At 62.2% G+C, this 56385-nt stretch carries 53 protein-coding genes (2 of these 53 cut by a window edge); 23 read left to right on the top strand and 30 right to left on the bottom strand.

The features are described 5' to 3' along the window. From BBJ66_RS12500 to BBJ66_RS12475, 6 genes are all read left to right on the top strand, one after another. On the top strand, positions 1-89 hold the final stretch of the coding sequence (locus BBJ66_RS12500; RefSeq protein ID WP_049732533.1) for a glycine betaine ABC transporter substrate-binding protein. It extends 763 nt beyond the left edge of the window; only the last 89 of its 852 coding nucleotides appear in the window; its start codon lies off the left edge, out of view; it ends in the stop codon at positions 87-89. A gap of 84 nt (positions 90-173) precedes the next feature. Further along, positions 174-1265 (top strand): quaternary amine ABC transporter ATP-binding protein, encoded by a 1092-nt coding sequence (locus tag BBJ66_RS12495; protein ID WP_071087330.1) that lies wholly within the window; start codon positions 174-176, stop codon positions 1263-1265. A 21-nt stretch (positions 1266-1286) separates the two neighbouring features. Then, on the top strand, positions 1287-2135 hold the full coding sequence (locus BBJ66_RS12490) for an ABC transporter permease (protein WP_071087328.1): 849 nt from the start codon (positions 1287-1289) through the stop codon (positions 2133-2135). Beyond that, a complete protein-coding gene (locus BBJ66_RS12485) occupies positions 2132-2983 on the top strand; it encodes an ABC transporter permease (RefSeq protein ID WP_049732536.1) in 852 nt (283 codons plus the stop codon). Before BBJ66_RS12490 ends, BBJ66_RS12485 begins: the two co-directional genes overlap by 4 nt. Positions 2984-2997: 14 nt before the next feature. Beyond that, positions 2998-3996, top strand: coding sequence for a 4-hydroxyproline epimerase (locus BBJ66_RS12480; protein WP_071087364.1), 999 nt, complete (start codon positions 2998-3000; stop codon positions 3994-3996). A 40-nt stretch (positions 3997-4036) separates the two neighbouring features. Further along, positions 4037-5050 (top strand): GlxA family transcriptional regulator, encoded by a 1014-nt coding sequence (locus BBJ66_RS12475; RefSeq protein ID WP_071087326.1) that lies wholly within the window; start codon positions 4037-4039, stop codon positions 5048-5050. A 25-nt stretch (positions 5051-5075) separates the two neighbouring features. Here the strand turns inward: BBJ66_RS12475 and BBJ66_RS12470 are convergent, their stop codons facing one another. The 3 genes from BBJ66_RS12470 to BBJ66_RS12460 are packed head-to-tail and all read right to left on the bottom strand — an operon-like array spanning position 5076 to position 8731. Then, the gene (locus tag BBJ66_RS12470; RefSeq protein WP_071087325.1) at positions 5076-6356 is read right to left on the bottom strand and encodes a M24 family metallopeptidase; all 1281 of its coding nucleotides are present in this window, start codon (positions 6354-6356) and stop codon (positions 5076-5078) included. Positions 6357-6396: 40 nt separating this feature from the next. After that, positions 6397-7488 carry an FAD-binding oxidoreductase gene (locus BBJ66_RS12465; protein ID WP_071087323.1) on the bottom strand — a complete coding sequence of 364 codons (1092 nt, stop codon included), beginning with the start codon at positions 7486-7488 and terminating at the stop codon, positions 6397-6399. Continuing rightward, on the bottom strand, positions 7478-8731 hold the full coding sequence (locus tag BBJ66_RS12460) for an aromatic ring-hydroxylating oxygenase subunit alpha (protein ID WP_071087321.1): 1254 nt from the start codon (positions 8729-8731) through the stop codon (positions 7478-7480). Before BBJ66_RS12460 ends, BBJ66_RS12465 begins: the two co-directional genes overlap by 11 nt. 112 nt (positions 8732-8843) lie before the next feature. Here BBJ66_RS12460 and BBJ66_RS12455 point away from each other — a divergent pair, with 112 nt between their 5' ends. Then, positions 8844-9731 (top strand): LysR substrate-binding domain-containing protein, encoded by an 888-nt coding sequence (locus tag BBJ66_RS12455; RefSeq protein WP_071087319.1) that lies wholly within the window; start codon positions 8844-8846, stop codon positions 9729-9731. Positions 9732-9746: 15 nt separating this feature from the next. Here BBJ66_RS12455 and BBJ66_RS12450 read toward each other — a convergent pair whose 3' ends face one another. From BBJ66_RS12450 to BBJ66_RS12440, 3 genes are all read right to left on the bottom strand, one after another. Continuing rightward, on the bottom strand, positions 9747-11399 hold the full coding sequence (locus BBJ66_RS12450) for an acyltransferase (RefSeq protein ID WP_071087363.1): 1653 nt from the start codon (positions 11397-11399) through the stop codon (positions 9747-9749). Positions 11400-11539: 140 nt separating this feature from the next. Beyond that, positions 11540-12010 carry a cyclophilin-like fold protein gene (locus BBJ66_RS12445; protein WP_049732542.1) on the bottom strand — a complete coding sequence of 157 codons (471 nt, stop codon included), beginning with the start codon at positions 12008-12010 and terminating at the stop codon, positions 11540-11542. A gap of 11 nt (positions 12011-12021) precedes the next feature. Beyond that, positions 12022-12768, bottom strand: coding sequence for an SDR family oxidoreductase (locus BBJ66_RS12440; RefSeq protein ID WP_049732543.1), 747 nt, complete (start codon positions 12766-12768; stop codon positions 12022-12024). Between the two features lie 122 nt (positions 12769-12890). Between BBJ66_RS12440 and BBJ66_RS12435 the strand changes: the two genes are divergently transcribed. Further along, on the top strand, positions 12891-13787 hold the full coding sequence (locus BBJ66_RS12435) for a LysR family transcriptional regulator (RefSeq protein ID WP_071087317.1): 897 nt from the start codon (positions 12891-12893) through the stop codon (positions 13785-13787). A gap of 71 nt (positions 13788-13858) precedes the next feature. Here the strand turns inward: BBJ66_RS12435 and BBJ66_RS12430 are convergent, their stop codons facing one another. Both BBJ66_RS12430 and BBJ66_RS12425 read right to left on the bottom strand, forming a co-directional pair. Beyond that, a complete protein-coding gene (locus BBJ66_RS12430; protein ID WP_049732545.1) occupies positions 13859-14605 on the bottom strand; it encodes an SDR family NAD(P)-dependent oxidoreductase in 747 nt (248 codons plus the stop codon). 35 nt (positions 14606-14640) lie between these two features. Beyond that, the gene (locus BBJ66_RS12425; RefSeq protein ID WP_049732546.1) at positions 14641-15033 is read right to left on the bottom strand and encodes a DoxX family protein; all 393 of its coding nucleotides are present in this window, start codon (positions 15031-15033) and stop codon (positions 14641-14643) included. A 154-nt stretch (positions 15034-15187) separates the two neighbouring features. On the opposite strand from BBJ66_RS12425, the gene BBJ66_RS12420 reads away from it, so the two are divergent. Then, positions 15188-15568, top strand: a complete 381-nt coding sequence (locus tag BBJ66_RS12420) for a winged helix-turn-helix transcriptional regulator (RefSeq protein ID WP_049732547.1) — start codon at positions 15188-15190, stop codon at positions 15566-15568. Positions 15569-15580: 12 nt separating this feature from the next. Here BBJ66_RS12420 and BBJ66_RS12415 read toward each other — a convergent pair whose 3' ends face one another. Then, entirely contained in the window at positions 15581-16075 is a 495-nt protein-coding gene (locus BBJ66_RS12415; RefSeq protein ID WP_049732548.1) for an Lrp/AsnC family transcriptional regulator, read from the bottom strand. Positions 16076-16247: 172 nt separating this feature from the next. On the opposite strand from BBJ66_RS12415, the gene BBJ66_RS12410 reads away from it, so the two are divergent. From BBJ66_RS12410 to BBJ66_RS12400, 3 genes are all read left to right on the top strand, one after another. Next, positions 16248-16454 carry a hypothetical protein gene (locus BBJ66_RS12410; protein ID WP_049732549.1) on the top strand — a complete coding sequence of 69 codons (207 nt, stop codon included), beginning with the start codon at positions 16248-16250 and terminating at the stop codon, positions 16452-16454. A 28-nt stretch (positions 16455-16482) separates the two neighbouring features. Beyond that, positions 16483-20190 carry a trifunctional transcriptional regulator/proline dehydrogenase/L-glutamate gamma-semialdehyde dehydrogenase gene (gene putA, locus BBJ66_RS12405; protein WP_071087315.1) on the top strand — a complete coding sequence of 1236 codons (3708 nt, stop codon included), beginning with the start codon at positions 16483-16485 and terminating at the stop codon, positions 20188-20190. 218 nt (positions 20191-20408) lie between these two features. Further along, positions 20409-22952, top strand: a complete 2544-nt coding sequence (locus tag BBJ66_RS12400; protein ID WP_071087313.1) for a methyl-accepting chemotaxis protein — start codon at positions 20409-20411, stop codon at positions 22950-22952. Positions 22953-23019: 67 nt separating this feature from the next. On the opposite strand, the gene BBJ66_RS12395 is transcribed toward BBJ66_RS12400, so the two are convergent. From BBJ66_RS12395 to BBJ66_RS12350, 11 genes are all read right to left on the bottom strand, one after another. Then, positions 23020-24345 carry an NAD(P)/FAD-dependent oxidoreductase gene (locus BBJ66_RS12395; RefSeq protein WP_071087311.1) on the bottom strand — a complete coding sequence of 442 codons (1326 nt, stop codon included), beginning with the start codon at positions 24343-24345 and terminating at the stop codon, positions 23020-23022. A gap of 83 nt (positions 24346-24428) precedes the next feature. Then, positions 24429-26084: an ABC transporter ATP-binding protein gene (locus BBJ66_RS12390; protein ID WP_049732553.1), complete on the bottom strand. Its 1656-nt coding sequence runs from the start codon at positions 26082-26084 to the stop codon at positions 24429-24431. Continuing rightward, positions 26081-26947 carry an ABC transporter permease gene (locus tag BBJ66_RS12385; protein WP_049732554.1) on the bottom strand — a complete coding sequence of 289 codons (867 nt, stop codon included), beginning with the start codon at positions 26945-26947 and terminating at the stop codon, positions 26081-26083. The genes BBJ66_RS12390 and BBJ66_RS12385 overlap by 4 nt, the downstream gene beginning before the upstream one ends. Next, complete coding sequence (locus BBJ66_RS12380) at positions 26944-27894, bottom strand: ABC transporter permease (protein WP_049732583.1); 951 nt, start codon at positions 27892-27894, stop codon at positions 26944-26946. The genes BBJ66_RS12385 and BBJ66_RS12380 overlap by 4 nt, the downstream gene beginning before the upstream one ends. A gap of 87 nt (positions 27895-27981) precedes the next feature. After that, positions 27982-29592 (bottom strand): ABC transporter substrate-binding protein, encoded by a 1611-nt coding sequence (locus BBJ66_RS12375; protein WP_049732584.1) that lies wholly within the window; start codon positions 29590-29592, stop codon positions 27982-27984. A gap of 34 nt (positions 29593-29626) precedes the next feature. Then, entirely contained in the window at positions 29627-30340 is a 714-nt protein-coding gene (locus BBJ66_RS12370; protein ID WP_071087309.1) for an HAD-IA family hydrolase, read from the bottom strand. Between the two features lie 305 nt (positions 30341-30645). Then, positions 30646-30777: a hypothetical protein gene (locus BBJ66_RS35625; protein ID WP_274534074.1), complete on the bottom strand. Its 132-nt coding sequence runs from the start codon at positions 30775-30777 to the stop codon at positions 30646-30648. A gap of 32 nt (positions 30778-30809) precedes the next feature. Continuing rightward, positions 30810-32090 (bottom strand): 3-oxo-tetronate kinase, encoded by a 1281-nt coding sequence (gene otnK, locus BBJ66_RS12365; RefSeq protein WP_071087307.1) that lies wholly within the window; start codon positions 32088-32090, stop codon positions 30810-30812. A gap of 2 nt (positions 32091-32092) precedes the next feature. After that, positions 32093-32869, bottom strand: coding sequence for a 2-oxo-tetronate isomerase (otnI, locus tag BBJ66_RS12360; protein WP_071087305.1), 777 nt, complete (start codon positions 32867-32869; stop codon positions 32093-32095). A gap of 2 nt (positions 32870-32871) precedes the next feature. After that, positions 32872-33810, bottom strand: coding sequence for an L-threonate dehydrogenase (gene ltnD, locus BBJ66_RS12355; RefSeq protein ID WP_071087303.1), 939 nt, complete (start codon positions 33808-33810; stop codon positions 32872-32874). A gap of 169 nt (positions 33811-33979) precedes the next feature. Then, positions 33980-35296, bottom strand: a complete 1317-nt coding sequence (locus tag BBJ66_RS12350) for an MFS transporter (protein ID WP_049732559.1) — start codon at positions 35294-35296, stop codon at positions 33980-33982. A gap of 239 nt (positions 35297-35535) precedes the next feature. On the opposite strand from BBJ66_RS12350, the gene BBJ66_RS12345 reads away from it, so the two are divergent. Then, positions 35536-36534 carry a LacI family DNA-binding transcriptional regulator gene (locus tag BBJ66_RS12345; RefSeq protein WP_071087360.1) on the top strand — a complete coding sequence of 333 codons (999 nt, stop codon included), beginning with the start codon at positions 35536-35538 and terminating at the stop codon, positions 36532-36534. Positions 36535-36548: 14 nt separating this feature from the next. Then, positions 36549-37217, top strand: a complete 669-nt coding sequence (gene otnC / locus BBJ66_RS12340; RefSeq protein WP_071087301.1) for a 3-oxo-tetronate 4-phosphate decarboxylase — start codon at positions 36549-36551, stop codon at positions 37215-37217. Positions 37218-37282: 65 nt separating this feature from the next. Here the strand turns inward: otnC and BBJ66_RS12335 are convergent, their stop codons facing one another. Beyond that, positions 37283-38326 (bottom strand): tartrate dehydrogenase, encoded by a 1044-nt coding sequence (locus BBJ66_RS12335; RefSeq protein WP_049732561.1) that lies wholly within the window; start codon positions 38324-38326, stop codon positions 37283-37285. A gap of 236 nt (positions 38327-38562) precedes the next feature. On the opposite strand from BBJ66_RS12335, the gene BBJ66_RS12330 reads away from it, so the two are divergent. Beyond that, positions 38563-38784: a hypothetical protein gene (locus BBJ66_RS12330; protein WP_071087299.1), complete on the top strand. Its 222-nt coding sequence runs from the start codon at positions 38563-38565 to the stop codon at positions 38782-38784. 62 nt (positions 38785-38846) lie between these two features. Here the strand turns inward: BBJ66_RS12330 and BBJ66_RS12325 are convergent, their stop codons facing one another. After that, on the bottom strand, positions 38847-39158 hold the full coding sequence (locus BBJ66_RS12325) for a hypothetical protein (RefSeq protein ID WP_071087358.1): 312 nt from the start codon (positions 39156-39158) through the stop codon (positions 38847-38849). Positions 39159-39413: 255 nt separating this feature from the next. Here BBJ66_RS12325 and BBJ66_RS12320 point away from each other — a divergent pair, with 255 nt between their 5' ends. The 3 genes from BBJ66_RS12320 to BBJ66_RS12310 are packed head-to-tail and all read left to right on the top strand — an operon-like array spanning position 39414 to position 41835. Next, on the top strand, positions 39414-40316 hold the full coding sequence (locus BBJ66_RS12320) for a LysR family transcriptional regulator (protein ID WP_071087297.1): 903 nt from the start codon (positions 39414-39416) through the stop codon (positions 40314-40316). Positions 40317-40374: 58 nt separating this feature from the next. Beyond that, the gene (locus BBJ66_RS12315) at positions 40375-41553 is read left to right on the top strand and encodes an HPP family protein (RefSeq protein ID WP_071087295.1); all 1179 of its coding nucleotides are present in this window, start codon (positions 40375-40377) and stop codon (positions 41551-41553) included. Positions 41554-41556: 3 nt separating this feature from the next. Further along, positions 41557-41835 carry a DUF6522 family protein gene (locus BBJ66_RS12310; RefSeq protein WP_071087293.1) on the top strand — a complete coding sequence of 93 codons (279 nt, stop codon included), beginning with the start codon at positions 41557-41559 and terminating at the stop codon, positions 41833-41835. A 13-nt stretch (positions 41836-41848) separates the two neighbouring features. Here BBJ66_RS12310 and BBJ66_RS12305 read toward each other — a convergent pair whose 3' ends face one another. The 8 genes from BBJ66_RS12305 to BBJ66_RS12270 all read right to left on the bottom strand — a co-directional run bounded on the left by BBJ66_RS12305 (position 41849) and on the right by BBJ66_RS12270 (position 49999). Next, positions 41849-42778 (bottom strand): electron transfer flavoprotein subunit alpha/FixB family protein, encoded by a 930-nt coding sequence (locus tag BBJ66_RS12305; protein ID WP_071087291.1) that lies wholly within the window; start codon positions 42776-42778, stop codon positions 41849-41851. A gap of 24 nt (positions 42779-42802) precedes the next feature. Beyond that, positions 42803-43564 (bottom strand): electron transfer flavoprotein subunit beta/FixA family protein, encoded by a 762-nt coding sequence (locus BBJ66_RS12300; protein ID WP_071087289.1) that lies wholly within the window; start codon positions 43562-43564, stop codon positions 42803-42805. A gap of 9 nt (positions 43565-43573) precedes the next feature. Beyond that, complete coding sequence (locus tag BBJ66_RS12295; protein ID WP_071087287.1) at positions 43574-45004, bottom strand: aldehyde dehydrogenase family protein; 1431 nt, start codon at positions 45002-45004, stop codon at positions 43574-43576. Between the two features lie 13 nt (positions 45005-45017). Continuing rightward, complete coding sequence (locus BBJ66_RS12290; RefSeq protein ID WP_071087285.1) at positions 45018-45752, bottom strand: ABC transporter ATP-binding protein; 735 nt, start codon at positions 45750-45752, stop codon at positions 45018-45020. Then, positions 45749-46567 carry an ABC transporter ATP-binding protein gene (locus tag BBJ66_RS12285; protein ID WP_071087283.1) on the bottom strand — a complete coding sequence of 273 codons (819 nt, stop codon included), beginning with the start codon at positions 46565-46567 and terminating at the stop codon, positions 45749-45751. The genes BBJ66_RS12290 and BBJ66_RS12285 overlap by 4 nt, the downstream gene beginning before the upstream one ends. Further along, entirely contained in the window at positions 46564-47874 is a 1311-nt protein-coding gene (gene livM / locus BBJ66_RS12280; protein WP_071087281.1) for a high-affinity branched-chain amino acid ABC transporter permease LivM, read from the bottom strand. The genes BBJ66_RS12285 and livM overlap by 4 nt, the downstream gene beginning before the upstream one ends. Before the next feature lie 15 nt (positions 47875-47889). Then, positions 47890-48807, bottom strand: coding sequence for an ABC transporter permease subunit (locus BBJ66_RS12275; RefSeq protein ID WP_071087279.1), 918 nt, complete (start codon positions 48805-48807; stop codon positions 47890-47892). Between the two features lie 76 nt (positions 48808-48883). Further along, complete coding sequence (locus BBJ66_RS12270; RefSeq protein ID WP_071087277.1) at positions 48884-49999, bottom strand: ABC transporter substrate-binding protein; 1116 nt, start codon at positions 49997-49999, stop codon at positions 48884-48886. Between the two features lie 303 nt (positions 50000-50302). On the opposite strand from BBJ66_RS12270, the gene BBJ66_RS12265 reads away from it, so the two are divergent. The 5 genes in view from BBJ66_RS12265 to BBJ66_RS12245 are tightly spaced (at most 11 nt apart) and all read left to right on the top strand, a layout consistent with a single transcriptional unit that may run on beyond the window. Next, positions 50303-52384, top strand: a complete 2082-nt coding sequence (locus BBJ66_RS12265) for a hydantoinase/oxoprolinase family protein (RefSeq protein WP_071087275.1) — start codon at positions 50303-50305, stop codon at positions 52382-52384. 10 nt (positions 52385-52394) lie between these two features. Then, the gene (locus BBJ66_RS12260) at positions 52395-54056 is read left to right on the top strand and encodes a hydantoinase B/oxoprolinase family protein (RefSeq protein WP_071087273.1); all 1662 of its coding nucleotides are present in this window, start codon (positions 52395-52397) and stop codon (positions 54054-54056) included. Next, complete coding sequence (locus BBJ66_RS12255) at positions 54053-55264, top strand: pyridoxal phosphate-dependent aminotransferase (protein ID WP_071087270.1); 1212 nt, start codon at positions 54053-54055, stop codon at positions 55262-55264. The genes BBJ66_RS12260 and BBJ66_RS12255 overlap by 4 nt, the downstream gene beginning before the upstream one ends. Positions 55265-55275: 11 nt before the next feature. Then, positions 55276-56088: an NAD-dependent epimerase/dehydratase family protein gene (locus tag BBJ66_RS12250; protein ID WP_071087268.1), complete on the top strand. Its 813-nt coding sequence runs from the start codon at positions 55276-55278 to the stop codon at positions 56086-56088. A gap of 7 nt (positions 56089-56095) precedes the next feature. After that, a protein-coding gene (locus BBJ66_RS12245; RefSeq protein ID WP_071087266.1) for an NAD(P)/FAD-dependent oxidoreductase crosses the window boundary here: on the top strand, positions 56096-56385 show its start. Its footprint extends 904 nt past the window's final position; 290 of the gene's 1194 nt are visible here — the first part of the coding sequence; the start codon lies at positions 56096-56098; its stop codon lies beyond the right edge, outside the window.

The raw sequence follows: 56385 nt of genomic DNA, 5'->3' as shown, positions 1-56385 counted from the left end.
ACGGCAAGACCATGGACCAGGCCGTGCAGGATTGGATCGGCAGCCATGCCGACCTGATCAAGCGCTGGGAAAACATCAAGAAGAAGTAATCGCATCGTGGCCGCCCGATCCGTCGGGCGGCCATCTTCAAACCGAATGAAGAAGCCAGCGCCATTGGCTCAAAGGGGATCGCTATGAAAGCCGCCAATATCGATGCCAAGGATGTCCTGATCGACTGCCAATCCCTCTGGAAGGTTTTCGGAGGCAAGTCCGCCGCCGCGATGAAATCGATCAAGGAGCGCGGCCTCGGCAAGACAGAGGTCCTCAAGGAATTCAACTGCGTCGTCGGCGTCTCCGATGCGAGCATCGAGGTCCGGCGCGGCGAAATCTTCTGCATCATGGGACTGTCGGGAAGCGGAAAATCGACGCTCATCCGCCTTCTCAACAAGCTGATCACGCCGAGCTCCGGCAAGGTCCTGGTCAAGGGACGCGACCTCGCCTCCTTGTCGCCGGTCGATCTCCGGCAGATGCGCGCCAAGAACATCGGCATGGTGTTTCAGAGCGTCGCGCTGTTGCCGCACCGGACGGTGCTCGAAAATGCGGCCTTCGGCCTCGAGGTCCAGGGTATTGCGAAGGCGGAGCGAAACAAGACCGCTGCCGCCGCCCTCGAGAAGGTCGGCCTCGCCGACTGGCTGAGCCGTTATCCTAGTGAGCTTTCCGGGGGCATGCAGCAACGCGTCGGGCTTGCCCGGGCGCTCGCCTCCGACCCCGAGATCATCCTGATGGACGAGCCGTTCAGCGCGCTCGACCCGCTGATCCGGCGCCAGCTCCAGGATGAATTCCGCCAGCTGACCAAAGCTCTCGGCAAGTCGGCCGTCTTCATCACCCATGATCTCGACGAGGCGATCCGCATCGGCGATCGCATCGCGATCATGAAGGACGGCGTCATCATCCAGACTGGCACGGCAGAGGAAATCATCCTCAACCCGGCGGACGCCTACGTCGCCGAATTCGTCGCGGGCATCTCCCGCCTGCACCTGATCAAGGCGCATTCCGTCATGCGCAGTGTCGCCGAATTCCAGCAAGGCGCGCCGACCTTCGACATCGCCTCGCTGGCGCGCACGACGCCGGACGCCGATATCGACGAGCTCATCTCTTTGACGATGCAGTCGGAGCGTGACGCCATCGCCGTCGTCGACAACGATCAGGTCGTCGGCGTGGTCACGCCGCGCAGCCTGCTGATGGGCGTCAAGGGGACCTCCGCCCACGATCTCACGGCAGCGTGACCCCAACTGGAGGTGATTGACATGGATAGTTCAGCCTTCACCGATGTTTTCGACGAATGGACGGACTCGGCGCTCGAATGGGTGAGCGACAACGGAGAATTCCTCTTCGACTATATCAGACAGGTTCTCGAAGGGCTTTATGACGGCATCCTTTGGCTCCTGCAGCTTCCGCCCTTCTACGTGATCGCCCTGGTCGCGGCGCTCATCGGCTGGCGGGCGGTCAATCTCTGGTTCGGCCTCGCGAGCGGCGTCGCGCTGGCGCTTTGTTTTTCGATGGGGCTCTGGCCGGAGACGATGAGCACGCTCGCTCTGGTCCTGACCGCGACCGCGATCGCCTTGGCGATCGGCATCCCGATCGGTATCGCCGCCGGCTTCTTCACCGCTCTCGATCGCTTCATGGAGCCGGGTCTCGATCTGATCCAGACGCTTCCGCCCTATATCTACCTGCTGCCGGCGATCGCCCTGCTCGGCTACGGACCGGCGACGGCGCTGATTGCGACCGTGATCGTCGCCGTGCCGCCGGCCATCCGCCTGACCTCGCTCGGTATCCGCATGACGCCCAAGGAATTCATCGAACTTGGAGAGGCGCTGGGCATGACGCCGGCAAGAATGTTCTTCAAGATCCGTCTTCCCTTTGCGCTGCCGAGCATCATGGCGGGCATCAATCAGAGTCTGATGATGGCCTTCGGCATGGTCGTCATCGCCGGCATCGTCGGTTCCGGCGGGCTCGGAGAGACGATCTACGGCGCGATCAGGACACTCGACATCGCCACCTCAATCAATGGAGCGATCGCTATCGTGGTATTGACCATGGTGATTGACCGGATAACCCAGAGTGCCGCTCGCTTGGGAACAGGGAGGAAAGCATGAATCTTTCGACCTTTCAGTTTTCGCCCGGCGCCTTCCTGGCGCCATCGGTCGATTGGCTCAACACCAATCTTCACCCTCTGTTTGCGGCCATCAGCTATCTGGTGGAAACGGTGCTTTCGGCAATCGAGGCGGCACTGCTCTTCGTGCCACCCTATGCGCTGATCGCGATCGTTGTCGTCCTGGCATTCTTTGCCGTCAGCCTGCGCGCCGCGATCCTTGCCGGTCTCTGCCTCGGTTTCTGCCTGGTTGTAGGGCTGTGGACGGCATCGATGCAGACCCTTGCGCTGGTCAGCGTCGCCGTCATGATCTCGGTGCTCGTCGCCTTTCCGATCGGCGTCCTGTGCTCGCGGCACAAGACGTTGGAGGCGGTGGTTCGCCCGATTCTCGACGTGATGCAGACCGTGCCGCCATGGGTCTATCTCATTCCCGCGGTGATGATCTTCAGCCTTGGGCGCGTGCCGGCGATCATCGCCACCATCGTCTACGGCATTCCGCCGATGCTGCGCCTGACGACGCTGGCCTTCAACCAGGTGCCGAAGGTGTTCATCGAACTCGGCAGCGCCATCGGCGCGCCGCCGCGCTCCATCCTCTGGAAGATCGAAATCCCCCTGGCCAAGCAGACGCTGCTGGTCGGGCTCAACCAGTGCATTCTTCTGTCGCTGGCGATGGTCGTGCTGGCCGGCCTCGTCGGCGCAGGCGGGCTCGGCGCCGAGGTGACGCGCGGCCTGACGCGCATGGAGATGGGGCTTGGTCTGAGAGCCGGCCTGGCGATCGTCGCGGTCGCCCTTCTGCTTGACCGGTTGTCCCGCGGCCTGCTCGACCGCGACAGGTTGCCGAAAGCGGGATGAGCAAGGACACGAGGATGAGAAACAGCTTCTTCTGCATCGATGCCCATACCTGCGGCAATCCCGTCCGCCTCGTTGCCGGCGGCGGTCCGCTGCTTCCGCACCTGCCGATGGGCGAGCGCCGGGAGATCTTCGTCCGCGACCACGATTGGGTCCGCAAGGCGCTGATGTTCGAGCCGAGGGGGCATGACATCATGTCGGGCTCGATCATCTACCCTGCCTACCGGGAAGACTGCGATTTCGCCGTCCTTTTCATCGAGGTCAGCGGCTGCCTGCCGATGTGCGGCGCCGGCACGATCGGCACCGTGACCGCTGCGATCGAGGAAGGACTGGTCAGGCCCCGCGAGCCCGGCAGGGTCGCCATCGAAACGCCGGCCGGCAGAGTTGATGTCACCTATGAGGAGAAGGGCGGCTATGTCGATAGCGTTCGTCTCCACAATGTGGCGAGCTATCTCCACGAGGCCGATGTCGAGGTCGATGTGCCCGGCATGGGCCGTTTGCGGGTCGATATCTCCTATGGCGGCAATTATTATGCGGTCGTCGAGCCGCAAGAGAATTGGAGCGGGCTCGACGACATGTCGGCGTCCGATATTGTCGGCTGCAGCCAGAGGCTGAGATCGGCGCTTGCTGGCGTCTGCGATCCCGTCCATCCCGACGATGCCAGGATCCGCGGCGTGCATCATGCGATCTGGTGCGACCGTCCGGTCAACGACGTCTCGGACGGACGCTGCGCGGTCTTCTACGGCGACAAGGCCATCGATCGGTCGCCGGGCGGCACCGGCACGTCGGCGCGCATGGCCCAGCTCCATGGCAAGGGGCGGCTCGATGTCGGGTCGAAATACCGTCATGAAAGCCTGATCGGAACCATTTTCGAGGGCCGGGTCGAAGCTGAGGCGAGGGTCGGACCCTATCGCGGCATTCTTCCAAGCATCGGCGGCTGGGCGCGGGTCATCGGCCACAACACCATTTTCGTTGACGACCGTGATCCGCTGGCACACGGTTTTCAAATTCGATGAGCGCATTTTCCGAGTTTTGAGAGGCGGCAAGGAGATGACTATGCGACCGGAGCAGCATCGGCAGGGAGACGGCGCCGCGAAACCCGGCGCCCGGCTTAAAGTGGGATTCGTGCTGTCGCGGTCATTTACGCTGTCGGCCTTTGCGCTCTTCATCGATACGCTGCGGCTTGCCAGCGACGAGCAGGATCGCTCCGGAAGGGTGCTTGCCGATTGGCAGGTGATCGGCAGCACGCGGCATCTGATCACCTCAAGCTGCGGCGTCCAGGTTGCCCCGACCTCCGATTTCGTCGATCCTTTGAAATTCGACTACATCGTGGTCGTCGGCGGGCTTCTGACGGTGGAAAACCCTGTCGATCAGCAGACCATCAATTTTCTCAGGCAGGCGGATGCCAAGAAGGTGCCGCTGATCGGCGTTTGCACGGGCTCGTTCATTCTTGCGGCCGCCGGCCTGATGAAGCGGCACGAATCCTGCGTGAGCTGGCTGCATTACAAGGAGTTTCGCGAGCGGTTCCCCGATCACGGCGTTCGGTCCGACCGGCTCTTCAATCTCGATCGCCAGCGCGGATCCTGCGCCGGCGGCAGCAGTTCGGCCGACATGGCGGCCTTGCTGGTCAGGAAATATATCAGCCGGGATGCCGAGCGAAATGCGCTTGAAGTGCTTCAGATTGAGAAGGCCCGGGCGCCGGCGGATATCCAGCCCCGCCGTCCGCTGTACGACGATTATGACGACGCTCGCGTCAAGGCGGCGATGATTACGATGGAGCAGTTCGTCGACGGCAGCATATCGATCCAGAAGCTTGCCGGCATGGTTGGGCTGTCACGGCGGCAGCTGGAGAGAATTTTCATCGACAAGACGGGAATGTCTCCCGCCAAGGCCTATAATCGGGTTCGCATGGAGCGGGCAAAATCGATCCTGGTCCAGTCGAAGGCGCCGCTTATCGAGATCGCGCTCGATGTCGGCTTTGAAAATGCCTCGCAGTTCACGCGGACCTTCAAGCGGACTTTCGGGCAGACGCCGTCACAGCATCGCGCTGCAGCTTTGAGGGCGCACTGACCGAGACGCCTCGCGCGAAGAGGTTTCAGATATCCTCCCACGGAAAGCTGTCCAGCCGCTCCGCGCCCTTGGCGGTGATCAGGGCCTGGGTTTCTAGTTTGATGCTCTCGGAACCGGCTTCGGCGATCAGGCTTTCGACGTTGAGCACCATGTTCTCCTCGATGATGCCGCTGAAAGCGGGATCGAAATCCGGGTGCAGCAACACGCCCGGCCATTCGTCGGCCATGCCGGTGCCGTGCAGGGCGAGCGTGTAGCGATAAGGCTGGTATTTCTCCGGGATTTGCCAGGACAGTTCGTTGAACTCCCGGAACGTCATGCCCGGCCGGATGACCGACAGATTGTGTTCGATCTGGTCCCTGGCTGCGGCGTAAAGCTCCTTCTGCTTGGCGTTCATGGCCACGTGGCCTGATGTCCATGAGCGCGAGAGGTCGGCGCAATAGCCGTAGGGGCCGATCATATCGGTGTCGAAGGAGATCATCTCGCCGCGCTTGATGACGTAGTCCGAACACTCCTGATACCAGGGATTGGTTCGGGGGCCTGCGGTCAATAGCTTGGTCTCCAGCCATTCGCCGCCGCTGCGCGCATTTTCGAAGTGCAGCTCGGCCCAGATCTCCCGCTCGGTGCGGCCCGGCTCCGATACCTCGTACATCCGCGCCATTCCCGCTTCACAGACGCGGATCGTCCAGCGCAACAGCTCGATTTCTTCATCGCTTTTGATCGACCGCGCCCGTTCGGCCAGTTCCTGGCCGTCGAGAAGGGTAAATCCGCGTTCCGTCAGCTCGAAGGCGCCCGCCGGTTCGAGCCTGTCCACCGCGATGCGCCTGTTGCCGCCATTGCCCTTGACGATGTCGGCGATCTCGTCCGCCCAGGCCTTCAGGCGGGGTTCCACGAGGTTGCCTGCGGTGAAGAAGATCCAGGACTTCGCCAGCCGGATCTCGTCGATGCCGGGGAGCCCGTCATTGACGTGCTCAGCGCCTTCGAATTCGAACATGATGGCCGGGCCGTCGGCCAGGATCAGCGCGTAGCGCGACGGATTATGCATCGTCCAGATGCTCATATTCGACGAGTCGAAGGCATAACGGATGTTGACAGGATCGTAGAGCAGCAGGGCGCCGCAATCCCACTCGCGCATCCTCATGCGCAGCCGCGCCAGCCGGTAGCGGCGCGCCCGGTCGAGCGTCGCGGCCGGCACAGGACTGATGAGAGGCCGGTCCGCTCCCTCGGGGTTGAGGTAGGCCTGCTTGCGCTCATCCTTGAAGACGGTCGAGCCGGTCAGCTCGACGGAATCGTTTTCGTCTCGCATCATCCGAGTGCTCCCCTGTTGTCGGTGAATAATGCGGTGTCGCTCAGCGTTCGATGACGAGATCGCTGAGCGGCTTCGAGCAGCAGGGCAGGAAGAATCCGGCGTCGATTTCCCTCTGGCGAATGCCGCCATTGTGGTTCATGTCGACCGTGCCCGATGTCAGCTTCGACTTGCAGGTGCCGCAGACGCCGTTGGCGCAGGAGGATGGAATCCTGACACCCGACTTCTTCGCGCAGGAGAGCACGCTCTGATCGCCTGTCACCTCGATGCTGCGGGCCTGCTTCGAAAAGGTCACCTGAAAGACCTTGGCAGTCGCCTCTTGAACTGCAGGGATTTCCGGTTCGTCGATGACGGCGGCGTCGAAGCTTTCCTCGAGATAGTGCGAGGCGGGGACGCCGAGCTCGGTGGAAATGCGGCGGGCCGCCGCCATGAACGGGGCGGGGCCGCAGCACATCAGCGTCCGCTCGGCGATATCGGGAACCGCAAGCCTGACATAGTCCGCCGAAATACGGCCGGTGAGACCCGGCCAGGACGCCTCGCCGGCGACGGTCTCCGGGAGGAAGTGCAGCCGAAGGCCCTTCAGCCTGCGGGCGATGCAGGCAAGCTCGTCGCGGAAGATCAAATCCTGTGGTGTGCGCGCGGCGTGCATGAAGACAACATCGGCGGGTTCGCAGCTGTCGGCAAGTTCCCGCAGAATGGACATGACCGGGGTGATGCCGGAGCCGCCGGAGAGCAGCAGAAGCTTAGGTCCCGACGTCTCGGACCGGACGAAATGGCCGAGCGGGCCGTTCGCCTTGACGGATGCGCCCGGAACCAGCGAGTCGTGAAGCCAGTTGGAGATCTTGCCGCCCGGAACGCGCTTCACCGTGACGGAGAAGGCGTTCGTGCGATGCGGCGAAGAGGAGATGCTGTAGCACCGGCTTTCAGCCTCTCCATTGTGTTCAAGGTCGAACAGAAAATACTGTCCGGCCTTGAAGGCGAAGTGCTTCCCCCCAGGGGAGGCGAAGGTGAACGTCTTGACGTCGTGGGTCTCCTGCTGGACGTCGAGGCAGACGAGCGCATCGTCTTCCTCGGGATTCCAGACGTCGTGAAGGGCGGCCTTTGCGAGCAGCACTTGCGGGGTCCTAGTATCCATGAGCGCGCATCCGGTCGATGTACCAGCTGGCGAACTTGTCGAGGTTCGTCTCGGAAAAGCGGGAATAGGGACCCGGCTGATAGGCCGGATCGAGAGCGCCGGCATGGGAACGGGCGACGAGATCGGCGTCCTGATCGGTGGTTGCGACCCAGACATCCGTCAGCTTGTCGAGGTCGTAATCGACCCCTTCGACGGCGTCCTTGTGCACCAGCCACTTGGTCCTGACCAGCGTCTTGCCTGAAGAGAGCGGGATAACGGTTGCCACCACGGCATGGTCGCCCATGAAGTGGTTCCAGCTGTTATGACCCCAGAGATGCGTGTCGCCGAGATCCTTGCGGGTCATCTGCCCGAGGAGCTTGGACGATGCGGCGGTGGCGTCGGGGGTCTGGGATTCGCCCGCACCTGATATGATCAGCCGCTGCGTGCGGAAGTTAGTGGCGCAGTCGGAAAGCTGCTCGACGGCAGCCGAGGGGAAGCCATCGGCCTCCCATGCCTGCGTGCGCGCCTCGTAAAGCCGGAAATGCTCCTCGGCCTGTTCACGATCCTCAGGGCTCAACGTTTCGGGATCGAAGCCGAAGTCGAGATCGACGAAGGAGACGCAGAGTTCCGGGTGGTTGGCGGAGCAGTGATAGCACTCGCGATTGTTCTCCATCGTCAGCTTCCAGTTGCCGTCTTCGATGACGTCGGTCTGGTGGGCGATCTTGGCATTGCGGATATCGTAGGGCGCGAGCCGCTCGATCATCGCCTGTTCGAGGACGGCAATGTCCTCGGGCGGATTGTCGGACAGGCACACGTAAATCAGGCCGCCGATCGACTTGAAGGTTACCGGCTTGAGACCGTGACAATCCTTGTCGAATTCCTTGCCCATATGGGGGGCGTAGCTGAGTTCGCCCGTCAGCTCATAGGTCCAGGTGTGATAGGGACAGACGAGCTTCGAAACGATCGTCCTGCCCGGGTTGAGAAGACGGGAGCCGCGATGGCGGCAGACATTGTGCAGCACGCGGATTTCGCCGTCGTCGTCGCGCAGCAGGATCAGGCTCGTCTTGCCGATATCGACGACCGTAGCGTCGCCGGGCTCTGGAACATCACAGTCGAGGCCGACGCAGATCCAGTGCTTGTGGAAGAAGACGTCGATATCCGCTTCGAATACGTCTTCTCTTATATAGAGGCCGGCCGGCAGCGAGTGGCCTTCCGAGCGGGAGTCGAGCAGTGCCGAAATGGTAGATGGAAGCCTATTTAGCATGAGAACCTCTTATGTGAGAGTTTCCCTAGGTTGCCCTTGCATCGTGGGGCTTTCAACGGCATAAAAAATCACGCTCGCATAATTTTTTCTCATGCCAAGAGGGGGTTTTGAGATGCAGTTTCGGAGACGGCTCCCGTCGCTGACGGCGCTGGTGACGCTGGAAGCGGTGCTGCGCCGGAAGAGCTTTACGACCGCGGCAAGCGAACTCGGCGTCACCCAGGCGGCGGTCAGCCGGCAGATTGCGTTGCTGGAGGAGGAGTTCGGCCAGGCCCTGTTTGTGCGCAAACACCGGGCGATCGAACCGACGGCGGCATGCATCAGCCTCGGCGCCACGCTGGCAAAGAGCTTTGCCGATATTGCCGAAAGCGTGGAGGCGATGCAGTCGCGCAGCCAGGACGTGGTGACGATCGGAGCGACCGTGGCCTTCTCTTCCTTTTGGCTGCTGCCGCGGCTCGCCGAATTCCGCCGGGCCAATCCCGGTATTCTGGTACGGGTGATTTCCCAGGACAGCCCGATCGCGCTCGATGGCGGAGAGGTCGACGTGGCGATCCGCTACGGCCTGCCGCCCTTCAGCGACGGGACCGTCATCGCCTCGCGTGGCGACGTCATTTCCCCCGTCTGCTCTCCGGATTATCTCAGGCGCCGAGGAGATGGACCGTTAGGCTCGGCCGACGAATTTATCGAAACGGACGTTGTCGATCGGTCCTGGTACAACTGGTCGCAATGGGTTTCGCTGATTGGTGCCAATATCGAGGTCAAGCCATCGCTTCGGTTCAACCACTATACCGAAACCATCGCCGCCGCCCGCGCCGGGCAGGGGGTGGCGCTGGGATGGCGCATGCTGGTCGGCACGTTCTTGGAGGACGGAACCCTGGTGCAGGCAGACAGCAGCGAGCTTGCCGCCGAAGGGCGTTACAATGTCATCGTGCCCGTCAAAGCCAAGCGAAGCAGCGCCCGCGATCTCGCCGCCGCCTGGCTGACGGCATCATTGCACGGTTGATCGAAAAGGCCAAAGCTACAAGCCCAACCCCGGAGTCGCCGTCCGGTGCACGCCCTTCGGAACAAAGGCGAAGCGATCCGACAGGTCCAGGAAATCGGCCGCCAGGTGGATGACGGAAAGCCACATCTCCGTGCCCTGCAAGCTCGGTACGCTACCGTCGGCGAAGGGGAATCCTTCGCCATCCCGCCATCTGTCCAAGGCCCTTGAGATAAGATTGCGGGCGATCGCCTCGCCGTCGGCCCGCCGATAATCGGTCTGGCGGGCAATCAGCAGCAGCGGATGGATCGTGTCGAGCAGGTTGCAGGCATTGTATTTCTCAGCAACGAAGCCCGTGTGATTGCGATAATTGAGATGAACCGTTTCGAGCGCGGCATGCGGGTGCGGGAGCGGCATACCGAACTGCGCGTAGGTGCCACGCGTCAGTCGGTAAAAGCCGTTCACCGGCTGCAGCCATCCTTCCAGCGCCGTCGGCTCGCCCCACAGGCCCGAGACGCTGTTGGCATTGCGGCTCAGCCACTCGAAGAGCTGCTGGCGCGAATCCTTGATGCCGAAATACTTGGCATTGAAGTACATGGCGGTTCCGATGGCATCGACCACGCTGCCGGCATGCCATGCCCGGCTCGACCAGGGCAGGGCGCTTAGCCATTGCTCCAGCTCTTGAGTGCCGAGTTGCACCGCCTGGATGGGGTGCCGTGGTCCGGAGCCAAGCAATTCAAGCGCATAACCGACCGAAAGGACATTGTAGAGTGCCTTCGGATCCTCCCTCAACGCCCGGCCATGCACGCGCGAATGCTCTTCCGGGAAGAGGCCTGTCTCCCGGTCCTGGAGACTTTGGAGACGCTGGACGGTCTGCGGCTGATCGAGCCCGCGCGGCAGCTGGCCGAAGCCGGCTGCGATCTCGATGGCATCGCAGAGATGCCGGATCGCCGATCGCCTGACGCCGTCCGCCTCCAGCGATTCATAGGCCTCAGCTGTTTTCCAGCGGGCGAGAATATCCGGCCATTGCTCTTTCGCCTTCTGACCGAGCCTGACCAACTGATCTTCGATATCTGCAATGCCGGATTTCCTGGCCGCCTTGCCTCGGCGCCGCAGCACCTTTGCCGGTACGCCTCCGGCAATCGACAGGGCGGGAATGTCCTGCGTGACCACGGCCCCGGCGGCGATCACCGCGCCATTTCCAATGGTGACGCCATCGAGGATAACGCAATTAGCGCCGATCCAGACATCGTCGCCGATCACGATGCCGAGGCTGATGACGCCCTGGCGATGGATGGGGCGATCAGGATCGTCGAAGCCGTGATTGAATCCGACGATCGATGCGTGCGAGGCAATTCGCACCCCATTGCCGCACGTCACCTTGCCGGACACACAGGCAAAAGGATTGATCGAGCAATCGTCGCCGAGGACCACATCGCCCCGCACGAGCGCCTGCCCGGCAATCCAGGACCGCTCGCCCATCGTCAGGCTTTCGGTGAAGATCGCGGCGTTCTCGGCGATATAGGACGTCTCGGCCAATTCGGCGCCGCATGAGCGCCGAAGCGCCGCCTTGCGGGCGAGATGGGCGGGATGATCGAGGTCAGACGCGATGCGTTCCCAGGGAAGATATTGCAGCCTGCGCGATTCCCGATCCTCGCTCGTCGACGCTTGCCGGTTATGGCCTTGGTCCATCTGATCCTCATTGTCGATTTCGACCGCCGAACATCCGTCTGGCTTCGGCGATCCTGCCTCGCACTGCATCAGATGGTGTCATTCCTGCGAAAGCAAGACCGGATCAAGCCGTCGGAGAACCGCTTCTGGCATGGCGGCTGTCAGATCCGTTCGATGCGCACCGGGAATTCTCCCCTGATGAGCAGCGGCTCAAAACCATTGTCGAAGCGGCCGAGGCGGATCAGTCCGTCCCAACGGTAGTCCCCGTAGAAGAGGGCGAGGTTTCCCCAGGGCTTGAAATAGCAAAGATCGCCCGGCTGTTCGTTGCCGAAGGGAGCACTGCCTTCTTCCGTGAGCTTGCGTGGCAGATGGACGATCTTCTCGTTCTTGCCGTAGTCCTCGATCTTGAGGTCCAAAGGCAGCATGGATGCAAGATCCAGCGCGGAGGGATTGTCGTAAAGCGTTGCAGTCAGGGTCAGGTTGCAGAAGCTTATTCCGATCCTGACGTCGGTGGGTTTCTGACTCGCCGGGCTGCTGCCTTCCTGTGCGGTCGCCAGGCGCGGCATGGCGCCAGCCGTCAGCGCTAGCCCTAACATCGTCCGCCGGCTCATGAATTGGGATGTGGTCGACATGGCGCGTTGAATCAGACCGGCTGAGCCGTGGGCCGGAACAGGATCTCATTGATATCGACGTCATCAGGCTCATTCACCGCGAAGGCGACCGTTCTGGCGAAGGTGTCAGCGCCGATGGCGATCTTGCTGACGAACTCCTGCGTGCCGGCCTGAATGTCCTTCTCGCTGATATGCTCGAGCAGCTCGGTTCTCACCGCGCCGGGTGAGATGATCGTGGTGCGAATGTTGTATGGCTTCATTTCCTTCCGCAGCCCCTCCGAAAGCGCGCGCACGGCGAATTTTGTGGCGCAGTAAACGGTGGCGCCTGGATCGACCACATGGCCGTAGACGGAGGATACGTTGATGATGTGCCCCGATTTCTGCGCCCTCATATGGGGCAGTGCTGCCGCAACACCGTAGAGCACACCCTTGATGTTTACGTCGATCATGCGATCCCACTCGTCGAGCTTCAGCCGTTCGAGCGGCGCAAGCGGCATCAGCCCGGCATTGTTCAGCATCACGTCGATCCGACCGAATTCTTCGACGGCGGTGTCGACGAGCGTCTTGACCTGATGTGGATCCGTGACGTCGGTCTGGACCGCTTTCGCCTTCAGGCCCTTGGACCTCAGTTCTTCAGCCAGACTTTCGATCCGGCTCGTTCGGCGCGCCCCCAAGACAACCGAAGCGCCGCGCTCGGCGAGGTGACGCGCTGTGGCTTCGCCAAGTCCGCTGCTTGCGCCGGTGATGACGACGATTTTGTTTTCGATACCGTGTCGCATGGTGATCTCCCGATTGGCCAACGGCCGCAACCTGTTCATCTGTCTGCTCGGGATAGATAATCCGGCTGGTTTCGCGTGAGTAGGCGCTATAATCTGGATGTCGTGGTGAGGGATATTCAACAATGCGTCGGGACGAATTCACCGAAATACGGGCGTTTCTGGAAGTGGCAAAGGAGCGAAGCTTCACGCGCGCTGCCTCAAAGCTGGGGGTCACCCGCTCGGCTCTGAGCCACACGGTCAGCGCGCTCGAAGAGCGGCTCGGCATCCGTCTTCTTTCGCGCACGACACGGGATGTTGCGCCAACGGCAGCGGGCACGCGCCTGGTCGAAAGCATCCAGCCGCATTTCGAGAGCATCGCCGCCGGTATCAGCGCTCTCGGCGCATTGCGTGACAGGCCTTCAGGTCTGGTTCGGCTGGTGTGTCCCGACGACGCCGTCGAGCTGGTTTTTCGTTCCAGACTGCCGGCATTTCTGCGTGACTACCCTGATATCACCGTGGAAATCATCGTCGACAACGGCTTCACAAACATTGTCGAGCGCCAGTTCGATGCCGGCGTGCGGCTCGGCGAAGCAATCGCGCGCGACATGGTGGCCGTTCGTCTCGGTCCCGACGTCTCCTATGCCGTGGTCGGATCGCCTGATTATTTTGCTGGGCGGGTGATGCCTGCGACACCGCAGGACCTGACAGACCACAATTGCGTCAATTTGCGGCTTCCGACGTCAGGCGCGCTTTACGCCTGGGAATTTGAGAAGGACGGCAGCGAATTCAGCGTCCGGGTCGAGGGTCAGCTTGTGTTGAGCAACATGGAGCCGGCGATCAATGCCGCTCTCGATGGCGTTGGATTGGCCTATGTGCCGAAGGATCTGGTCCGGCGATATCTGGACAGCGGCGAATTGCGCGAAGTGCTCGCAGACTGGATGCCGACGTTTCAAGGCTATCATCTCTACTATCCCAGCCGGCGCCATCCATCTCCCGCGTTTTCTGCCTTCGTTGAAGCCTTTCGCTACCGTCGTAGGTAGTCCCAAAAGCACGCCGGACCGCTCGATTGGACAAAGGGGCGCAACCTGTTGCGCCCCTAGCTCACCGGCGATTACCGAGCGCTGTCGATGATAGCGCCGCCATCGGGGGTGAGGCTGTAGCCTGTGATGAACTGCGAATCCTTGCTGGCAAGGAACAGCACCACTGGCGCAATGTCCTCTTCCGGCGAGCCGAAACGAGCGAGTGCATTCGCTGGCGGAGGAACCTCCTTTTCGGCAGCACCCCAGGTGTCGGCGATCGGCAGGATGTTGTTCACGGTGATCTTGTCGGCGCCCCATTCGCGTGCCGCCGTGCGGGTCAGAGCGCGCACCGCCTCCTTGGCCATATTGTACGGGCCATAACCAGCAAGCCCGCTGGTGGCGGCCATCGAGCCGAAGTTGATGATCCGGCCTTCTCCGCTTTCTCTCAGGTGAGGATAGCAAGCCTGCATGAACCGCAGATAGGCGATCGGCCCGGTATCGAAGTTTCGTTGCAACAGCTCGACCGAGAGGTCGATGACCGAAGACGAGACCGCGGAACCGTCGAAAGCATTGTTCACGAGAATGTCGATGCGGCCATATGCGGCTACCACCTGGTCCACCGCGGCCGTGATCCGGTCGGTCTCTCCGACATCGCAGACGACGCCGAGTGCTGTGCCGCCCGCTTCGACGATATCAGCGACGACACGTTCGACGCCTTCTGATGTGCGCGAGAGAATTGCGACCTTCGCGCCTTCGGCGGCAAAGAGCTTTGCAGTGGCGCGGCCGATGCCGCGGCTTGCGCCCGTGACGATGGCAACTTTTCCATTGAGTCGGCCCATTTCTATCTCCTTGGTTGGGTTAAAGTTATCGGACGTCAGCGCGCTGCGGTCTGAACGTAGGGGGAAGGAACGAGGCGGGCGTCGTTCTGCGTCAGGAACGAGGTGACGAGCAGCGCCAGGCCGATCGCCGCGGGCAGGGCGCCGGCGGGTTTTCGAACACCGATATGTGCGAGGCCCGACAGCAGCAGGTGGAAGAAGATGCCGGCATAGGCGAGATCACTGAGCGGCATGCTGATGCGTGAAAGGATCGCGACCGGGCCAAGAACCTTGATGACGATCATGAGTGGAATGAGATAGGAAGCCTTGTATCCGAGTTCCGCCAGAACCTGGCGAACCCAGTCTCGCTTGGTGACATAGATGGTGGCTGAGGCAAGGTAGAGCGCGGACAGAAGTCCCGTGCTGATCCAGTAGACGTAATATTCAGGCATGAGTTCATCCCTGTCGCTGCCCACGCAGCAACATTCCTCTCGTCGAGTCTGTCGGTTTGTTTTGAGAGGCGCTTTTCCTGCGCCTTCTTGTGCACGCAGAGAAATGTCGTCTAACATTTATATTTGCAAGTAGGATGATTTACTTGCTGTTAGTATGGAAAAGCAGACCATGGCTGAAGAAGAAGTGAATATGCATGAAGAGATGCGGCGAGCCTTCGCGCTGCTTTCCGGCAAATGGAAGCTGGAAATCATGTGGCTGCTCAATCAGCGGATCTATCGGTTCGGCGAATTGAGAAAGGCTATTCCCGGCATCACCCAACACATGCTGACGGCGCAACTTCGTGAACTCGAAGCGGACGGTTTGGTGTCCCGCACGATCTTTGCGGAGGTTCCTCCGCGCGTCGAATATGAGATCACGCAAAAAGCGCGGGGCCTCGGCCCCACGATGGAAGCTTTGACGGCATGGTGGAACGAGTACGGCAAGAGCGTGCCGGTGAAGCCGAGCGCACGCGGCCGGAAAGCGAGAGATCGCTGAACTGCTTCACATTCACGAAAGGCTCGACCCGAACTTGTCCCAGGCTTCCTTGACTGTTTCCATAGCGACATTCGTCGAGGTGCTGGCAACATGGGGCAGCGTCGAGATACGCTCGCCCAGCACGCGGCGGTAGCGGCCGATGTCGCGGGTGCGGATCTTCAGGAGATAATCGAACCTGCCGGCGATCATGTGGCACTCTTCGACTTCCCGGATCTTCTTGATGGCGTCGTTGAAGCTTTTCAGCGCATCCTCGCGGGTATCGGAAAGCTTCACCTCGACGAAGGCGATGTGGTCGAGCTGCATTTTCGACGGGTTGAGGACGGCTTTGAAGCCTTCGATGTAGCCGTCACTGATCAGCCGCTTGAAGCGGATCTGGCACGGCGTCTTCGAAAGCCCGACGCGCGCCGCGAGATCGGTGATCGACAGTCTGCCGTCCTCGGCGAGCGCGGCGAGGATCTTTCTGTCGAACTGGTCCAATTCACTAAAGATGTCGGTTTCTGTGGCCATTTGAACTCTCTGTGCTCGGTTTATAAGTTCATACAGCTTGAAAACTGTTGAAATCAAGTGAGATCGCGATTTTCGGCTGTGATAGATTATGCTCGGCAATCGGAGGAAGGGCGCGGCCGCTGGGCGCATTGCCGAAATCGGTAGCCGCGACGCGCAAAAAGGGGGATCATAGATGCATGAAAGAAAAGCGGATGGCGATCAAAAACCGGATCTGCTCGCTCACTACCGGCCGGTGGCGATAAGAGCGGTCGCAGCCCCATTCACCCTCAAGCGCGACAAGCCCAATGCGCGCCCGCTTCGCGAGACGGAATATTCCGGCCCGATTTTTACGGACGATGCCACCTGGGACGACGAGCCCGCTGTTCCATTTATCCGTTAGACGAAACATTCACTGATCAGGGACTCCCATGTTGAACGCAGCGATCGACCCCGCATCCTCCAATGATCCCGCCAATGGCGCGCCGTTCACCGGCTTTGCCCCGCCGATCCGGCCGCAATCGGAACTTCGCCAGGCGATCACATCAGCCTATCGCCGCCCGGAAACCGAATGCCTGCCGCCGCTCGTTGCGGCTGCGCGCGTCTCCGAGGCGAAGCGCTATGACATTCGCAGCACCGCCCGTACGCTGATCGAGGCCTTGCGCGCCAAGCATAAGGGCACCGGCGTCGAAGGGCTGGTGCAGGAATATTCGCTTTCCAGCCAAGAAGGCGTGGCGCTCATGTGTCTTGCCGAAGCGCTGCTGCGCATTCCCGATACCGACACCCGCGACGCGCTGATCCGCGACAAGATCGCCGAGGGCAACTGGACCTCGCATATCGGCGGCGGCAAATCCATGTTCGTCAACGCCGCCACCTGGGGCCTCGTCGTCACCGGCAAGCTAACCTCGACGGTCAACGACCGCAGCCTGTCGGCGGCGCTGACGCGGCTGATCGCGCGGGCCGGCGAGCCGGTCATCCGTCGCGGCGTCGATATGGCGATGCGCATGATGGGCGAGCAGTTCGTCACCGGCGAAACGATCGAGGAGGCGCTGAAGCGCGCCCGGCCGCTCGAAGCGCGCGGCTTCCGTTATTCCTATGACATGCTGGGCGAGGCCGCGACGACGGCCGCAGACGCTGAGCGTTATTTCAAGGATTACGAAAAGGCGATCCATGCCATCGGCAAAGCCTCGGACGGGCGCGGCATTTATGACGGTCCTGGTATTTCGATCAAGCTTTCGGCCCTGCACCCCCGTTATGTCAGGGCGCAGGCCGGCCGGGTGATGGGCGAGCTGCTGCCGAAGGTCAAGGCGCTGGCCGTTCTCGCCAAGAGCTACGACATCGGCCTCAATATCGACGCCGAGGAGGCCGACCGGCTGGAGCTTTCGCTCGATCTGCTCGAGGAGCTTTGCTTTGCCCCTGATCTTGCCGGCTGGAACGGGCTGGGATTCGTCGTCCAGGCCTATGGCAAGCGCTGCCCCTTCGTGCTCGACTATGTCATCGATCTCGCCCGCCGTTCCGGTCGCCGGATCATGGTGCGTCTGGTCAAGGGCGCCTATTGGGATGCAGAGATCAAGCGCGCCCAGCTCGACGGTCTTGACGACTATCCGGTCTATACCCGCAAGATCTACACCGACGTCGCCTACATCGCCTGCGCGCGCAAGCTGCTGAACGCACCCGACGCCGTCTTCCCGCAGTTTGCCAGCCACAATGCCCAGACGCTGGCGACGATATATCATCTCGCCGGTCCCGATTTCGCCGTCGGCAAATACGAGTTCCAGTGCCTGCACGGCATGGGCGAACCTCTCTATGACGAAGTCGTCGGCAAGGAAAAGCTCGACCGGCCCTGCCGCATCTATGCGCCTGTGGGAACACATGAGACGCTGCTCGCCTATCTGGTGCGGCGTTTGCTGGAAAACGGCGCCAATTCCTCCTTCGTGCACCGCATCTCCGATCCGCACGTCTCCGTCGAGGCGCTGATCGCCGATCCTGCCGAGACCGTCGCCGCCATGCCGGTCGTCGGCGCTCCCCACGCGCAGATCGCCTTGCCGAAGGCGCTTTACGGCAGTGCCCGCGCCAATTCCGACGGTCTCGATCTCTCGAACGAGGCGACGCTTTCCAATCTGGGTGAGACGCTTGCCTCCTCGGCTGCCAGCCCATGGCACGCAGGTCCGATCCTTGCCGATGGCTCGACGGATGGGGTGATGCGTAACGTCCTCAATCCCGCCGATCACCGCGACGTCGTCGGCACGGTCACCGAGCTGAAGGTCGAAGAGGCAACCCGGATCGTTGCGATGGCGGCCGAGCATGCGCCGCAATGGGCGGCGGTGCCGCCGGCCGAGCGTGCGGCTTGCCTGGAGCGGGCGGCCGACATCATGCAGGACCGCATCAAGACGCTGATGGGCATCATCATGCGCGAGGCCGGCAAATCCGCCGCCAATGCCGTCGGCGAAGTGCGCGAGGCGATCGACTTCCTGCGTTACTACGCCGAGCAGGCGCGCAAGACCCTCGGACCGTCGCATGCGCCCCTCGGCCCGATCGTCTGCATCAGCCCATGGAATTTCCCGCTGGCGATCTTCACCGGGCAGGTGGCGGCCGCACTGGTGGCCGGCAATCCCGTGCTCGCCAAGCCCGCCGGCGTCACGCCGATCATCGCTTCGGAAAGCGTCAAGATCCTCCATGAGGCGGGCGTGCCTGTCGGCGCCTTGCAGTTCGTGCCCGGCAGCGGCCGCCTCGGCGCCGGCATGGTAGGTGCCCGGGAAACAGCCGGCGTCATGTTCACCGGATCGACCGAAGTCGCCCGGATGATCCAGGCGCAGCTGGCCGAACGCCTGTCTTCGACCGGGAAGCCGATCCCGCTGATTGCCGAAACCGGCGGACAGAACGGCATGATCGTCGATTCCTCGGCTCTCGCCGAGCAGGTGGTGGCCGATGTCATCGCCTCGGCCTTCGACAGCGCCGGCCAGCGCTGCTCGGCGCTCCGCGTCCTCTGCCTGCAGGACGATGTGGCCGACCGGACCCTCGCCATGCTGAAGGGCGCCTTCCGCGAGCTGACGATTGGCCGCACCGATCGGCTGAGCATCGATGTCGGTCCTGTCATCAACGATGGCGCGAAGGCCGAGATCGACCAGCATATCGAGCAGATGCGCGGCGCCGGCCGCAAGGTCGATCAACTGCCGCTGCCCGAAAGTGCCGCGGCGGGCACCTTCGTTCCGCCGACAATCATCGAGATCAAGGCTCTGTCGGACTTGACGCGGGAGATCTTCGGGCCGGTCCTGCATGTTGTCCGCTTCAAGCGAAACGGGCTCGACCGCCTGATCGACGACATCAACGCATCGGGCTATGGCCTGACATTCGGGCTTCACACCCGGCTTGACGAAACGATCGCGCATGTGACCAGTCGCATCAAGGCTGGCAACCTCTACGTCAACCGCAACATCATCGGCGCCGTCGTCGGCGTGCAGCCTTTCGGCGGCCGCGGCCTGTCGGGCACCGGTCCGAAGGCCGGCGGTCCGCTCTATATCGGCCGGCTGGTACAGCGTGCTCCGGTGCCGCCGCAGCAGGATTCTGTCCACACCGACCTCGCCCTTCGCGACTACATCGTCTGGCTCGACAAGAAGGGCTTGCCGGCCGAAGGGGAAGCGGCGCGTGGCTATGCGAGCCGTTCAGCGCTCGGGCTCGAACGCGAACTGGTCGGCCCGGTCGGAGAGCAAAATCTCTACGCGCTCCATCCCCGCGGCCGCATTCTGGCCGTGCCGCAGACCGAAAGCGGGCTGTATCGCCAGATCGCCGCGGCCCTGTCGACCGGCAACCACGTGGTCGTCGACGCCGGCTCCCTGCCGAAATCGGCCCTGGCCGATCTGCCGGCGGCTGTCGCCAGCCGGGTTTCCTGGACGTCGGTTTGGGAAAAGGACGGGCCATTCTCGGGCGCACTGGTCGAAGGGGATCGCGGCAGGGTTCTGATCGTCAACCGGAAGATTGCTGCTCTGCCCGGTCCGCTTCTGCTGGTCCAGGCTGCCACGAGCGAGGAATTGGCCGGCGATCCCGAGGCCTATTGCCTGAACTGGCTGCTGGAGGAGGTGTCCACGTCGATCAACACCGCGGCAGCCGGCGGCAATGCCAGCCTGATGGCGATCGGCTGAGAAAACGAGACGAGGGCGCACAAATGCGCCCTCGATCGCTGTTTTGCTTGTCCCGAAAAACTCGACACCATTGACCATTTTTTTAAGAGTTCTGGCTATCGTCGCAACCTGGCGCGACGACTGCCAATTGTGGTCACTCCGACATGACCGCCGTGGCTGTATGTCGATGTGAGCGGTTGCGCCGGAGAAGCAGAAATTTCCTGGGGCGGGGCTTCCTTATGGCGTTGATTGACCGACTGTTGCAGCGTATGCGGATCGTGACGAAGGTGCTCTTCTTCGTAGTGCCGCTGATCGTGCTGATCGCCGGCATCGGTCTTTTCGGCTATTTCACCGCCGGTACGCTGAACGGCCAGATGACCCTGACCCGGCAGACGATCGATACGCTTTCCAGTTTTCAGCAGCTGCGATCCTCGCTGACCACCTTTACCGATCTTCCGAGTGCGGCCACGCGCGATCGCCTGATTGCCAGCATCTCCGATCAGGAGAAGGGCGCGGCGACGCTCGATGCCATGTTGATCGATCCTGCGCAAAAGCAGCAGATCGCCACGGTGCGCGAACTCGGGGCTAAGATGCAGGGCGGCGCTGACGCGCTTTGGGCCGTGTCGCAGGAGCGCGTCAATACCGAGCAGGCGATCGACGACGCGGTGGCCGGGCTGTTTAAGGAAAGCCAGACGGCGCGCAAACAGCTCGACGTTCTCCAGGATCAGGCGAATGGCAAGGAGGCCTTCGTCCGGGCGCTGCTTCTCGATGCCTCGGCCTATAAGAATCTCGCGGGACGCATTGCGAAACTGCGCAAGGCGACCGCAGCGGCAGCCGACCCTCAGAAGCTTGCCCAGGCCATCGGCAGCCTTCTGCCGCCGCTCGTCAAAGAGGTCGGCGACAGCGGGGCGCTTGCCTCCGACAAGGCCCAAGGCCAGATCGCTGCGCTGAAGCCGGTCCTGGACAAGCTTGCCCCCATGGCCAAGGACAGCAGCCTGACGCTCGAAGCTTACGCTCCCGTCGATCAGGATCTGCAGGACCTTCAGGAGCAATTTGCAAAACTCGCCTCCGGCAATGCGGACACGGCGATCGAGCGCTTTACCGGCATGGATGCGAGCATATCAACGCTTCGTTCGATGGCGGCGATCGTCAATGCCGCTTTCAAATCGATCGACGATCTGCGCCTACACCTGAGCGAACTGAACAGGCGGCTGGATGCCGCGTCGCGGGATGCGGTTCTCGCCGATCTCAAGGCATTGCGCGAGAGCGCTGCAAAGCTCGTCCCCCTGAGCGGTAAGAATGCCGCGCTGCAGGATCTTGCCAAGAAGATCGAGCCGTCGCTTGCGACGATCGAGAAGGACACGTCGCTTCTGATATCGATCGCCGACCGGTGGCGCGCGGACAAGGAGGCGGCGACCGCGCTTGTGGCCGACGCAAGCCATACGCTCGAACAGTTCGTCAGCACGGCGCAGGAGAGCGGCAGGGAAATCAGCCAGCGCTCGGCGACAATGTCGCTCGCGGCGATGATCGCCGGCACGGTGCTTGCGATCATCGGCGGCCTCATGCTGATCGAAACCCTGCGCGGGCCGCTGAAGCGGATCACCCAGACGATGATGCGGCTTGCCGACGGCGATCTGAATGTCCCGATCGGCGACGGCAAGCGCGGCGACGAGATCGGCGACATGATCCGCTCCGTAACCGTCTTCCGCGACCAGGCGCTTGAGAAGACCCGGCTGGAAGAGGTCGCCGAAACGAACAGAGCGCGCGACGAGCGGGAGCAGGCCCGCCGTGCCGCCGAGCAGGCGCGCATCGAGGCGGAACAGAGCGAGGCTCTGAATGCGCTCTCCGACATGCTCGGCAAGCTTGCCAGTGGCAACCTCGCCGCCGAGATGAGCGAGGATCTGGCCGCAGACTATGTCGCTATGGCGCAAACCTACAATCACGCCATCGATGCGCTGCGGCTGACGCTCGCCGAGGTTCGCAATACGACCTATGAGATCGCCGAGGGCAGCACCAATCTTTCGGGAGCTGCCGACGATCTGGCGCGGCGCACGGAACAGCAGGCAGCCGCCCTTGAGGAGAGCTCGCGGGTGCTCGGTGAACTCACAGACAGCGTGCGGACGACCGCCGAAAACGCCCGTCAGACGTCGCTTTCGGTCGCGGAAGCCCACCGCCAGGCGGAGCATTCCGCAGCCGTCGTCGCCAAAGCCGTCGATGCCATGGGCGCCATCAACCGGTCGTCCGAGAAAGTCACCAGCATCATCGGCGTGATCGACGAGATCGCCTTCCAGACCAATCTTCTTGCGCTCAATGCGGGTGTGGAAGCGGCGCGCGCAGGAGAGGCCGGCAGAGGTTTTGCCGTCGTCGCTCAGGAAGTGCGCGAGCTTGCCCAGCGCTGCGCCAAGGCTGCCCGCGAGATCAAGGACCTCATCTCCAACAGCGCATCGCAGGTCGGTGCGGGCGTCACGCTCGTCGAGGAAACCGGCAAGGCGCTATCTGCCATCATGGAGCACTTCACTTCGATCAACGGCCTGGTGCAGGTCATCTCGGCCTCCACGACCACCCAGTACAAGGGCATCGACGAGGTGAACAACGCCGTTCGCGACGTCGAGCACATCACCCAGCACAACGCCGCCATGGTTGAAGAAAACACCGCGGAAATTCACCGGCTTCGCCAGCAGGTGGAACTGTTGAACGAAAGAATTTCCCACTTTCAGACCGTTGCCGCCGATGGCCGCAGGGCCTCTTCCGCCAGCAGCCCCCGGATGTCTGTGGCCTCCTGAACAGGTGCTGCCCCGGTTTTTGAGGCGACAGGGCACTTTACGGCAGGCTCCTTCGACCGAGCGACATCTAAAAGTCGGCCACTTTGCCCCAGGCGGATTTCCCGAAGCGGTCCGGGTGATAGGGGCGGGGATCGACGATCGGCTCATCGCCTGTGGCGATATCGGCAATCAGATGGCCGGCGCCCGGGCCGATGCCGAAGCCATGGCCGCTGAAGCCCGCAGCGAGGATCAAACCCGGAAGCGTGGCGATCTCGCCGATCCCCGGTACGCCGTCGGGCGTGCTGTCGATATAACCCGCCCAGGTCGCGCTGATGGCGGTTTTCTTCAAGGCGGGTAGAAGCTCGAGCGCCCGCGCATGCGTCAGGCGGATGGTGGCCTGGTTGATCGCCGGGTCGAGGATGCGCATGCGCTCCATCGGCGTCGGCCTGTCGAGCCGCCAGCGTGCAAGAGACTCGTGGCCGGAGCGAAATCCCTCCAAGCCCCCGGGTGCGAGACTGCGCCACCGCCGAGCGAACATCGGCAGGAACTGTGGTGCGAAGCGGAACTGTTGTGCGGTGGGATCGACGCGACCGCGGCCGCTGATCGCCAGCGTGTAGCCGCCATCGCTGCGACGCGTGACGGAGACCGCGGATGTGTGCAGCGCATCCGGCAGGCCGCTCGCACCCGGCGAAACGGAAAGGATCGACGAACGGATCGATGCCTGCGGAAATCGAATGCCGAGCTGGCGGCAGAAGGAGGAAGCCCAGGCACCGCCGGCCAGGATCGCGATTTTTGTCCGGATCGTGCCATGCTCGGTGACGACGCCGGCGATCCTGCCGCCTTCGATGTCGATGCCGCGGGCCGCACAGGATTGATGCACAGTGCCGCCGAGCTTCAGGATCGCCCGCGCGACGGCCGGTGCGGCGCGGGCCGGATCGGCGGTGCCGTCGGTCGGCGAAAACACGCCGCCTTTCCACGAGGCGCCGGTGGCGCGCCCTCGTTCGCTTGCCTCTGCGCCGCTCAGCATGTGCGTCGTGACGCCGACCGAACGCGCGAAATCCCGCCAGCGTGCCCAGCCCGCCAGTTCCTCGTCGCTATTGCTGAGATAGAAAAGGCCGCAGCGGCGAAAACCGGTATCCTCCCCGGTCTCGGCGGCAAAGCGCTCCCACAGATCGAGGCTCTTCGTCGACATCGGCAGTTCACGGGCGTCGCGGTTCTGCTGCCGGCACCAGCCCCAGTTGCGGCTCGATTGTTCCGCGCCGACAAGGCCTTTCTCGACGAGGGCAACCTTCAATCCGCGCCGGGCAAGATAATAGGCCGCGAAAACGCCGACGATGCCGCCGCCGATCACCACCGCATCGGCGGCAGCGGGCAGATCCGGCGTGGTGTCGACGCGATCAAGCGGTGCAGGCATGGCAGGGTCTCCGTTCATACTTTAAAGCGCGTCGCGATCTTTCAGATTCGCTATTGCCGGACAAAACGATCGCTCGCCGACGCTCATTGCCGACAATAGGCCCGCACCAGTTCAGGATCCCGCTGGAGACCGTCGAGCCAGGTCGGATCAAGCGTCGGCACCGAGGAGAAGAGCAGCTGCGAATAGGGATGCGTCGGCGTCTTCACCGTCGAGGGCGTGATTTCCTCGACCTTCCGGCCTCCATACATCACGACGATCTCGTCGCAGATCGCCTCCACGACCGAGAGATCGTGGCTGATGAAAATGTAGGAAAGGCCGAGTTCGCGCTGCAATTCCTTGAGCAGGTCGATCACCGCGGCGGCAACCACCGTGTCGAGCGCCGAGGTAATCTCGTCGCAGAGGATCAGCTTCGGATCGGCGGCGAGTGCGCGGGCGAAGTTGACGCGCTGCTTCTGCCCGCCCGAGAGTTCTCCCGGCCGGCGATGGCGCAGGCTGCGAGGCAGTCGCACCATGTCGAGCAGCTGATCGATCCTGGCGTTTCGCGCTTGCCGATCCATGCGGTGGTAGAAAACCAGGGGCCTGGCGAGGATGTCCTCCACCGATTTTGCCGGGTTGAGAGCGGTATCGGCATATTGGAAGACGATCTGCATCTCGCGCAACTGGTCGCGCGAGCGCTCGCGGGCGCTGCGGCGCAGTTCGGTGCCGTCGAAGACGATCTTGCCGATTGCGGCCGGCAGGATGCCGGCGATGGTGCGGGCAAGCGTCGACTTGCCGCAACCGGATTCTCCGATGATGCCGAGATTTCGCCCCTTCTCCACCTTCAGGCTGACATGCTCGACCGCTCGAACGAGGGGGAGGCCGTCGGCTTGGCGCTGTCCATAGCCGGCGACGAGATCCTCGATCTTCAGAAGCGGCGCCGTCACATTGGCGGCCAATCCGGCTGCGCCGCGCGATTTCGGCTCAAAGGCTGCGAGCAGCTCTCTGGTATACGGATGCTTCGCGTTGTTGAGAATCTCGTTGGTGGTGCCGGTTTCCTGGGCCTCCCCGCCTTTCAACACGACGATGCGGTCGGCGATCTGCGCGACGACGGCAAGGTCGTGCGAGACATAGACGCCCGCTATGCCGCCCTTCTTCATGACCGACTTGAAAGCGCGCAGCACTTCGATCTGGGTCGTCACATCAAGTGCCGTCGTCGGCTCGTCGAAGATGACGAGGGTCGGGTCGCCGATCAGCGCCATGGCTGCCGCCAGACGCTGCAGCTGGCCGCCGGAAACCTGGTGCGGATATCGGCTGCCGATCGTCTCGGGTTCCGGCAGCGACAGCGCCCGGAAGAGTTCGACTGCCCGGGCGCGCGCATCGTCCGGCGACATCAGCCGATGAATCCGGGTGACTTCGATCACCTGATCCATGATCGTTGTGGCCGGATTGAAGGCGGCGGCGGCTGACTGCGGGACATAGGCGACCTTGGTGCCGCGCACCTTGGCGCGCTGCTTCTCGCTGAGCGTGACCATGTCCTTGCCGCCGACCGAAACGCTGCCGCCGGTGATGCGGCAGCCCGCGCGGGTATGGCCCATGAGTGTCAGGGCGATGGTTGTCTTGCCTGAACCGCTCTCGCCGATCAGCGCGACGATCTCGCCCTCGGCAACGTCGAGGCTGACACCCTTGATGATCTCGACGCGTCGGCCGGAATCGGTGGTGGCCTCGATCTTCAGGTCGCGGATTTCAATGAAATTGCTCATGACACGCTCCGGTCGCGAATCTTCTGCGGCAGGTTGTCTATCAGCAGGTTGACGCTGATCGTCAGGCTGGCGATCGCAAGTGAGGGAAACATCACCGCCGGCGCACCGAACGGCAGCCCGCCGATATTCTCGCGCACGAGCGCGCCCCAATCGGCATAGGGCGGCTGGACGCCGAGGCCCAGGAAGGAAAGCCCGGAAAGGAGCAGAACGATGAAGACGAAGCGGATCCCGAGGTCGGCAAGCACCGGCCCGACGATATTGGGCAGGATTTCCGAGCGAATGAGATAGAGGGTGCTTTCGCCGCGGATGCGCGCGACGGTGATGAAATCCATCGCATTGATGTTGACGGCGAGCGCCCGGGCGAAGCGATAGGCGCCGGGGATGTAGATCACCGACAGCGTCAGGACCAGAACCGGCACCGAAGAGCCGACGGCGGCGACCACGACCAGGCCGAACAGCTTGCTCGGGATGGAATTGAGGGCGTCGAGGAAGCGGCTGAGGATGGTGTCCGGCCAGCCGCCGGCGACCGCGGCGATCATGCCGAGCACGACGCCGCTAAAGCAGGCGATCGTCACCGCCGCCAGCGAGATGCCGACCGTGTAGCGCGCGCCCATCAAAATCCGCGAGAGCATATCGCGGCCGAGATAGTCGGAGCCGAGCCAGAGTTGCCGGCTCATCGGGCCGAAATAGTCGAGATCGACAATCTCGCCGACAGGGTAGGGGATGATCAACGGCGCGAAGATCGCGACGAGCGCCCAGGAGAGGATGACGGCAAGCCCGATTGCTCCGACGATGTTGAAGCGATAGCCAAACGAGGTTCCGGACAGCCAGCCGGTGGTGGTTTCGGAATTGCTCATGGTCATCGGAGCCTCGGATTGGAAAGGATGGCGATGATATCGGCGATGGTGATCAGCAGCAGATAGCCCAGGCAGAAGATCATCGCGCAGCTCTGGATCAGCGGCAGGTCGCGGGTGGCCACGGCATCCAGCATCAGCTTGGCGATGCCGGGATAATTGAAAATGGTCTCGACGATGATGACGCCTCCGAGCAGATAGGACAGGGAAAGTGCAACGGCATTGACGATCGGGCCGAGCGCATTGGGCAGCGCATGGCGAAAGACGATGCGCGGCCGGGAGGCCCCCTTGAGCAGCGCCATTTCGACATAGGGTGTGTTGAGCGTCTCGATGACGGCCGCGCGCGTCATGCGGATCATCTGCGCCGAGACGACGAAGGTGAGGGTGATCACCGGCATGGCATAGACGCGCAGCATGTCGGCCAGACTGTGGATTTCATTGGCGAAAGACAGCGCCGGCAGCCATTTCAGATAGACGGCGAAGATCAGCGCGGCGGAGGTCGCGACCATGAACTCCGGCACGGAGATGACGCCGATGGTGATCACGGTGACGACCCGGTCGTAAAGCGTGCCGCGCAGCATCGCCGCTGTGATCCCGAGCGTCAGCGCAATCGGCACGGAGAAGAGCGCGGTGACGCCGGCGAGTTTCAGCGTATTGACGAAGCGGCCGGCAATAAGATCGGCGATTGGCATCTGGTTGGCATAGGAGGTGCCAAGGTCGCCCTGCAGCAGTCCGACGGACCAGCGCAGGAAACGAAAGAGCGCCGGCTCGTCGAGATGCATGGCCTGGCGAAGACCTGCGACGGCTTCCGGCGTGGCCGCCTGGCCAAGCAGGATCGCCGCCGTGTCTCCCGGCAACAGCGTTGTTGCGAAGAACACGGCGAGGGAGACGATCACCAGGGTGATCAGGGCGATGAGCAATCTGCCCAGCACAAGGGATAAGACCTGGTTGTTCACGCGCGGCTCCCTTTTGGCGTTCGAGTTGAGTTTGACCAATCAAATGGCGGAGCCGGGGCGCGACTGCAGCCCCGGCCCCAAGGCTTATCAGGCTTCGAGCCAGACATATTCTGCAAACGCGTATCCCATCTGGCCGCCAAGCGTGCTCGGTAGCAAACCCTTGAGCTTGGCCGTGGTGGCATCGACGTTCGATAGATAGGCCGGAATAATGGTGCCGGCTTCCTGAGCGACCATAACCTGCATCTCGTTGTAGATCGCCTTGCGTTTGTCCTGGTCGAGCGAACCGCGCGCCTCGATCAGCATCTTGTCGAACTTCTCCGACTTGTATTGGCTTTCGTTCCACGGAGCATCCGAGCTGTAGAGCAGGGAAAACAGGATATCCGGCGTCGGCCGCGGGTTGATATTGCCGAAGTGGATCGGCGCCTTCAGCCAGTAGTTGTCCCAGTAACCGTCGGCCGGCACCCGCTGGACATCGAGCTTCATACCGATCTCAGCGCCGGCGGCCTGGATGATCATGGCCATGTCGATCGACGAGTTCGCCGCATCCGAAGCGATGATCGGAATGGACTGGCCGAGAACGCCTGCTTTTTCGAAGTGGAACTTCGCCTTTTCGGGATCGAAGGCCCGCGCTTTCAGGTCCGCGTCATGATAGAAGTTGGCCGGAGAAATGGGCTGGTCGTTGCCGACCTCGCCGAGACCGCGCAGCGCCGACTTGACGATCTGTTCGCGGTTGACGAGGGACTTCATGCCTTCGATGAAATCCCGCTTGTTACCGGGCTCCATGTCCATCCGCATATTGAGGTTGGTATAGTTGCCGGAGGTCGTCTTCGACAAGGTGAACCCTTCTCCCTGAGCCTCGATGAGGCGCATCGAGCGCGGATTGATCGAGGCTGCGAGGTGGATATCGCCGGCAAGCAGGGCGTTGACGCGGGCATTGTCGTCGCTGATCGCGAAATATTCGAAGGAATCGACGTTCGGGCCTGATTTCCAGTAGTTCTTGTTCTTGATCCCGACCGAGCGCACTCCGGGTTCGAAGACCTCCTTGACGAAAGCGCCCGTGCCATTCGCCTTCGAAAAGTCGGTCGTTCCGTCGGCAACGATCATGAAGTGATGTATCGCCAGGATGGTCGGCAAGTCGGCATTTGCGTTGGCGAGCGTGATCTCGGCGGTCTGTTTGTCGATCGCCTTGATCTCAGTCATTTGGGCGGCGATCTTGGCGACCTTCGAGCCGACGGAAGGATCGAGGTGGCGCTTCAGAGAGAAGACTACGTCGTCTGATGTCAGCGGCTTGCCATCGTGAAATGTGACGCCGCTCTTCAGCTTCACCGTCCAGGTCTTGGCATCCTTGGATTCGATCGCTTCGGCAAGCTCCATCTGCGGCTTGCCGCTCTGATCGAGGATGGTGAGGCGGTTATAGAAGGAGCAGCACCGGACATAGTCGGTGGAGAGCGACGCCTTGGCGGGGTCGAGCGTATCGGCCGTGGAGGACGACCAGCCGGCTGCCTTGAGCGAGCCGCCGGAAACCGGCGTCGCCGCAAGCGCCTTGCCGGCGCGGCCGAGCACGAGCCCGCCGGCCGACATGGCCACGCCGCCTGCGAGCAGCATATGCAGCAGCTCGCGGCGGGTCGCACCACGACGGATGGCGGTTTCGATCATGGCATCGTCGGAGCTGGTCCAATTGGTAATCTTGCTGTTCATCTCATTCCCCTTTTCTTCTGTGGCGGTTTTAAAGTCAGGCGCGTGCAGCAGCCACGGCATCCGTAAGGCCTGCCATGGACGTGAAATGGAAATCGGGTTTGGTGAACTCGACCGGCTCGATCGTGCCGCCGTAACCCTTCTGGGCATGTCGGCGCTCGATCCAGCAATTGGCCAGCCCGAGTTCCCTGGAAATCCCGATGTCGTGGTACTGGCTCTGGGCGACATGCAGAATGTCGTCCTTCGAATGGCCTTCCGCGGCAACGTAGGCGAAGACCTTCTCGAAGAAGGCAGGATCGGGTTTTTCGGTGCCGGTATCGTCGGCCGTGAAGGCGGCATAAAAGGGATTGCCGAGTTCCTTCTCGAACAAATCGAAGGCCCAGCGGCGGGCATTGGTCATCGCAACGAGGCGGTAATCCTTTGCAAGTCTGGCCAGCGCTGCGGCGCTGTCGGCGAACCCCTTCCAGCTCTTGGCCGAGTCCCGCAGCCGTTCGCCATATTTTTGTTCGGCGGGCAGACCGAGCTTCGGCGCGATCGCGAGGTAGACCCGCACGAGGTCGTCGGGAAAGAGGCCTGCATCCTCGGCGTAGCGGGCTGCGCGGTAGAGGCTAAGCGCCTGCTCGCCGTCGACGGTAATTCCCGCCTCGGCGGCGATCTCGGCGAAGCAGGTCTTGAGGCCGCTCTCGAAGTCGATGAGCGTGCCGACGACATCGAATGTCATGTATTTGAATTCCGGAAGGCTCTTGCTCACGTGAATTCCCCAGTGTTCGGCCCCGATGGGAGCACGGTTTCTCGAAGAAGAATATTCTGTTCCCGCAGGCGAGATCGTTGTCCCGCTCTTCTATGGAAGGCCTCGCATTTGCCGGGATCCGAGCCCTTCAGTGACTGTAGTTTGTCACCTGCACTGCGCCGGATTCTCCTGAAAGGCGCCATATGGCGGCACAAAATACTGAATCTGACCGTTTCGCGATATTCTGAGGCCTGCCTCGCCCACGCGCCTATCTGTTTTGTTCGCGTTTTGTTCGAAGTGGGCTCCGGGACGTTCGACCGCTAGGTCTATCGTTTCGGCGCGGCGCGCGGCAGCGCATGGCAGAGACGCCATGGCCGAATGTTGGGGATGACGAGGTCAAAGGCTGCGCGTTCAAGCGCCGTGATGGTGTGGAGATCGGCGATGGCGGCGGGTTCCATTTCCGCCGACACCTCTACAAGCTGGAGACGCGTCAGTGCATCATCGCCAGCGCTGCCGCAAAGAAATCCTCGCCTCCGAAGTTGCCTGATTTCAACGCCAGAAGTATGTCGCCCTGGGCATTGCCGATCGTGCGCAACACCGGCACGCCGGCCGCAATCTCCGGTCCGATCAGGAATGCCGGAATGGCGAGCCTGTCGACCGCTGCCCCGGAAGTTTCTCCACCTGCGACCACGAGGCGCCGCACGCCTCTTGCCACCAGTTCGGCTGCGATGATCGACGTTGCAGTCTCGATCGCGTGGCCGGAGGCCTCCCGCCCATAAAGGGATTGCAGCCGGGTCACGGTTTCGGGGGCAGCACTTGCGGCGACCGCGACGGGGCCGGCGGTGACGCGGTCTCCGGCCCAGGAAATCGCCGCGGCGATCTCGTCCGGACCGGCAAGCAGCTTTTCCGGATCGAGCCGCAGGACGGGCATCGACCGTTCGGCGACGTCGAGCTGGCGTAGCGTTGCCTTGGAACAACTGCCGGCAACGATCGCGGAAAGCCCGCCGACCGGGCGAATGACATCCGCCGGCACCGCGCCGCCGGACGATATCCGATCGGAGCGGACCAACGCGCGGGCAAGGCCGAGACCGAGCCCGGATGCGCCGGTGGATACCGGTGTTTCCAATGCGATCTCGCCGAGCGTTTCCAGATCCCGCTCGAAAATCGCATCGGCGATGGCAGCGGTGACGCCTGCCGCGCGCAGCGCCTCGAGCCTCGCTTTGACGGCGCCGGGTCCGGCCGCGATGGCCGTGAGATCGATCAGCCCGACAGCGCCATGCGATTGCCGGGCGAGAACCCGCACGAGATTGGCGTCGTGCATCGGATTGAGGGGGTGGTCCTTGAGCGGACTTTCGTTCAAGGGCTGTCCGCCGACGAAGAGATGGCCGAGATAGACGGTGCGACCCGTTTCCGGGAAAGCTGGTGTCACCAGCACGATGCCGCCGCCCGCAGCGTGGCTCAGTGCCTCGGTGACCGGTCCGATATTGCCGGCATCGGTGGAATCGAAGGTCGAGCAGATCTTGTAGAGGACGTGACTCGCGCCTCGCCGGCGCAGCCATTGCTCGGCGCTGGTTGCAGCCGTCACGGCGTCCGCCGGGGGGATGGAGCGGATTTTCAGGGAAACGACGACGGCGTCGACATCCGGCAGCGCCAGCGACGGATCGGGGATGCCGACCGTCTGCACCGTGCGCAGACCGTTCTTCGTCAACGTGTTGGCAAGGTCGGACGCGCCCGTATAGTCGTCAGCGATTGATCCGAGCAAAATGGCCATGTCTAGCTCCGTGCAAAAGGTCTGAACCAGCCGAGGCCGTCCAGTGTGTGGCCGCGCGGGACGTATTCGCAGCCGATGAAACCGTCGTAACCCAGGCGGTCGATTTCGCCGAACAGATAGGGATAGTTCAGCTCCTCCCCGTCCGGCTCGTTGCGGGACGGCACGCTGGCGATCTGGATATGGCCGGTGATCGGCAGCAGGCGCCGCAACGCCATCGTGACGTCGCCATGGATGATCTGACAATGATAGATGTCGAACTGGAGTTTCAGGTTGGGCAGGCCGCATTCGGCAATCAGCTTTTCGGCGGCGCTGAAGTCGTTGAGGAAATATCCCGGCATGTTTCGGCCGTTGATCGGCTCGAGCACGAGATCGATGCCTTTGTCCGCAAGCCGTTCGGCAGCATAAGTGACGGAGCGCCGGTAAGAAGAAGCGGCGTTTTCGTCACGCGGGTCGGCGATGCCTGCCATCAGATGCAACCGCCTGACGCCGGTCGCCGCCGCATAGTCGAGCGCCCGCTCGACATCCGCTTTCAGCGCATCGAACCGTCCGGGAAGGGCCGCGACGCCACGCTCGCCTGCCGCCCAGTCGCCCGGCGGCAGGTTGAACAAGGCCTGCTGCAGATTGTTGCGGCCAAGCCGTTCGGCGATTGCCTCCGGCGTTGCTTCGTAAGGAAAGAGATATTCGACGGCGGCAAAGCCGGCGTCGGCTGCGGCGTCGAAGCGGTCGAGGAATGTCCATTCGTTGAACATCATCGTTAGGTTGGCGGCGAAAACCGGCATGGCTAGCGTTCCCCTTTGTTGGAGCCGGGCAATTCCGCGCCGGAAAGCTGGGCATAAAGCCGCGCGAGCGAGGAATCGTCATCACGGCCCATGCCGGCGCCGGCGGCAGCCAGATACATTTGCAGCGCCGCTGCCGCGAGCGGCACCGGATAACGCTGGGAGCGGGCCATGTCCTGGACGATGCCGAGATCCTTGACGAAGATCTCGATGCTGCTGAGCGGCGTATAGTCTCCGGCCAGTACATGCGGCACGCGGTTTTCGAACATCCACGAATTGCCGGCCGAGGCCGTGATCACCTCATAGACCTTGTCGAGATCGAGGCCCTGCTTGGCGGCAAAGGTGATGGCTTCGCAGGCGGCCGCGATGTGCACGCCGGCGAGAAGCTGGTTGATCATCTTGAAGGCCGCGCCTGCCCCGGCGGCATCGCCGAGTTCGTAGACCTTGCCGGCCATGGCGTTCAGACCCGGACGCGCGGCGTCGAAAGCCTGTCTGGAGCCGGATGCCATGATCGTCAGTTCGCCACGCGCGGCCTTGGCTGCGCCGCCCGAAATCGGGGCGTCGAGATAATGCAGGCCGAGAGCCTCCACCCTTTGTGCCAGATCGCGGGCGACGGCGGGGTCCATGGTTGCCGACGAGATGAAGACCGCCCCGGGTTTCATCCTGTGCGCGACGCCGTCAGGCCCGAACAACACGGCCTCGGTCTGGGCGCCGTTGACGACGACGGAGACGACGATGTCGGCGTCCTTTGCCGCGCCGGCCGGGGTCGTTGCACCTCGTCCGCCATCGGCGATGAAGCGCTCCACCGCTGCCGGCGTGATGTCATATCCAACGACATCGAGCCCGGCGTGCTTCATCGAACGGGCCATTCCGAGCCCCATGGAACCAAGGCCGATGACGGCCGCGACGACGGCAGGTCCGGTATTTTCAGCAAGCGGTGACATGAGGAGGTTCTCCGGTCTTGTGAGAAAAGTCTGTGCTCCTGCGGAGCAGTCCTGGAGGGGCTTTAGAGCGCCGCACGTCCATAAGACACGCTAACGACGCTCTAACATTTTGAATTTGCGCATAATCCTTTCCGAAAATCGATTCCGATTTTCGGGGTTATGGGCGAGTTCAGCGATTGACGGTTTTCGCAGGAACCGTCAACACGGCCAGCGAACCAATGATCAAGGCAGCTGCCAGCAGATACATGCCGGCGCTGTTGGTGCCGGTGAAGTCCTTCAGATAGCCTACCAGAAACGGCCCGAGGAACCCGGCAAGATTGCCGACCGAGTTGATCCAGGCGATGCCGGCCGCAGCGCCGGTGCCGGCAAGAAAAGCTGTCGGAAGCGACCAGAAGAGCGGCGCGCAACTGATGGCGCCTGCGGCCGCCAGCGAGAGGCAGGCAATCGAGACCGTCGTGCTGGTCGCCAACGTTGCCGCGACAAAACCGCCGGCGGCGATGACGGCCGGGACGACGAGGTGCCAGCGGCGTTCACGCATCCGGTCGGCAGAGCGTCCGAGCGCCAGCATGGCGATGAAGGTGCAGATATAGGGGATCGCGGAAATCAGGCCGATATTGAGGTTTCCGCTGACGCCTGAGGCTTTCACGATCGAAGGCATCCAGAAATTCAGGCCGTATTGCCCGAGCACGAAGCAGAAATAGATCAGGCACATCAGCCAGACGCGGCGGTCGCTCAGCGTTGCGGCAATGCTGTGCGGGCTTGAGGCCTTGGCCCGGTTCTCCGCTTCGATATTGGCCGCGAGCACGCGCTTTTCCTCATCGTTCAGCCATTTCGCGTCTTCGATCGTATCATCAAGATAGAAGAAGGTCGCGATGCCGAAAAGAATGGCCGGAATGGCTTCGATCAGGAACATCCATTGCCAGCCGGAAAGTCCGTGCGTGCCGTGGAAACTGTCCATCAGGAGGCCCGAAAGCGGATTGCCGAAAATCGCCGATATCGGGATCGCGGACATGAAGGTGGTGATGATCCTGGCGCGGCGACCGGCCGGATACCACGCTGTGAGGTAGAGAATGATGCCGGGAAAAAATCCGGCTTCGGCAACGCCCAGCAGGAAACGCAGCACATAGAAGACGGTTTCCGACGAGGTGAACATGAAGGCGGCGGAAATGATGCCCCAGGTGACCATGATGCGGGCGATCCACATCCGCGCGCCAACCCTGTTCATGATGACATTGCTCGGCACCTCGAACAGAAAATAACCGATAAAGAAAATGCCTGCGCCGATGCCATAGGCAGCTTCGGAGAGGCCGAGCTCGCTCGACATCTGCAGCTTGGCGAAGCCGACATTGACGCGATCGAGATAGGCGACCACGTAGCACAACATCAAAAATGGCACGATGCGCCAGAACACCTTGGCATAGGCGCGGTCTTCCGCCGTCTGGGCGGGATGGGCGCCAACGGGCGGCGCTTGCGTCTGCAGAGTCATGATTTTCTCCTCCAATTGTTGCCGCGGTCTCCTGTCGGTCCTCCCGCAGCACGCCAAGCCATTTTTGGCAGCGCTGCCATTTTCATTAATCTATTTTGGCAGCGCTGCCAACATCAAATTGGTAGCGCTGCCAAAAAATCCTTGCTTCTTGGCGGGAGCAGTGAAAAATGGTGGCAGCGCGGCGGTTGCCGGCGGAGATGCCGGCAGCCATCCCCAAAGAGCTTGGGTTCAAACATACGATGGATTTCAAACAGCAGGTGACGGTAACGCTTGCCGAGGTCGCGGAAGCGGCCGGTGTCGGTGAGAGCACGGTATCGCGTGTGCTGCGCAATCACGGCTCGTTTTCCGGCAAGACGCGGGAGCGGGTGATGGCTGCCGTCGAGCGGTTGGGCTATGTGCCGAACCGGATCGCCGGGACGCTGGCCTCCACCGGTTCGCGTCTCGTTGCCTTCGTCATTCCCTCGCTCTCCAACATCGTCTTCCCCGATGTGCTGCGCGGCGCCAGCGCCGTCCTGGAGGAAAACCGGTATCAGGCGGTGTTCTCCGTCACCGACTATGATCCGGGCAAGGAGGAAGCGCTCGCTGCTGCGATGCTCGCCTGGCGGCCGGCGGCGGTCATGCTGGCGGGATACGAGCATACCGAGGGGACGGTGAAGATGCTGCGCGCCAGCGGATGCCGGGTCGTGGAACTGCTCGATCTCGACGGCGATGCGCTCGATATCGCGGTCGGCTTCTCGAACCGCGCGGCCGGGCGAGAGAGCGCTGCCTTCCTGCTCAAGCGAGGCTATCGCCGGATCGGCTATGTCGGTCACGATCTCAACCGTGATACCCGCGCCGGCAAGCGGTTTTCCAGCTTTTGCGAAACGCTGGCGGCCGGTGGCGCCCCTCTCGTCGCGCGCGAAATTCTCGCCGGCGCTTCATCGGTGGAAAACGGACGGCTGGGGCTGGAGCGGCTGCTTACCCGGACGGCGGATCTCGATGCCGTCTATTTTTCCAACGACGATATGGCGCTGGGCGGTTACTTCCACTGTCTGGCCGAGGGGATCGCCATCCCCTCGAAGCTTGCCATTTTCGGCTATAACGGCCTCGATATCGGCCGGGCAATGCCGCAGCCTTTGTCGACCATCCGAACGCCGCGTGTGGCGACCGGACAGATCGCCGCGCAACTGGTCGTCGCCGACGCGCCGCCCCAGGCCGTCGATCTCGGTTTTGAACTGATCGACGGCGCAACCGCGTAATTGGAGGAAATGTCATGTCCGACGCGCGCCAGCGTGAAGAAATCTGCCGATACGGCCGCTCGTTGTTCGAGCGCGGGCTGACGCCCGGTTCGTCGGGCAACATATCGTTGCGGCTTGATGATGGCGGTTGGCTGGTGACGCCGACCAACGCGTCGCTCGGTTTTCTCGATCCGGCCCGGATCTCCAGGCTCGATGCCGAAGGCCGGCTGCTCTCCGGCGACAAGCCGACCAAGGAAATTCCGCTGCATGCGGCCCTCTACGATACGCGCGGCAGCGCCCGCGCCATCGTTCATCTTCATTCCACCCATGCGGTGGCGCTGACCATGCTGCCGGAGATCGATCCGCGCGCCGCCCTGCCGCCGATGACGCCCTATTATCTGATGCGCGCCGGCGAAACCGCTCTGGTGCCCTATTACCGTCCCGGCGATCCTGATGTGGCCGACGCCATCCGCGGACTGGCGGGCAAGTATTCGTCGGTGCTTCTGGCCAACCACGGACCTGTCGTTGCCGGCGACAGCCTTGAGGCGGCGGTCTTTGCGACCGAGGAACTGGAGGAAACGGCAAAGCTCTATCTGCTGCTGCGCAACCTCAATCCCCGTTACCTCAGCCCGGGGCAGGTGGCCGATCTGGTCGACACGTTTGGCCTCGACCTTCCATCGCATCACGACCACGACGACCATTGAACGGCCAAAACAGGTTCAGATTTAGGTCGGGCGGCCAAACCCGCTTACCCGCGTCGGTATTTGCTCTAGTCGAGCGCCGATAGCACCGATGCCGTGATCGCCTCCGTCTTGTCCCTGCCGGGACTTGCACCGATGCCGCGTGCCGTCGTCGCCTCGATTGCGGCCATCACCTTTCCGGCTGCAGCCGCTTCTCCCAGATGCTGCAGCATCATTGCGCCCGACCAGATGGCGGCGATCGGGTTGGCGATACCAAGATTGGCGATATCCGGCGCCGAGCCGTGCACCGGCTCGAACATCGACGGTGCCGAGCGATCCGGGTTGATATTGGCGGAGGCTGCAAAGCCGAGCCCGCCCTGGATGGCGGCGCCAAGGTCTGTCAGGATGTCGCCGAACAGGTTGGACGCGACGACCACATCGAGGCTCTCCGGCGCCATGACCATGCGGGCGGCCATGGCGTCGATATGGTAACTGGTCACCTCGACATCGGGATAGTCCTGGGAAAGCCTCTGGGTGATCTCATCCCAGAAAACCATTGAGTATCTTTGCGCGTTGGATTTTGTCACCGAGGCAAGCTTGCCGCGGCGCGCCCGCGCTTGTTCGAAGCCGAAACGCAGGATGCGCTCGACCCCCTTGAGAGTGAAGATCGATGTCTCCACAGCCACCTCGCTGTCGGTCCCCTGGTGGACGCGGCCGCCGGCGCCGGAATATTCGCCTTCGGTATTTTCACGGATACAGAGGATGTCGAAGTTCTCCGACCGCAGCGGTCCCTGCACACCCGGCAGCAGCCGGTGCGGGCGGATATTGGCATATTGCACGAAAGCCTTGCGGATCGGCAGCAGAAGTCCGTGCAGCGACACGGAATCGGGCACTTTGCGAGGCCACCCGACGGCGCCGAGCAGAATGGCATCGAAGGAGCGCAGTATTTCGATGCCGTTGCCGGGCATCATGCTGCCGTTCTCCAGATAGTAGTCGCAGGACCAGGGATAGCTTGTCGTCGCAAGCGAGAATCCGTTTCGCGCAGCCGCTTTTTCGAGCACGGCCTTGGCTGCCTCAGTTACATCGCGGCCGATGCCGTCTCCTGGCAGTAGGGCAATCTTGTAGGTCTTCATGGCAGGTCCTCTCACAGGCTGATCAGCACATTCCTGCTCTGCGGGTTGCGCCGTGCGGCAATGACTGTAGAGGGAGGCTCAGGCTTTATTTGCCGAAAGCGGCCGGGATTTGGTCGATTGTTGTGTTTGCACCGGCATCACCGGTGAATTCTATCGAACGATCTCGCCAACGTCTCTTGAAAATATATCGTAATACGATATATATGAGTGGCCCCGATTGTTGAGGAATGAGCTTGATGGAAGGCCGATTGCATCCCTCATTGTACCGCCCCACGCCCTATCCTGCTGATGAGGCGTTTGAAAATCTCAGGCAGAGGCTTGATGCCTTGCTTGACAGTGGAGAAGCAGGCCGGTGGGAGCTTTTGCGAACGGAGTGGCGGTATGATGTGGCGCTGCTTACGAATGATTTTCGTCGTTGGATGCAGCATCTTGACAGCGGCTTCTATGCCGCCAAATAGACGAGTGTTCGATCATCTCCGAGCGGCGCACGCGGCGCCGCTGTCTGGGAAAGCCGGATGGCTCAGTTGATCGAACGCAGGCCGAGATAGACCGCCAGGCTGACGGCGGAGAGGGCGATGGTCAGCTTGGGTCTTGCATCGTCGAACATGGCCGCCAGTAGCAGGCCGAGCACCAGAATGGCGGATATTGCCCACAGATTCTGATCGGAGACCGTAAAAGCCAGCGTCCCCAGAAAAACGGCGCTCGCGACGACAGTCACGGGCGCGGACTTCTCGGCGAGATCGCCGCCCGGGAGATACGGCAGGAGAAAGCGCCGCATGCTCAAGCCGGAAGCCATGCTGAGAAGAAGACAGGTCAAGACAAGATGCACCATGAGGTCGTCGCCGATCGATCTGCAGATGGGTTTGCAGATGCAAACCTCGTGCCAGCTGCAAGCGCCGCAATTCTTGTGGAGTGGCGGTAACATCGGGCTCGCATGGCTATTTCCTCGGCGTCGCGTTGTTTTTTTCGGCAGCTGTTTCCTCTTTGCTTGCCTGGGCAAATTATATCGCAATACGACTTGAGTGGTGGCGATGATTTTTGTATGGAGAATGATCTTTCTCCATAATTCCCGAAACGAGATCTTTCATTGGACCTTTCGTCGCTCGAGATATTCCTCGCTGTCGCCGGCGAGCGCAGCGTTACTAAGGCTGCCAAGGCCGTCGGGCGGGTGCCGTCGAATGTGACGACGCGCATCCGGCAGCTGGAGGACGACCTTGGTGTTTCCCTCTTCAGCCGTGACGGCAAGAAAATGACATTGACACGGGAGGGCGAGACGTTCCTGACCTACGCCAACCGGCTGACGGCGCTCGCGCTCGAAGCGCGCCAGGCTGTACGGCCTCTCGCCCCGTCTGGAACATTGCGCGTCGGCACGATGGAAAGCACGGCGGCGAGCCGGCTGCCGGCGGCGCTGACGCAATTCAACCGGATGTGGCCTGACGTGTCGCTTCATCTGACGATGGGCGCATCCCGCGACCTCGCCCGCGCCGTTGTGGCCGATATGCTGGACTGCGCGCTGATTGCCTGCCCGCCGAAGACGATGCGCGGGGAAGACGCGGGTTTCGAGGCTGAGCTCAAGGCACTGGAGATGGAGCCGGTCTTTGTCGAAGACCTGTTGATCGTACTGCCATCCGGGCATCCCGCGGTCAAATCTGCCGCCGATCTGCGTGTCGGGTCGATTGCCGCTTTGGAACCCGGCTGCACCTATCGCCGGATCGCCGAAAACTGGGCGCGCAAATCGAGTACCCTGCCGACGAGCGAGCATGGCTCCTACCATGCGATCTTGGCGAGCGTGGCGACCGGCAACACCGCCGGTGTGATGCCGAGATCCGTGCTCGACCTGATGCCCTGGCCGACATCCGTCCAGACCCATCAGTTGGGGCTCGTGGAGACGCTCCTGGTCTACCGCAAGAACGATCGCCCCAGCGCTTTCGACGCCTTCCACGAAGTTCTCAGCGCGACAAAAGGCAGAGATGTCAGGCTGACAAACTAGCCCGCCCATCTTGCTCCCTTAACCCGCCAGATAATCCTCGCTTCAAATTGGTCTTCTCATGCAATCTCCCGTTTCCCCGAAGTTGGGACCGAGCCGCTTCCGCCGCTTTCGGCTGTTTTCACCGATCCTGGCCGGCGCAACCTTGCGAGAGCGGCTGATCGCATGTCTCGGCGCTTTGCTGGCCATCGGCCTCACCGGCGTCATCAGTGGCTATCTGTTCGGGCAGGGGCCGCATCTTCCCCTGATCGTCGCGCCGATGGGGGCATCCGCGGTGCTGCTTTTCGCTGTGCCTTCAAGCCCGCTTGCCCAGCCGTGGTCGATCATCGGCGGTAATACCATTTCCGCCCTGATGGGAATCATCGCTGCCTGTTTCATCCGCGATCCGATCATCGCGACCGGCGTCGGTGTGTCGCTTGCCATCGGCGCCATGTCTTTCACTCGATGCCTTCATCCGCCGGGAGGCGCGGCGGCGCTGACCGCCGTGCTCGGCGGTCCTGTCGTTGCCGGCTGGGGTTTCCTCTTTCCCTTCGTGCCCGTCGCCCTGAACTCCTGCATCCTCGTCGGCCTTGGTCTGCTGTTCCACAAGCTTTCCAAGCGGAATTATCCGCACCTCGTTCCAAAACCGGCGGAGAACAACCATCAGACGATCGACCTGCCATCGGCCGTGCGGGTGGGTTTTCGCGAGGAGGATGTCGATGCCGCTCTCGCAGCGCTCGACGAAACCTTCGATATCGATCGCGCCGACCTCGGCCGGCTGCTGCAGCAGGTCGAGTTGCAGGCGGCGATCCGCTCAAACGGCAAGATCAGCTGTGCAGATATCATGTCGCGTGACGTCATCGCCATCGGCGAAGCTGCGGAACCGGCTGCGGCGCGGCATCTTCTCCTGAAGCACAATATTCGGACGCTGCCGGTGAAGGATCCCGAGGGTCGCCTCATCGGCGCCGTCGGCTTGCGGGAATTGTCCGAAGGCACGGAGACCATCGCGCACGCGATCTCGAGACCGGCGGTAGCGAGGCCTTCTGATGCGGCTCTATCGCTATTGCCCGTTCTGACCGACGGCCGTACGCATGCCGTCATCATTGTCGATGACGACTACAGGATCCTCGGCCTGATATCGCAGACCGATCTCTTGAGCGCGGTGGCGCGGCTGCTGCCGAACGACAGCGCTCCGATCTCGGGCCGTGGCCTGAATGGCGGCGCAAAGCTGCTGTCATTGGGCAGTGCAGTTGGAGAATAGGCGGTGTTGATCGAGCGTGACCCGAACGGGGATTTTATCCTGGAATCGTCCGAACTGGCGGAACGGTTCGGATTGTCGCTGGCCGACCTTCGCCGCCATATGCGCCATGGCTCCCTGGTCAGCTCCGTGGAAATCGGCAGGGCTGAGCACGAGGGGACGAAACGGGTGTCGCTTCGGCTCGGCAACAGGCTTTGGCAAGCCGTTCTGAATGATAAGAACGAAGTTCAGCATGAGCAGATGACCGTTCTTCGGGGGAGATCCTCCGGACAACACCCGCGCTGACTTCCTGCGCAATTCAGAGCGCCTTTTGCAATTCCGGCAGAGCCTCGAACAGATCGGCAACGAGGCCGTAGTCGGCAACCTGAAAGATCGGCGCCTCCTCGTCCTTGTTGATGGCGACGATCACCTTGCTGTCCTTCATGCCGGCCAGATGCTGGATCGCCCCGGAGATGCCGGCGGCGATATAAAGCTGCGGCGCCACCACCTTGCCGGTCTGGCCGACTTGCCAGTCGTTCGGCGCATAACCGGCATCGACAGCCGCACGAGATGCGCCGACGGCAGCCCCGAGCTTGTCGGCGAGCGGCAGGATGACTTCCCTGAACTTCTCGGCAGAGCCGAGTGCCCGGCCGCCGGAAAGGATGATCTTCGCAGACGTCAGCTCCGGACGGTCGGAGGTCGACAGCGCATCGCCGACGAAACGCGACAGACCCTGATCGGAAGCCGCCGGAATTGTCTCCACCGTCGCCGAACCGCCTTCCGCTGCCGAGGCAAACGAGGCGGTGCGCACGGTGATGACTCGTCTGGCATCGCTTGCCTGCACCGTCTGGATGGCATTGCCGGCATAGATCGGCCGCTTGAAGGTGTCGGCGGAGATCACTTCGATGATCTCCGAGACCTGGGCGACATCGAGCAGCGCTGCGACGCGCGGCAGCACGTTCTTGCCGGTCGAGGTGGCGGCCGAGAGGATGGTGTCATAGCTGCCGGCCAGCGAGACGATCAGGTCGGCAAGCGGTTCGGCGAGATTGTTGGCCAGTTCGTCGTTTTCGGCCAAGAGCACCTTGGAGACGCCGGCGAGTTTGGCAGCGGCATCGGCCGCAGCCTTGGCGCCCTTGCCGGCAACGAGGATGTGAACGTCGGAGCCGATCTGGGTCGCTGCCGTCAGCGCCTTGGCGGTCTGGTCGGAAAGGCTCGAATTGTCGTGGTCGGCCAGAAGAAGAATGGTCATGATAGTTGCTCCTGTTTAACCCGATTACAGCACGCCGGCTTCGTTCTTCAGCTTGTCGACCAGTTCGGCGACCGACTTGACCTTGACGCCGGCCTTGCGGCCTGACGGCTCCTCGGTCTTCAGCACCTTCAGCCGCGGCGTCGTATCGACACCGAAATCGGCCGGGGCCTTCTTGTCGAGCGGCTTCTTCTTCGCCTTCATGATGTTCGGCAGCGAGGCATAACGCGGTTCGTTGAGCCTGAGGTCCGAGGTGATCACCGCCGGCAGCTTGATCTCGATCGTCTGCAGGCCGCCATCGACTTCACGGGTCACCTGAGCCTTGCCCCCAGAACCTGAGGTTTCGATCTCGATCTTCGAGGCGAAGGTCGCCTGGGCCGAGCCCAGCAATGCCGCCAGCATCTGGCCGGTCTGGTTGGAATCGTCGTCGATCGCCTGTTTGCCAACGATGATCAATCCCGGCTGTTCGGCATCGGCCACACCCTTGAGGATCTTGGCGACCGTCAGCGGCTCGACGGCATCATCGGTCTCGACCAGGATCGCCCGGTCGGCCCCCATGGCGAGCGCCGTGCGCAGCGTTTCCTCGGCCTTGGCAGGACCGATCGACACCACAACCACCTCTTCAGCCTTGCCGGCCTCCTTCAGCCGCAGCGCCTCTTCCACCGAGATCTCGTCGAACGGGTTCATCGACATCTTCACATTGGCAAGCTCGACACCAGAACCATCCGGCTTCACCCGGATCTTCACGTTGTAGTCGACGACGCGCTTGACGGGCACGAGAATCTTCATCAGGCTTCCTTAGGCAAGGGTGTAGGCTGTTTTAATCGAGGTGTAGAATTCCGCGGCATAGCGGCCCTGTTCGCGCGGACCGTAGGACGAGCCCTTGCGGCCGCCGAACGGCACGTGGAAGTCGACGCCTGCCGTCGGCAGATTGACCATGACCATGCCGGCTTCGGCATTGCGCTTGAAATGCGTCGCATGTTTCAGGCTTGTGGTGGCGATGCCGGAGGATAGGCCGAAGCTGGTGTCGTTGGCGACAGCGAGCGCTTCGTCATAATCCTTCACCCGGATGACGGCGGCGACGGGGCCGAAGATTTCTTCCCGCGCGATCCGCATCTGGTTCGTCGCTTCGATGAAGAGCGCCGGTTCGAGATAGAAGCCGGGCGTTGCCCGTTCCAGCCTGTTGCCGCCGAAGGCCAGTCTTGCGCCTTCCTTTTGGCCGATGTCGATATAATCGGTATCCTGCTTCAGCTGGCCTTGATCGACGACCGGGCCGATATGCGTTCCGCTCTTGAGAGCGTCATCGACGACGAGAGTCTCGAGACGTTTTGCAAGTGCGGCCACGAAGCGGTCGTGAATGCCTTCGGTGACGATCAGTCGCGATGATGCCGTGCAGCGCTGGCCGGTGGAGAAGAAGGACGAATTGGCGGCCGCTTCGACGGCGACGTCGAGGTCGGCATCGTCGAGGATCACGAAGGGGTTCTTGCCGCCCATCTCCAGCTGGAACTTGCGATTATGCTCTATCGAGGCAAGCGCGACGCGCTTTCCGGTCACCGTCGATCCGGTGAAGGTGAGCGCATTGATATCGGGACTGTCGAGCATGGTCTGGCCGACCACGCTGCCGCGTCCCATGACGAGGTTGACGACACCGGCGGGCGCGCCCGCCCGGTGCAGGATTTCGACGAGGGACCAGGCGCAGCCGGGCACGAGATCGGCAGGTTTCAGCACGACCGTATTGCCATAGGCAAGCGCGGGCGCGATCTTCCAGGCAGGGATCGCGATCGGGAAATTCCATGGGGTGATGACCCCGACGACGCCCACCGGCTCGCGGGTGATCTCGATGCCGACGCCGGGGCGGACCGACGGCAGCGTTTCTCCCGACAGGCGGAGAACCTCGCCGGCGAAGAAATCGAAGATCTGGCCGGCGCGGGTGACTTCGCCGATCGCCTCGGCCAGGGTCTTGCCTTCCTCGCGGGCAAGCAGGTGTCCAAGCTCCTCCTTGCGCGCCAATATCTCGTCGCCGGTCTTCTTCAGGATGGCATGGCGCGCCAGGATCGGCGATTGCGACCAGGCCGGCAAGGCCGACTTCGCGGCTGCGATGGCGGATCTGACGTCGTCGGCGCTGGCGCGGGAGAATTCGCCGATAATGTCGTTGGTGTTGGACGGGTTGATGTTCAGTGAAATATCGCCGGCAACCCATTCCCCGGCAATCAGGTTCTTATGCAGCATGAAGGTCTTCCGTTCAGTGCAGTCCGAGATAGGCTTTGCGGACTTCTTGGTTGTCGAGAAGCGAGGCGCTGTCGCCGGAGAGATGGATACGGCCGTTGACCATGACGTAGGCGCGTTGGGAGAGCTTGAGCGCGTGGTTGGCGTTCTGCTCGACGAGAAAGATGGTCTTGCCCATCGCGGCGATCTCTCCCAGGACTTCGAAAACGCGCTTGACGATCAGCGGCGCGAGGCCGAGGGACGGTTCGTCGAACAGGATCAGCTCCGGCCGCGCCATCATTGCACGGGCGATGGCGAGCATCTGCTGCTCGCCGCCCGACATGGTGCCGGCTGTCTGATTGCGGCGCTCCTTGAGGCGCGGGAAGAGTTCGAACATGGTGTTGCGGTCTTCCTCGAACCAGGCCATGCCGATCGGCGTCGTGCCCATCATCATGTTCTCTTCGACGGACATCTCCTGATAGATCTGGCGGCCCTCGGGAACGAGCGCTATGCCGCGCCGGGAAATCCGGTTGGTCGGCATGCGGGAAATGTCTTCGCCGCGATGCAATATTCGGCCCGACGAGGCGCGCGGCGCACCGAAGATGGAAGACAGAAGCGTCGTTTTGCCGGCCCCGTTCGCTCCGATCAGGCTGACGATTTCACCGGCCGCGATATGAACGTTGACGGCTTTCAGCGCTTCGATCGGGCCGTAATGGGCATGAACATCGGCGAATTCGAGAAGGGGAGGCTGCGGGTGGGACGGCTGGCTCATGCATGGACCTCCTCTTCGCTGACGCCGAGATAAGCGGCGACGACGGCCGGATCGTTGGCGACATGTTCAGGGGTGCCGTCGGAGATCACCTCACCATGATCGAGCACGACGATGTGGTTCGAGATGCGCATGACGAGGCCCATGTCGTGCTCGATGACGAGCACCGTCTGGTCGTGGTCGGCGCAGAGCCGCTGGATGACCTCGGCAAGATCTCGGGTTTCCGAGGGGTTCAGGCCGGCGGCCGGCTCGTCGAGGCATATGAGGCTCGGAGCCGTGCACATGGCGCGGGCGATCTCGACGCGGCGCTGCCGGCCATAGGGCAGCTCGCCGGCAAGGCGGTTGGCGTCCTCGGCAAGGTTCATCTGTCTCAGCCAGTGATAAGCGCGGTCGACAGCCTCTCCCTCGGCCTTGCTGAAGGTCGGGGTGCGGAAAACGCCGCTCAGAATATTGTTGCAGGTCGCGAGGTGCTGGGCGACCAGAAGGTTCTCAATGACGGACATTTCCTTGAACAGGCGGATGTTCTGGAAGGTCCGGGCGATGCCTGCGCGGGTGACGAGATGCGAGCCGCCGGTGATCGGTTTCGTCACCAGCTCGCCGATATCGGCCGGGCCATCGCGCCCGTTCAGCATGATGCGGCCTTCGCTGGCGCGATAGAAGCCGGTGATGCAGTTGAACATCGTCGTCTTGCCGGCGCCGTTCGGGCCGATCAGCGCGGTCACCCCGCCGCGTTTGACGGTGAAGCTGACGTTCCGGTTGGCGACGATGCCGCCGAAACGCATCGTGACATTCTGCACGTCGAGAATGGCTTTGCTCATCGCCCCGCCTCCGCCTTGCTCGGGAAGGGCAGCTCGCTGCCGACGCCTTCTTCGTTGGTGCTCGGAAAGAAGGCCGGGCGCTTGATGCGCACCAGCCCGCGTGGCTTCCAGATCATCATGACAACCATCAGAATGCCGAAGACCAGCACCCGGTATTCGGCGAACTCACGCAGAAGCTCAGGAAGAATCGTGAGGACCAGAGCCGCCGCGATGACGCCTGCCGTCGAGCCCAGGCCGCCGAGTACGACGATGGCGAGGATGAGGGCGGATTCGAAAAAGGTGAAGGATGTCGGATTCACAAAACCCTGTTGTGCAGCGAAGAAGACGCCCGCCAGCCCGCCGGTGGAAGCGCCGAGCATGAAGGCGGTGAGCTTGGTGAAGACGTGATTGACGCCGAGCGAACGGCAGGCGATCTCGTCTTCGCGCAGTGCTTCCCACATGCGGCCGAGCGGTATGACGCGCAGCCGCTCCACCGCGTAGATGACGAAGCAGACGACGAGAAACAGCACGAAATAGAGGAACCAGAAACGGTAGTCGCCATTATAGGCGATGCCGAAATATTCATGGATGGGAACGCCGCCCTGCTTGGCCGTGCGGGTGAATTCGAGGCCGAGGAAAGTCGGCGGCGGAACGGGAGCGCCGTTGGGGCCGCCGGTGAAATCAAGCCAGTTGTTCAGCACCAGGCGGATGATTTCGCCGAAGCCGAGCGTGACGATGGCAAGGTAATCGCCGTGCATCTTGAGGACGGGAAAGGCGAGAACCATGCCGCAAAGACCGGCGAGGAACGGGGCAAGGATCAGCGCGCTCCAGAATCCCAGGCCAAGATATTGCGATCCGAGCGCCAGCAGATAGGCGCCGACGGCGTAGAAGGCGACGTAGCCGAGATCCAGCAGGCCGGCGAGCCCGACGACGATGTTGAGCCCCAGGCCGAGCAGGCAATAGATGAGGGCGAGGATCGCAATGCCGAGGAAATATTTGTCGGCAAAGAACGGCAGGCTCAGCCCTGCAACAAACAGCAGGGCGAGGACGAGCATCGGTGACCGTTCCTTGCCGGTCATAACGGTCACGCCGGCGCTGTTGCCTGCCATGCGCAGGCGGAGCTTTCGGCCGAGGCTGCTCATCTGAAATAGCGACAGCGCCGATCGGCCGGCCGTGACGATGGCGGCGAGCAGCACCGCCCGCGTCAGTTCGTTGGTGAACGAAAATCCGTCGAGCACCAGTCCCGAGATCGGGCCGAACAAGATGATGGAGACCGTGAAGGTAAGGAGCGCTTGCTTGAGGAGCGTGTGAAGGCGATTGGGTTTCATGATTTCTGCTCCTCCTCAGACTTTCTGGATTTCCGGGCGGCCGAGCAGGCCATACGGTCGGAAAAACAGAAGGGTGATGAGCAATGCGAAGGCGAAGACGTCCTTGTAATCGGTGCTGACATAGCCGGCGAACAGCGCCTCGGTCAGGCCGAGGACGATCCCACCGAGCACGGCGCCGGGCAGCGAGCCGATTCCACCGAGAACCGCGGCCGTGAAGGCCTTGATGCCCATGACGAAGCCGATGAAGAAGTTGAAGGAGCCGTAATTGAAGGTGACCAGCGTTCCGCCGACGGCGGCGGTGGCCGCGCCCATGACGAACACCGTCGAGATGATCCGGTCGGTGTTGACCCCCAGGATTGCGGAGATGCGGATATTCTGCTGGGTGGCGCGGCACTCGCGGCCGATCCTGGTGTAGTTGATCACATAGGTGAGAAGGCCCATGGCGATCAGCGACGCGAACAGGATCACGGTCTGCATGTAGGTGATCTGCGCGAAGTGGGTATCGTTGCCGATCCGGAACGCTCCCTGGATCAGCGTCGGCACACCCTGGTCGCGCGCGCCCTGGGCGATCTGGACGTAGCTCTGCAGCATGAGCGAGATGCCGATCGCCGAGATAAGCGGGGCAAGCTTGGTAGAGCCGCGAAGCGGCCGATAGGCGACGCGCTCGATCACCCAGCCGTAGACGGCGGTGATCGCGCAACTGATCACCAGCACGGATATCAAGGCGAAAGGAACCGACTGGACGCCGAAATAGGCAAGCACGGCGAGCGTGATGGCGGCGATATAGGCCGATACCATGTAGACGTCGCCATGAGCGAAGTTGATCATCCGGATGACGCCGTAGACCATGGTATATCCGACCGCGATCAGGCCGTAGATCGTCCCGAGCGTGATGCCGTTGAACAATTGTTGAACCAGGATGTAAAAGTCCATGGTGAACCCCTCTTGTGTTTTCGGGGATGGATAAGCCGGCCGAACCTTGCGGTCCGGCCGATCTGGCAAAATTGCCTTACTTCACCAAGACAGGGGTTCCCTTGTCGTCGAAGTTGTAGAAGACGAACTTGAAGTCCTTGATGTCGCCTTTTGCGTCCCAGGTGATCTTGCCGATGGCGGAATCGACGGTGTTGTTACGGAGATAGTCGGCCTGGACCTTCAGCTCGTCGCCGGCCTTGAGCGCTGCGACGACCGCCTGCGCATTGGCATAGCCGTAGAGCACGTAGTTGGCGGGCGTAATGTTGGCTTTCTTCAGCGCGTCCTGGACGCCCTGTGTCGAAGGATCCGCCAGCGGGTCCGGCGTTGCCGAATAATAGACGTTCTTGAGATTCTGAGCGCCGCCGGCGGCTGCGACGAGTTCCGTCTGGGCAAAGGCGTCGCCGCTGACGACGACCACGTCGACACCCTGTTCCTTCAACTGGCGGATCAGCGGTCCGCCTTCGGGAATGAGCCCGCCGAAATAGACGGCATTGGCGCCGGAGCTCTTGATCTTGGTGACGAGCGCATTGAAGTCGCGTTCGCCGCGGGTAAGGCCCTCATACATCACCGGCTTGATGCCGCGGGCTTCGATCGTCTTCTTGACGGCGTCCACCAGGCCCTGGCCATAGGTGTCCTTGTCGTGGATGAGGGCGATCTTGTCCCGCTTCAGCGTGTCCAGAATGAAGCTGCCGGCCACCACGGCCTGCTGGTCGTCACGACCGCAGCCACGAAACAGATTGTCGAAACCGCGATCGGTCACGGTGGGGTTGGTCGAGGATGGCGTCATTTCGAGAATGCCGGCATCATTGTAGACTTCGGAAGCCGGGATCGTGTTGGACGAGCAAAAATGCCCGATCACGGCCTGGACCTTGTCCTGGTCGACGAAGCGGTTGGCGACCGCCACTGCCTGCTTAGGTTCGCAAGCGTCGTCACCCTTCACCAGTTCGATCTTCTTGCCGTTGATGCCGCCATTGGCGTTGATATCGCCGACATAGGCGGCCACACCGCTGAACACCTGCTCGCCGAATGTCGCGTTGGCGCCGGTATAAGGACCGGCGACGCCGATCTTGATCGTGTCGGCCGCTAAAGCGTTGGAAAAGAGCAGGGCGGAGGCGAGCGCGGTCGCCGTAAGAAGCGTTGAGATGGATTTCATATTCTTCCCTCTGGTTGAAGCTACTTCAGTTCCTGGTTTTCGGAGATACGGGTTCAGCCCATATTCGCCTGCGCCTGTCAGGCGAAGGTCCTATTTTTATTCGGTAATTCGTCTTTTTCAACAACGCGGAGAATGTCGGGCTCCGCAATCTTTGGCCTTTTTCTATTTGACACTTATATGATAAGTGACATATACGAAGATCGTCAAGCGGAAATGTTGCAGCGGCGCTGACAACAGTGAAGAATGGCTGGATGCGGGGCCGCATGAGTGCGGTCTGAAACGTGAGAACTGGGGAACAAGACGGTGAGCAGCACGCCACGAAACTGCCGGGTGGGCGTCGATATCGGCGGCACCTTTACGGATATCGCTCTCGACCTCGATGGGGCGCTTCACTCGACGAAGATATTGACCGACTATACGGCGCCGGAGCGGGCGATCCTGAAGGGTGTGAAGGCCGTCGCCGAGATGGCGGGCATCGCTCTTTCGGAGATCGATATCCTCATTCACGGCACGACGCTGGCCACCAACGCGCTGATCGAACGGCGCGGCGCCAAGACCGCTTTCGTGACGACCGAAGGTTTTCGCGACGTGCTCGAGATGCGCACCGAGAACCGTTTCGAACAATATGATCTCAATATTTCCCTGCCGCCGGCCCTCATCGCCCGCGCCGACCGCTTCGTCATCCGCGAGCGCATCGATGCGGCGGGCAAGGTCCTGCTCGAGCTGGACGAGGCCTCGGTCGCCGCGGTGGTCGCGAAGATTGCAGCAGGCGGCTATGAAAGTGTCGCGATCGGCTTCATTCATGCCTATGCCAACGGCGCGCATGAAATTGCCGTCCGTGATGCGATCCTGAAGCGGCTTCCCGGTATTTCCGTGTCGATCTCGTCTGAGGTTTCGCCGCAGATGCGCGAGTTCGAGCGCTTCAACACGGTCTGCGCCAATGCTTACGTCAAGCCGGCGATCAAATCCTATCTCGACCGTCTCGTCGTATCGCTGAAGGAGATCGGCGTCGGCTGCCCTGTCTTCATGATCCATTCCGGCGGCGGCATCGTTTCGGTTGAAAGTGCTTCTGAATTTCCGGTGCGCCTCGTCGAATCGGGCCCTGCGGGCGGCGCGATCTTTGCGGCCGACATTGCCCGCCAATACGGTCTCGATACGGTTCTGTCCTTCGACATGGGCGGCACGACCGCGAAGATCTGCCTGATCGAAAACCAGGTCCCGAAGACCGCCAAGACCTTCGAAGTGGCGCGCACCTATCGCTTCCGCAAGGGATCCGGCATGCCGATTTCCATCCCTGTTGTCGAGATGGTCGAGATCGGCGCCGGCGGTGGTTCGATCGCGTCGGTCGACGGCATGCGCCAGATCCGCGTCGGGCCGCATTCGGCGGCTTCGGAACCGGGGCCGGCCTGTTATCAGCGCGGCGGCAGGAACCCGACGGTGACCGACGCCGACCTGATCCTCGGCAAGCTCGATCCCGACAATTTCGCCGGCGGCGCCATTCCGCTTTCCGTCGAGGCGAGCCGCAAGGCGATGAGCGACGATATCGGCGCGGTGATCGGCCTCGACCCGGAAGCTTCCGCTTACGGCACTTGCGAGATGGTGGATGAGAACATGGCCAATGCCGGCCGCGTCCACACCGTCGAGAACGGCAAGAACATTTCCGATTTCACCATGATCACCTTCGGCGGCGCCGGGCCGCTGCATGCCGCGCGGCTCTGCGAAAAGATGGGGATCTCGACCTTTCTCGTGCCCCCGGGCGCCGGCGTCGGTTCCGCCATCGGTTTCCTCAAAGCGCCGTTCGGCTATGAATCAGTCCGCAGCGCCGTCTTCAACCTGTCGAATTTCGAATATGCCGAGGCCAACCGGCTGCTGGAAACCATGAAGGCCGAAGCGCTCGGCTTCGTCGAAGGCGGCCTCGACGCCGGTTCTCCGGTGATCGAGCGTACGCTGTTCATGCGTTATGCCGGGCAGGGCTGGGATATTCCGGTATCGCTTGCCGACGACAATTTCGATTCAGCGAGCGCTGAGGCGATCGCGGCCTTGTTCGAGCGCGAATATGAGCGTTTCTTCGGTCGTGCCATCGAAGGTCTCGATATCGAGATCGTCAGCTGGTCGGTCAAGGCGAGTTCGCCGCTGCCGCCGGTCGAGCGCATCCCTTCCGTCGCCGAAGGCGATGTCGTGCCGCCGGTAAAGACCCGCCGCCTGTTCGAGGCCTCGCAGGGCGCCTATCTCGACGCCGGCATTCATGAACGGACCGGGCTGAGACCGGGCGACGTCGTCAAGGGGCCCGCCGTCATCGTCGAGCGCGAGACCTCGGCGGTCCTTACCTCCTCCTTCAAGGCCGTCGTCCAGCGCGACGGCTGCCTGCTCGTAACCCGGATCTGAGGATCGTCACATGAACCAATCCATGATCGATATCCATATGCAGGTCATGTGGAACAGGCTGATCTCCGTCGTCGAGGAGCAGGCACAGACGCTGATCCGCACGGCCTTTTCCACCTCGGTGCGCGAGGCGGGCGATCTGTCGGCTGGCGTCTTCGACCTCGATGGCCGCATGCTGGCGCAGGCGGTGACCGGCACGCCCGGCCATGTCAATGCGATGGCGGAATCCGTCGCGCATTTCATTGCTGACATCGGGCCGGAGAATATTTTCGAAGGCGATGTCTACATCACCAACGATCCGTGGAAGGGGACAGGCCACCTGCACGACATCACCGTCGTCACCCCCTCCTTCCATCATGGCAAACTTGTGGGGTATTTCGCCTCGACCGCCCATGTCGTCGATGTCGGCGGCCGCGGTTTCGGCCCGGATGCGCGCGAGGTCTATGAAGAAGGCATCTTCATCCCGATCATGAAGTTCTTCGAGCGGGGCGAATTGAACCGGACGCTGATTCACATCGTCCGCAACAATGTGCGCGAAAGCGACAAGGTCGTCGGCGACTTCTATGCGCTCGCCGCCTGCAACGAGACCGGCCACCGCCGGCTCGTGGACATGCTGACGGAATTCAATCTGCCCGATCTGTCGACGATCGGCGGTTTCATCCTCAAGCACAGCCGCGAGGCGACGCTGGAGCGGCTGCAGAACCTTCCGCACGGCTCGTGGAATTACAGCCTCGATCTCGACGGCTATGACGAGCCTGTACATCTCGCCGCGAAGCTGAGCATCGGTCCCGAGGGGGTGGTGGTCGATTTCGACGGTACCTCCGGCATGAGCAAGTTCGGCATCAACGTGCCGCTTGTTTATGCCAAGGCCTATGCCTGCTACGGCATCAAATGCGTCGTGGCGCCTGAGATCCCGAACAATGCGGCCTCTCTCGCCCCCTTCGACGTGGTGGCGCCGGAAGGCTGCATCCTCAACGCCAAGCGGCCGGCGCCGGTCGCCGTCCGCCACGTTCTCGGCCATTTCGTGCCGGATCTCGTGCTCGGCGCGCTGCACCAGGCGCTTCCGGGCCAGGTGCCGGCCGAAGGCGCCAGCGCGCTGTGGAACCTGCATATGAGCGTGCGCCCGCTTTCCGACCAGATCGGCGGAAAGGGCGCGGAAATCCTGATGTTCAATTCCGGCGGCTCCGGCGCGCGCGCCGCGCTCGACGGCTTGAACGCCACCGCCTTTCCGAGCGGCGTGCACACCATGCCGATCGAGGCGACGGAGAATGTCGGGCCGGTCATCGTCTGGCGCAAGGAATTGCGCGAGGGGTCCGGGGGCGCCGGCGGGCAGCGCGGCGGCCTCGGCCAGATGATCGAAATCGAGGCGGCTGAAGGCTTCAGTTTCCGCTTCTCCGCCATGTTCGACAGGCTCGGCCATCCCGCCCGCGGCCGCGAAGGCGGACTGGACGGCGCAGCTGGCGCCGTTGCGCTCGACGACGGCACGGTTCTCAAGGGCAAGGGGCTGCAATTCGTGCCGGAAGGCCGCCGCCTCGTCCTCTCGCTTCCGGGCGGCGGCGGTTACGGCGATCCGGCAAGCCGGCCGGCCGAGGCGGTCGAACACGATCTCAGGCATGGATACATCACCGAAGAACAGGCTGAGGCCTATGGCCGGCCCCAGGGAGGCAAGGCATGAATATGATTGCATTCGAAAGCACGCGTGTTGCGACGATCAAGTCCTCGCCATCGATGGCGGTCTCCATGGCCGCCAAGGCGATGCGGGCGAAGGGAGAGCATGTCATCGACCTGTCGCTCGGCGAACCGGATTTCGACACGCCCGCTCACATCGTCGAAGCTGCAATCCAAGCGATGAAGCGCGGCATCACCCGCTATACGGCGCCGGACGGCCTGCCAGAATTGCGCCAGGCGATTGTCGCCAAGTTCAAGCGTGAGAACGGCCTCGACTATGCCATGGACGAGATTTCCATCGGCAACGGCGCCAAGCAGATCCTCTTCAATGCCTTTCTCGCAACGCTGGAGCCCGGCGACGAAGTCGTCGTTCCCGCGCCTTATTGGGTCTCCTATACCGATATCGTCATCCTGCACGGCGGCGTGCCGAAGATCGTTGCCTGCGGCGTCGAGGATGCCTTCAAGATCACGCCGGAACGCCTGGAAGCGGCGATCACCCCGAGGACGCGCTGGTTCCTCTTCAACTCGCCCTCGAACCCGACCGGTGCGATCTATACCGCCGACGAGCTGAAGGCGCTGGGCGCGGTGCTGGCGCGCCATCCCCATGTCGCCATCATGTCGGACGAGATCTACGAGCATATCGTCTGCGCCGAGGTGCCCTTCACCTCCTTCGCCGTTGCCTGCCCCGAACTGAAGGACCGCACGTTGATCATCAACGGCGTTTCGAAAGCCTATGCGATGACGGGATGGCGCCTCGGCTATGCGGCCGGTCCGAAGCAATTGACCAAGACCTTGAACAAGCTCCAGTCGCAGAGCACGACCTGCCCATCCTCCATCACCCAGGTCGCGGCTGCTGCCGCCCTCGACGGCCCTCAGGACTTCGTCACGACGGCGGTTGCCGAATACAAGGCGCGCGGCCAACTTGTCGCCGAGGGTTTCGCCGCGATACCGGGCCTCGAAGTGCGGGCGCCCGAAGGCGCCTTCTACCTCTTCCCCAAATGTGCCGGCTATATCGGCAGGACGGCGCCTGATGGCACCCGGATTTCCAACGATACGGAGCTGGCCTCCTATCTCCTGAAAGAGGGGAAGGTCGCCACCGTCCCCGGTGCCGCTTTCGGCGTCGAGCCCTATATCCGCCTTTCTTTCGCAACATCGCGCGAAAATCTCGCCATTGCCATCGAGCGCACCGCCGATGCGCTGGCCAGACTTCGCTAAGGGAAAATATTATGACCGATTATCAGCGCACGCTTCTGACCGGCGCGGCCGGCGCTCTCGGAACCCAGCTGCGCGAATCCGGAACGAGGCTCGGCAAGATCGTCAGGTTGTCGGCGCGCAAACCCTGCGAGAACCTTGCGCCGCACGAGGAGGATGTTCCGGCTGATCTTTCCGATTTCGATGCCGTTTCGAAAGCGGTGGAGGGCTGCGACGCCATCATCCATATGGGCGGCCAGGGGCTCGAAGCGTCGTGGAATACCATTCTCAACGCCAATATCGTCGGCAGCTACAATATTTATGAGGCGGCCCGGCAGCACGGCGTCAAGCGTATCGTCTATGCCAGTTCCGTTCACGCTATCGGTTTTTACGAGCGCACCGAGACGATCGACGGCAACGCGCCGACTCGCCCCGACAGCCTGTACGGCGTGTCGAAGACCTTCGTCGAAAATCTCGGCCGCTATTATTTCGACAAGTTCGGCATCGAGACGGTCAGCCTGCGCATCGGCTCCTCCTTCCCGGAGCCGACGGACCGGCGCCATCTCATCACCTGGCTTTCCTATCGCGATTGCCGCCAGCTCGTCGAAAAAAGCCTGTCGGCCGAACGCGTCGGCTTCATGGTCGCCTACGGCATGTCCGACAACAGCCGGGCTTTCTGGGACAACCGTACGGCGGCATCCCTCGGCTACAAGCCGGAGGACAGCGCCGACGACTATGCGGAGAAGGTCTTTGGCAAGACCAGACAGGGCGATCCCAATGATCCGGCGGTGCGCTTCCAGGGCGGCAGCTTTGCCGCCGCCGGTCACTATGAAGACGAGAAGAAGTGAGAGGCCGATGCAAGCATCCAAGTCATCCTATGACGTGGTGATCGTCGGCGGCGCGGTGGTCGGCAGCTCGGCCGCCTACTTCCTTGCGACCAATCCCGATTTCAAGGGCTCGGTCCTGGTGATCGAAAAGGACTGGACCTATCAGCGTTCGGCCACCGCGCTTTCCTCCAGTTCCATCCGCCACCAGTTCTCGAACGCGATCAACGTCAAGGTTTCGCAATTCGGCACGGAGTTCATCCGCAACTTCAAGGAAAACGTCGCCGTTGATGACGATACGCCGGAGATCGGCTTTCACGA

The sequence above is a fragment of the Rhizobium sp. RSm-3 genome (genome assembly GCF_001854685.1).
Classification (GTDB): domain Bacteria; phylum Pseudomonadota; class Alphaproteobacteria; order Rhizobiales; family Rhizobiaceae; genus Rhizobium; species Rhizobium ecuadorense.
This window is presented reverse-complemented; position numbering and strand designations above follow the sequence as displayed.

Excerpts from the sequence above, each read along its gene's own strand:
- BBJ66_RS12440 (WP_049732543.1), bottom strand. The coding sequence starts at position 12,768 with ATGCGACACGGTATCGAAAACAAAATCGTCGTCATCACCGGCGCAAGC.
- BBJ66_RS35625 (WP_274534074.1), bottom strand. The coding sequence starts at position 30,777 with ATGGAACCCGCCGCCATCGCCGATCTCCACACCATCACGGCGCTTGAA.
- putA (WP_071087315.1), top strand. The coding sequence starts at position 16,483 with ATGTTGAACGCAGCGATCGACCCCGCATCCTCCAATGATCCCGCCAAT.
- BBJ66_RS12250 (WP_071087268.1), top strand. The coding sequence starts at position 55,276 with ATGACCGATTATCAGCGCACGCTTCTGACCGGCGCGGCCGGCGCTCTC.
- BBJ66_RS12450 (WP_071087363.1), bottom strand. The coding sequence starts at position 11,399 with ATGGACCAAGGCCATAACCGGCAAGCGTCGACGAGCGAGGATCGGGAA.
- BBJ66_RS12470 (WP_071087325.1), bottom strand. The coding sequence starts at position 6,356 with ATGATGCGAGACGAAAACGATTCCGTCGAGCTGACCGGCTCGACCGTC.
- BBJ66_RS12415 (WP_049732548.1), bottom strand. The coding sequence starts at position 16,075 with ATGGCCACAGAAACCGACATCTTTAGTGAATTGGACCAGTTCGACAGA.
- BBJ66_RS12485 (WP_049732536.1), top strand. The coding sequence starts at position 2,132 with ATGAATCTTTCGACCTTTCAGTTTTCGCCCGGCGCCTTCCTGGCGCCA.
- BBJ66_RS12330 (WP_071087299.1), top strand. The coding sequence starts at position 38,563 with ATGGAAGGCCGATTGCATCCCTCATTGTACCGCCCCACGCCCTATCCT.
- BBJ66_RS12350 (WP_049732559.1), bottom strand. The coding sequence starts at position 35,296 with ATGACTCTGCAGACGCAAGCGCCGCCCGTTGGCGCCCATCCCGCCCAG.
- BBJ66_RS12390 (WP_049732553.1), bottom strand. The coding sequence starts at position 26,084 with ATGAGCAATTTCATTGAAATCCGCGACCTGAAGATCGAGGCCACCACC.
- livM (WP_071087281.1), bottom strand. The coding sequence starts at position 47,874 with ATGAAACCCAATCGCCTTCACACGCTCCTCAAGCAAGCGCTCCTTACC.
- BBJ66_RS12300 (WP_071087289.1), bottom strand. The coding sequence starts at position 43,564 with ATGAAGATTCTCGTGCCCGTCAAGCGCGTCGTCGACTACAACGTGAAG.
- BBJ66_RS12410 (WP_049732549.1), top strand. The coding sequence starts at position 16,248 with ATGCATGAAAGAAAAGCGGATGGCGATCAAAAACCGGATCTGCTCGCT.
- BBJ66_RS12375 (WP_049732584.1), bottom strand. The coding sequence starts at position 29,592 with ATGAACAGCAAGATTACCAATTGGACCAGCTCCGACGATGCCATGATC.
- BBJ66_RS12475 (WP_071087326.1), top strand. The coding sequence starts at position 4,037 with ATGCGACCGGAGCAGCATCGGCAGGGAGACGGCGCCGCGAAACCCGGC.
- BBJ66_RS12495 (WP_071087330.1), top strand. The coding sequence starts at position 174 with ATGAAAGCCGCCAATATCGATGCCAAGGATGTCCTGATCGACTGCCAA.
- BBJ66_RS12490 (WP_071087328.1), top strand. The coding sequence starts at position 1,287 with ATGGATAGTTCAGCCTTCACCGATGTTTTCGACGAATGGACGGACTCG.
- BBJ66_RS12315 (WP_071087295.1), top strand. The coding sequence starts at position 40,375 with ATGCAATCTCCCGTTTCCCCGAAGTTGGGACCGAGCCGCTTCCGCCGC.
- BBJ66_RS12425 (WP_049732546.1), bottom strand. The coding sequence starts at position 15,033 with ATGCCTGAATATTACGTCTACTGGATCAGCACGGGACTTCTGTCCGCG.
- BBJ66_RS12435 (WP_071087317.1), top strand. The coding sequence starts at position 12,891 with ATGCGTCGGGACGAATTCACCGAAATACGGGCGTTTCTGGAAGTGGCA.
- BBJ66_RS12385 (WP_049732554.1), bottom strand. The coding sequence starts at position 26,947 with ATGACCATGAGCAATTCCGAAACCACCACCGGCTGGCTGTCCGGAACC.
- otnI (WP_071087305.1), bottom strand. The coding sequence starts at position 32,869 with ATGCCGGTTTTCGCCGCCAACCTAACGATGATGTTCAACGAATGGACA.
- BBJ66_RS12465 (WP_071087323.1), bottom strand. The coding sequence starts at position 7,488 with ATGGATACTAGGACCCCGCAAGTGCTGCTCGCAAAGGCCGCCCTTCAC.
- BBJ66_RS12290 (WP_071087285.1), bottom strand. The coding sequence starts at position 45,752 with ATGAGCCAGCCGTCCCACCCGCAGCCTCCCCTTCTCGAATTCGCCGAT.
- BBJ66_RS12270 (WP_071087277.1), bottom strand. The coding sequence starts at position 49,999 with ATGAAATCCATCTCAACGCTTCTTACGGCGACCGCGCTCGCCTCCGCC.
- BBJ66_RS12420 (WP_049732547.1), top strand. The coding sequence starts at position 15,188 with ATGGAAAAGCAGACCATGGCTGAAGAAGAAGTGAATATGCATGAAGAG.
- BBJ66_RS12455 (WP_071087319.1), top strand. The coding sequence starts at position 8,844 with ATGCAGTTTCGGAGACGGCTCCCGTCGCTGACGGCGCTGGTGACGCTG.
- BBJ66_RS12480 (WP_071087364.1), top strand. The coding sequence starts at position 2,998 with ATGAGAAACAGCTTCTTCTGCATCGATGCCCATACCTGCGGCAATCCC.
- BBJ66_RS12275 (WP_071087279.1), bottom strand. The coding sequence starts at position 48,807 with ATGGACTTTTACATCCTGGTTCAACAATTGTTCAACGGCATCACGCTC.
- BBJ66_RS12260 (WP_071087273.1), top strand. The coding sequence starts at position 52,395 with ATGAACCAATCCATGATCGATATCCATATGCAGGTCATGTGGAACAGG.
- otnC (WP_071087301.1), top strand. The coding sequence starts at position 36,549 with ATGTCCGACGCGCGCCAGCGTGAAGAAATCTGCCGATACGGCCGCTCG.
- BBJ66_RS12285 (WP_071087283.1), bottom strand. The coding sequence starts at position 46,567 with ATGAGCAAAGCCATTCTCGACGTGCAGAATGTCACGATGCGTTTCGGC.
- otnK (WP_071087307.1), bottom strand. The coding sequence starts at position 32,090 with ATGGCCATTTTGCTCGGATCAATCGCTGACGACTATACGGGCGCGTCC.
- BBJ66_RS12430 (WP_049732545.1), bottom strand. The coding sequence starts at position 14,605 with ATGGGCCGACTCAATGGAAAAGTTGCCATCGTCACGGGCGCAAGCCGC.
- BBJ66_RS12255 (WP_071087270.1), top strand. The coding sequence starts at position 54,053 with ATGAATATGATTGCATTCGAAAGCACGCGTGTTGCGACGATCAAGTCC.
- BBJ66_RS12395 (WP_071087311.1), bottom strand. The coding sequence starts at position 24,345 with ATGCCTGCACCGCTTGATCGCGTCGACACCACGCCGGATCTGCCCGCT.
- BBJ66_RS12445 (WP_049732542.1), bottom strand. The coding sequence starts at position 12,010 with ATGTCGACCACATCCCAATTCATGAGCCGGCGGACGATGTTAGGGCTA.
- BBJ66_RS12325 (WP_071087358.1), bottom strand. The coding sequence starts at position 39,158 with ATGGTGCATCTTGTCTTGACCTGTCTTCTTCTCAGCATGGCTTCCGGC.
- BBJ66_RS12460 (WP_071087321.1), bottom strand. The coding sequence starts at position 8,731 with ATGCTAAATAGGCTTCCATCTACCATTTCGGCACTGCTCGACTCCCGC.
- BBJ66_RS12305 (WP_071087291.1), bottom strand. The coding sequence starts at position 42,778 with ATGACCATTCTTCTTCTGGCCGACCACGACAATTCGAGCCTTTCCGAC.
- BBJ66_RS12345 (WP_071087360.1), top strand. The coding sequence starts at position 35,536 with ATGGATTTCAAACAGCAGGTGACGGTAACGCTTGCCGAGGTCGCGGAA.
- BBJ66_RS12335 (WP_049732561.1), bottom strand. The coding sequence starts at position 38,326 with ATGAAGACCTACAAGATTGCCCTACTGCCAGGAGACGGCATCGGCCGC.
- BBJ66_RS12400 (WP_071087313.1), top strand. The coding sequence starts at position 20,409 with ATGGCGTTGATTGACCGACTGTTGCAGCGTATGCGGATCGTGACGAAG.
- ltnD (WP_071087303.1), bottom strand. The coding sequence starts at position 33,810 with ATGTCACCGCTTGCTGAAAATACCGGACCTGCCGTCGTCGCGGCCGTC.
- BBJ66_RS12295 (WP_071087287.1), bottom strand. The coding sequence starts at position 45,004 with ATGCTGCATAAGAACCTGATTGCCGGGGAATGGGTTGCCGGCGATATT.